Source organism: Pseudomonas sp. PvP089 (assembly GCF_017875165.1).
Lineage (GTDB): Bacteria > Pseudomonadota > Gammaproteobacteria > Pseudomonadales > Pseudomonadaceae > Aquipseudomonas > Aquipseudomonas fortuita.
Map to the genome: position 1 here is coordinate 1,138,173 of NZ_JAGGME010000001.1, position 55,543 is coordinate 1,193,715.

At 61.7% G+C, this 55,543-nt stretch carries 56 protein-coding genes and 1 other RNA gene (2 of these 57 only partly in view); 41 read left to right on the top strand and 16 right to left on the bottom strand.

Going from position 1 to position 55,543, the window contains the following annotated elements; all coding sequences use genetic code 11:
• Both J3A71_RS05215 and yaaA read right to left on the bottom strand, forming a co-directional pair.
• Window positions 1–674, bottom strand: partial view of a UDP-glucose/GDP-mannose dehydrogenase family protein gene (locus tag J3A71_RS05215; RefSeq protein ID WP_023047936.1) — the 5' portion only. 643 nt of this gene lie to the left of the window's left edge; the window shows 674 of its 1,317 coding nt (coding positions 1–674); it begins with the start codon at window positions 672–674; its stop codon lies off the left edge, out of view.
• Window positions 675–1,539: 865 nt separating this feature from the next.
• Window positions 1,540–2,319: a peroxide stress protein YaaA gene (gene yaaA / locus J3A71_RS05220; RefSeq protein ID WP_096426733.1), complete on the bottom strand. Its 780-nt coding sequence runs from the start codon at window positions 2,317–2,319 to the stop codon at window positions 1,540–1,542.
• A gap of 137 nt (window positions 2,320–2,456) precedes the next feature.
• Between yaaA and J3A71_RS05225 the strand changes: the two genes are divergently transcribed.
• From J3A71_RS05225 to moaE, 5 genes are all read left to right on the top strand, one after another.
• Window positions 2,457–3,599, top strand: coding sequence for a polysaccharide deacetylase family protein (locus tag J3A71_RS05225; RefSeq protein ID WP_096426732.1), 1,143 nt, complete (start codon window positions 2,457–2,459; stop codon window positions 3,597–3,599).
• 265 nt (window positions 3,600–3,864) lie between these two features.
• The gene (locus tag J3A71_RS05230; protein WP_016489005.1) at window positions 3,865–5,259 is read left to right on the top strand and encodes a PhoH family protein; all 1,395 of its coding nucleotides are present in this window, start codon (window positions 3,865–3,867) and stop codon (window positions 5,257–5,259) included.
• Between the two features lie 210 nt (window positions 5,260–5,469).
• Window positions 5,470–5,940 carry a cyclic pyranopterin monophosphate synthase MoaC gene (moaC, locus tag J3A71_RS05235; RefSeq protein ID WP_016489004.1) on the top strand — a complete coding sequence of 157 codons (471 nt, stop codon included), beginning with the start codon at window positions 5,470–5,472 and terminating at the stop codon, window positions 5,938–5,940.
• Window positions 5,940–6,185, top strand: a complete 246-nt coding sequence (locus J3A71_RS05240) for a MoaD/ThiS family protein (RefSeq protein ID WP_016489003.1) — start codon at window positions 5,940–5,942, stop codon at window positions 6,183–6,185. Before moaC ends, J3A71_RS05240 begins: the two co-directional genes overlap by 1 nt.
• Window positions 6,186–6,187: 2 nt before the next feature.
• Window positions 6,188–6,634, top strand: a complete 447-nt coding sequence (gene moaE / locus J3A71_RS05245) for a molybdopterin synthase catalytic subunit MoaE (RefSeq protein ID WP_016489002.1) — start codon at window positions 6,188–6,190, stop codon at window positions 6,632–6,634.
• Between the two features lie 130 nt (window positions 6,635–6,764).
• On the opposite strand, the gene rhlB is transcribed toward moaE, so the two are convergent.
• The gene (rhlB, locus tag J3A71_RS05250; RefSeq protein ID WP_070086394.1) at window positions 6,765–8,228 is read right to left on the bottom strand and encodes an ATP-dependent RNA helicase RhlB; all 1,464 of its coding nucleotides are present in this window, start codon (window positions 8,226–8,228) and stop codon (window positions 6,765–6,767) included.
• 100 nt (window positions 8,229–8,328) lie between these two features.
• Window positions 8,329–8,985, bottom strand: a complete 657-nt coding sequence (locus tag J3A71_RS05255; protein ID WP_016489000.1) for an alpha/beta fold hydrolase — start codon at window positions 8,983–8,985, stop codon at window positions 8,329–8,331.
• 332 nt (window positions 8,986–9,317) lie between these two features.
• On the opposite strand from J3A71_RS05255, the gene J3A71_RS05260 reads away from it, so the two are divergent.
• The 4 genes from J3A71_RS05260 to J3A71_RS05275 all read left to right on the top strand — a co-directional run bounded on the left by J3A71_RS05260 (window position 9,318) and on the right by J3A71_RS05275 (window position 13,475).
• Window positions 9,318–10,346 carry an amino acid ABC transporter substrate-binding protein gene (locus J3A71_RS05260; RefSeq protein ID WP_016488999.1) on the top strand — a complete coding sequence of 343 codons (1,029 nt, stop codon included), beginning with the start codon at window positions 9,318–9,320 and terminating at the stop codon, window positions 10,344–10,346.
• Window positions 10,347–10,413: 67 nt separating this feature from the next.
• Window positions 10,414–11,592 (top strand): amino acid ABC transporter permease, encoded by a 1,179-nt coding sequence (locus J3A71_RS05265; RefSeq protein WP_096426731.1) that lies wholly within the window; start codon window positions 10,414–10,416, stop codon window positions 11,590–11,592.
• A gap of 10 nt (window positions 11,593–11,602) precedes the next feature.
• Window positions 11,603–12,700 carry an amino acid ABC transporter permease gene (locus tag J3A71_RS05270; RefSeq protein WP_016488997.1) on the top strand — a complete coding sequence of 366 codons (1,098 nt, stop codon included), beginning with the start codon at window positions 11,603–11,605 and terminating at the stop codon, window positions 12,698–12,700.
• A 10-nt stretch (window positions 12,701–12,710) separates the two neighbouring features.
• Entirely contained in the window at window positions 12,711–13,475 is a 765-nt protein-coding gene (locus J3A71_RS05275) for an amino acid ABC transporter ATP-binding protein (RefSeq protein WP_016498022.1), read from the top strand.
• A 129-nt stretch (window positions 13,476–13,604) separates the two neighbouring features.
• Here J3A71_RS05275 and algW read toward each other — a convergent pair whose 3' ends face one another.
• Complete coding sequence (algW, locus tag J3A71_RS05280; protein ID WP_016488995.1) at window positions 13,605–14,765, bottom strand: Do family serine endopeptidase AlgW; 1,161 nt, start codon at window positions 14,763–14,765, stop codon at window positions 13,605–13,607.
• Between the two features lie 168 nt (window positions 14,766–14,933).
• Between algW and J3A71_RS05285 the strand changes: the two genes are divergently transcribed.
• The 3 genes from J3A71_RS05285 to cysN all read left to right on the top strand — a co-directional run bounded on the left by J3A71_RS05285 (window position 14,934) and on the right by cysN (window position 18,772).
• The gene (locus J3A71_RS05285) at window positions 14,934–15,692 is read left to right on the top strand and encodes a Nif3-like dinuclear metal center hexameric protein (RefSeq protein WP_016488994.1); all 759 of its coding nucleotides are present in this window, start codon (window positions 14,934–14,936) and stop codon (window positions 15,690–15,692) included.
• A 244-nt stretch (window positions 15,693–15,936) separates the two neighbouring features.
• Window positions 15,937–16,854, top strand: coding sequence for a sulfate adenylyltransferase subunit CysD (gene cysD / locus J3A71_RS05290; protein ID WP_003251799.1), 918 nt, complete (start codon window positions 15,937–15,939; stop codon window positions 16,852–16,854).
• A gap of 16 nt (window positions 16,855–16,870) precedes the next feature.
• Window positions 16,871–18,772, top strand: a complete 1,902-nt coding sequence (cysN, locus tag J3A71_RS05295; protein ID WP_060517463.1) for a sulfate adenylyltransferase subunit CysN — start codon at window positions 16,871–16,873, stop codon at window positions 18,770–18,772.
• A 223-nt stretch (window positions 18,773–18,995) separates the two neighbouring features.
• Here cysN and J3A71_RS05300 read toward each other — a convergent pair whose 3' ends face one another.
• The 3 genes from J3A71_RS05300 to J3A71_RS05310 all read right to left on the bottom strand — a co-directional run bounded on the left by J3A71_RS05300 (window position 18,996) and on the right by J3A71_RS05310 (window position 20,219).
• Window positions 18,996–19,265 carry a bacteriocin immunity protein gene (locus J3A71_RS05300; RefSeq protein ID WP_016488991.1) on the bottom strand — a complete coding sequence of 90 codons (270 nt, stop codon included), beginning with the start codon at window positions 19,263–19,265 and terminating at the stop codon, window positions 18,996–18,998.
• Window positions 19,259–19,579 carry a hypothetical protein gene (locus tag J3A71_RS05305; RefSeq protein ID WP_016488990.1) on the bottom strand — a complete coding sequence of 107 codons (321 nt, stop codon included), beginning with the start codon at window positions 19,577–19,579 and terminating at the stop codon, window positions 19,259–19,261. The genes J3A71_RS05300 and J3A71_RS05305 overlap by 7 nt, the downstream gene beginning before the upstream one ends.
• A gap of 160 nt (window positions 19,580–19,739) precedes the next feature.
• The gene (locus J3A71_RS05310) at window positions 19,740–20,219 is read right to left on the bottom strand and encodes an Lrp/AsnC family transcriptional regulator (protein WP_016488989.1); all 480 of its coding nucleotides are present in this window, start codon (window positions 20,217–20,219) and stop codon (window positions 19,740–19,742) included.
• A gap of 127 nt (window positions 20,220–20,346) precedes the next feature.
• Between J3A71_RS05310 and J3A71_RS05315 the strand changes: the two genes are divergently transcribed.
• Window positions 20,347–21,540: a methionine gamma-lyase gene (locus J3A71_RS05315; protein WP_016488988.1), complete on the top strand. Its 1,194-nt coding sequence runs from the start codon at window positions 20,347–20,349 to the stop codon at window positions 21,538–21,540.
• A 93-nt stretch (window positions 21,541–21,633) separates the two neighbouring features.
• Here J3A71_RS05315 and J3A71_RS05320 read toward each other — a convergent pair whose 3' ends face one another.
• Window positions 21,634–22,071 carry a DUF1043 family protein gene (locus J3A71_RS05320; RefSeq protein WP_016488987.1) on the bottom strand — a complete coding sequence of 146 codons (438 nt, stop codon included), beginning with the start codon at window positions 22,069–22,071 and terminating at the stop codon, window positions 21,634–21,636.
• Between the two features lie 135 nt (window positions 22,072–22,206).
• On the opposite strand from J3A71_RS05320, the gene J3A71_RS05325 reads away from it, so the two are divergent.
• The 3 genes from J3A71_RS05325 to zapE all read left to right on the top strand — a co-directional run bounded on the left by J3A71_RS05325 (window position 22,207) and on the right by zapE (window position 25,396).
• Window positions 22,207–22,842 carry an alpha/beta fold hydrolase gene (locus J3A71_RS05325; RefSeq protein WP_016488986.1) on the top strand — a complete coding sequence of 212 codons (636 nt, stop codon included), beginning with the start codon at window positions 22,207–22,209 and terminating at the stop codon, window positions 22,840–22,842.
• Window positions 22,843–22,867: 25 nt separating this feature from the next.
• Window positions 22,868–24,217, top strand: coding sequence for a tryptophan--tRNA ligase (locus J3A71_RS05330; protein WP_096426730.1), 1,350 nt, complete (start codon window positions 22,868–22,870; stop codon window positions 24,215–24,217).
• Window positions 24,218–24,301: 84 nt separating this feature from the next.
• Window positions 24,302–25,396 carry a cell division protein ZapE gene (gene zapE, locus J3A71_RS05335; protein WP_016488984.1) on the top strand — a complete coding sequence of 365 codons (1,095 nt, stop codon included), beginning with the start codon at window positions 24,302–24,304 and terminating at the stop codon, window positions 25,394–25,396.
• Between the two features lie 126 nt (window positions 25,397–25,522).
• Here zapE and J3A71_RS05340 read toward each other — a convergent pair whose 3' ends face one another.
• The gene (locus tag J3A71_RS05340; protein ID WP_172455912.1) at window positions 25,523–26,443 is read right to left on the bottom strand and encodes a GlxA family transcriptional regulator; all 921 of its coding nucleotides are present in this window, start codon (window positions 26,441–26,443) and stop codon (window positions 25,523–25,525) included.
• A gap of 189 nt (window positions 26,444–26,632) precedes the next feature.
• Entirely contained in the window at window positions 26,633–27,673 is a 1,041-nt protein-coding gene (locus tag J3A71_RS05345) for an NADP(H)-dependent aldo-keto reductase (protein WP_096426729.1), read from the bottom strand.
• Window positions 27,674–27,931: 258 nt separating this feature from the next.
• On the opposite strand from J3A71_RS05345, the gene rplM reads away from it, so the two are divergent.
• The 7 genes from rplM (at window position 27,932) to J3A71_RS05380 (ending at window position 32,793) form a co-directional block, all read left to right on the top strand.
• Complete coding sequence (gene rplM / locus J3A71_RS05350; protein WP_003260798.1) at window positions 27,932–28,360, top strand: 50S ribosomal protein L13; 429 nt, start codon at window positions 27,932–27,934, stop codon at window positions 28,358–28,360.
• 14 nt (window positions 28,361–28,374) lie between these two features.
• Window positions 28,375–28,767, top strand: coding sequence for a 30S ribosomal protein S9 (gene rpsI / locus J3A71_RS05355; RefSeq protein WP_003260797.1), 393 nt, complete (start codon window positions 28,375–28,377; stop codon window positions 28,765–28,767).
• A gap of 262 nt (window positions 28,768–29,029) precedes the next feature.
• Entirely contained in the window at window positions 29,030–29,623 is a 594-nt protein-coding gene (gene petA / locus J3A71_RS05360) for a ubiquinol-cytochrome c reductase iron-sulfur subunit (protein WP_016488981.1), read from the top strand.
• A complete protein-coding gene (locus J3A71_RS05365; protein ID WP_024717460.1) occupies window positions 29,623–30,834 on the top strand; it encodes a cytochrome bc complex cytochrome b subunit in 1,212 nt (403 codons plus the stop codon). The genes petA and J3A71_RS05365 overlap by 1 nt, the downstream gene beginning before the upstream one ends.
• Window positions 30,834–31,613, top strand: a complete 780-nt coding sequence (locus tag J3A71_RS05370) for a cytochrome c1 (protein WP_016488979.1) — start codon at window positions 30,834–30,836, stop codon at window positions 31,611–31,613. The genes J3A71_RS05365 and J3A71_RS05370 overlap by 1 nt, the downstream gene beginning before the upstream one ends.
• Before the next feature lie 117 nt (window positions 31,614–31,730).
• Complete coding sequence (locus tag J3A71_RS05375) at window positions 31,731–32,354, top strand: glutathione S-transferase N-terminal domain-containing protein (protein WP_016488978.1); 624 nt, start codon at window positions 31,731–31,733, stop codon at window positions 32,352–32,354.
• Between the two features lie 10 nt (window positions 32,355–32,364).
• Window positions 32,365–32,793 (top strand): ClpXP protease specificity-enhancing factor, encoded by a 429-nt coding sequence (locus J3A71_RS05380; protein WP_016488977.1) that lies wholly within the window; start codon window positions 32,365–32,367, stop codon window positions 32,791–32,793.
• Window positions 32,794–32,844: 51 nt separating this feature from the next.
• Here J3A71_RS05380 and J3A71_RS05385 read toward each other — a convergent pair whose 3' ends face one another.
• The 5 genes from J3A71_RS05385 to J3A71_RS05405 all read right to left on the bottom strand — a co-directional run bounded on the left by J3A71_RS05385 (window position 32,845) and on the right by J3A71_RS05405 (window position 36,668).
• Window positions 32,845–33,063: a YgdI/YgdR family lipoprotein gene (locus tag J3A71_RS05385; protein WP_016488976.1), complete on the bottom strand. Its 219-nt coding sequence runs from the start codon at window positions 33,061–33,063 to the stop codon at window positions 32,845–32,847.
• Window positions 33,064–33,224: 161 nt separating this feature from the next.
• Complete coding sequence (locus J3A71_RS05390) at window positions 33,225–33,803, bottom strand: BON domain-containing protein (protein WP_016488975.1); 579 nt, start codon at window positions 33,801–33,803, stop codon at window positions 33,225–33,227.
• Window positions 33,800–34,393 (bottom strand): phosphoheptose isomerase, encoded by a 594-nt coding sequence (locus tag J3A71_RS05395; RefSeq protein WP_012274070.1) that lies wholly within the window; start codon window positions 34,391–34,393, stop codon window positions 33,800–33,802. The genes J3A71_RS05390 and J3A71_RS05395 overlap by 4 nt, the downstream gene beginning before the upstream one ends.
• An 86-nt stretch (window positions 34,394–34,479) precedes the next feature.
• Window positions 34,480–34,851, bottom strand: coding sequence for a YraN family protein (locus tag J3A71_RS05400; protein ID WP_016488974.1), 372 nt, complete (start codon window positions 34,849–34,851; stop codon window positions 34,480–34,482).
• Entirely contained in the window at window positions 34,851–36,668 is a 1,818-nt protein-coding gene (locus tag J3A71_RS05405) for a penicillin-binding protein activator (protein ID WP_096426728.1), read from the bottom strand. Before J3A71_RS05405 ends, J3A71_RS05400 begins: the two co-directional genes overlap by 1 nt.
• Before the next feature lie 186 nt (window positions 36,669–36,854).
• On the opposite strand from J3A71_RS05405, the gene rsmI reads away from it, so the two are divergent.
• The 18 genes from rsmI to lpxC all read left to right on the top strand — a co-directional run.
• Window positions 36,855–37,730: a 16S rRNA (cytidine(1402)-2'-O)-methyltransferase gene (gene rsmI / locus J3A71_RS05410; protein ID WP_016488972.1), complete on the top strand. Its 876-nt coding sequence runs from the start codon at window positions 36,855–36,857 to the stop codon at window positions 37,728–37,730.
• 67 nt (window positions 37,731–37,797) lie between these two features.
• An RNA gene (gene rnpB, locus J3A71_RS05415) (RNase P RNA component class A) lies at window positions 37,798–38,173 on the top strand.
• Window positions 38,174–38,482: 309 nt separating this feature from the next.
• Window positions 38,483–38,938 (top strand): division/cell wall cluster transcriptional repressor MraZ, encoded by a 456-nt coding sequence (gene mraZ, locus J3A71_RS05420; RefSeq protein WP_019439042.1) that lies wholly within the window; start codon window positions 38,483–38,485, stop codon window positions 38,936–38,938.
• Window positions 38,939–38,940: 2 nt separating this feature from the next.
• Window positions 38,941–39,882 (top strand): 16S rRNA (cytosine(1402)-N(4))-methyltransferase RsmH, encoded by a 942-nt coding sequence (gene rsmH, locus J3A71_RS05425; protein WP_169725190.1) that lies wholly within the window; start codon window positions 38,941–38,943, stop codon window positions 39,880–39,882.
• Window positions 39,879–40,172, top strand: a complete 294-nt coding sequence (gene ftsL, locus J3A71_RS05430; protein ID WP_016488969.1) for a cell division protein FtsL — start codon at window positions 39,879–39,881, stop codon at window positions 40,170–40,172. Before rsmH ends, ftsL begins: the two co-directional genes overlap by 4 nt.
• Window positions 40,172–41,911 carry a penicillin-binding protein 2 gene (locus J3A71_RS05435; RefSeq protein ID WP_161775544.1) on the top strand — a complete coding sequence of 580 codons (1,740 nt, stop codon included), beginning with the start codon at window positions 40,172–40,174 and terminating at the stop codon, window positions 41,909–41,911. The genes ftsL and J3A71_RS05435 overlap by 1 nt, the downstream gene beginning before the upstream one ends.
• Window positions 41,911–43,398 (top strand): UDP-N-acetylmuramoyl-L-alanyl-D-glutamate--2,6-diaminopimelate ligase, encoded by a 1,488-nt coding sequence (locus tag J3A71_RS05440; protein ID WP_096426993.1) that lies wholly within the window; start codon window positions 41,911–41,913, stop codon window positions 43,396–43,398. The genes J3A71_RS05435 and J3A71_RS05440 overlap by 1 nt, the downstream gene beginning before the upstream one ends.
• Window positions 43,391–44,758: a UDP-N-acetylmuramoyl-tripeptide--D-alanyl-D-alanine ligase gene (murF, locus tag J3A71_RS05445; protein WP_096426727.1), complete on the top strand. Its 1,368-nt coding sequence runs from the start codon at window positions 43,391–43,393 to the stop codon at window positions 44,756–44,758. The genes J3A71_RS05440 and murF overlap by 8 nt, the downstream gene beginning before the upstream one ends.
• Window positions 44,758–45,840, top strand: coding sequence for a phospho-N-acetylmuramoyl-pentapeptide-transferase (mraY, locus tag J3A71_RS05450; protein WP_016488965.1), 1,083 nt, complete (start codon window positions 44,758–44,760; stop codon window positions 45,838–45,840). Before murF ends, mraY begins: the two co-directional genes overlap by 1 nt.
• Before the next feature lie 6 nt (window positions 45,841–45,846).
• Entirely contained in the window at window positions 45,847–47,193 is a 1,347-nt protein-coding gene (gene murD, locus J3A71_RS05455; protein WP_033734283.1) for a UDP-N-acetylmuramoyl-L-alanine--D-glutamate ligase, read from the top strand.
• Window positions 47,193–48,404, top strand: a complete 1,212-nt coding sequence (ftsW, locus tag J3A71_RS05460) for a putative lipid II flippase FtsW (protein ID WP_169725189.1) — start codon at window positions 47,193–47,195, stop codon at window positions 48,402–48,404. Before murD ends, ftsW begins: the two co-directional genes overlap by 1 nt.
• On the top strand, window positions 48,394–49,473 hold the full coding sequence (murG, locus tag J3A71_RS05465; RefSeq protein WP_016488962.1) for an undecaprenyldiphospho-muramoylpentapeptide beta-N-acetylglucosaminyltransferase: 1,080 nt from the start codon (window positions 48,394–48,396) through the stop codon (window positions 49,471–49,473). Before ftsW ends, murG begins: the two co-directional genes overlap by 11 nt.
• Window positions 49,466–50,914 (top strand): UDP-N-acetylmuramate--L-alanine ligase, encoded by a 1,449-nt coding sequence (gene murC, locus J3A71_RS05470; protein ID WP_016488961.1) that lies wholly within the window; start codon window positions 49,466–49,468, stop codon window positions 50,912–50,914. Before murG ends, murC begins: the two co-directional genes overlap by 8 nt.
• On the top strand, window positions 50,911–51,867 hold the full coding sequence (locus J3A71_RS05475; protein ID WP_096426726.1) for a D-alanine--D-alanine ligase: 957 nt from the start codon (window positions 50,911–50,913) through the stop codon (window positions 51,865–51,867). The genes murC and J3A71_RS05475 overlap by 4 nt, the downstream gene beginning before the upstream one ends.
• Before the next feature lie 5 nt (window positions 51,868–51,872).
• Complete coding sequence (locus J3A71_RS05480; protein WP_012274056.1) at window positions 51,873–52,742, top strand: cell division protein FtsQ/DivIB; 870 nt, start codon at window positions 51,873–51,875, stop codon at window positions 52,740–52,742.
• 14 nt (window positions 52,743–52,756) lie between these two features.
• Window positions 52,757–54,019, top strand: a complete 1,263-nt coding sequence (gene ftsA / locus J3A71_RS05485; protein WP_016488959.1) for a cell division protein FtsA — start codon at window positions 52,757–52,759, stop codon at window positions 54,017–54,019.
• A gap of 55 nt (window positions 54,020–54,074) precedes the next feature.
• Entirely contained in the window at window positions 54,075–55,271 is a 1,197-nt protein-coding gene (gene ftsZ / locus J3A71_RS05490) for a cell division protein FtsZ (RefSeq protein ID WP_016488958.1), read from the top strand.
• Between the two features lie 112 nt (window positions 55,272–55,383).
• On the top strand, window positions 55,384–55,543 hold the 5' end (the start) of the coding sequence (lpxC, locus tag J3A71_RS05495; protein ID WP_016488957.1) for a UDP-3-O-acyl-N-acetylglucosamine deacetylase. It continues 752 nt past the right edge of the window; the window shows 160 of its 912 coding nt (coding positions 1–160); it begins with the start codon at window positions 55,384–55,386; its stop codon lies beyond the right edge, outside the window.

The window sequence follows — 55,543 nt, forward strand, 5'->3', positions numbered from 1 at the left end:
TTGGCGAAGGTGACTTTGGTGGCGTGCCACACGTTGCAGGTGTACTTGATCATCTCGGCCACTTCGATCGGCTTGCGGATGACCGGGGCGTCGAGTTCTTCGTACAGGGCTTGCAGGATGTCGCCACTGGCGCTGTCCAGTTCGCCGATGACGGTCATCGGGGGCTGGTCGTAGTCCTTGATCGCGGTGCTTTCACGCAGGAATTCCGGGTTTACCGCGACGCCGAAGTCGACGCCGGCTTGTTTGCCCGAGCAGTCTTCGAGGATCGGGATGACCACGTTCTTGACGGTACCCGGCAGCACGGTGCTGCGCACCACGATGGTGTGACGGCGGGTGGTGTCACGCAGTACGTAGCCGATCTCACGGCATACCGACTCAATGTACTCCAGGCCCAGGTCGCCGTTCTTCTTGCTGGGCGTACCCACGCAGATCATCGAAACGTCGCTGGCGCGGATGGCTTCGGCGAAGTCGGTAGTGCCGCGCAGACGGCCATTGGCGATGCCCTGTTGCAGCAGTGCTTCCAGGCCAGGTTCGACGATGGGCGACTTGCCCTGGTTGATCAGGTCAATCTTGGTGCTGGACACGTCCACACCGATCACTTCATGGCCACGCGCCGTCAGGCAGCCTGCACAGACTGCACCCACATAACCCAAACCAAAGATGCTGATACGCATCGCTATCACCTCATGTGTTTATCACGCCGACACCTCCGCAGAGAGTCGGGCTGGGTTGATTAACAACAGTTTTTCAGGCGCACGGATTCATGGCGAATGCACACTTGGCCGAGCGCAGGCAAAATAAATCCGGAGCGCACAAACTTATGCACTTAAAGTTGGCAGTCAAAAGCCATTAATAAAAAACGTGCCCTGGCATGCAGCCGTCTTTATTGCAATGCGCTACTTGGCACACTGCTGTGCTTGTTTTTTCAAGTGGATAAATCCTTTGAAATCAACCACTAGGACGATTTGTAAGGGACGCTTCTCTCCTGCATGGGCAAGGTTTTCGGGGGACCCCGTGCAACCTGTTGAAGTTACCAAGGCAGTGAGTAGATATCTGCCTCTGTCACCTGTAAGTCATCTCTCACAGCCCGTAGGCAGGAAAATCGTTACGGCACTATGAGCGATCTGCCGCATAAGAAGTTCCTGAGTGGGTTTCGACCGGATGAAAGATTTCTAAATATTTATTCAGCTGTCGGCAGTTTCAATTTGATAGCACGCGGGTAGTTCACCCCCGTGTATAAAGGGTGAAACTGTAACGGGATATTTTTATGCCAGCATCCGAAAAAAATTTTCAGAATTCGTCAAAAAAGGTATGAACGGTCTTATGGCGTTTTGCGATAAAGGTAGGGGTGATGTTTTTCTGGCGCCGAAATCGTGACGTGATGGCGATTTGCATCGAGCCCCAAATCAGGGCGGAGGGGAGGTTTAATGGCAGCAGGCTCTTCGCGGCCAAGGCCTGCTGCCAACTGGGGCGCGCTGAGCTCCCGGCCCGCGCAATCCCTGTGGCAGCGGCTTTAGCTGCGAAGAGGGCGTCACAGGATCAATCCGAGGGATGATCCCGCAAAAACACCAGATGATCAGCCTTTGACTGCTCGGCACTGTAGTAGTACCCCTGCACATCGAACTGCTTGAGCTGTTCCGGGTCGCTGATGCGCTGCTGGATAACGAAGCGGCTCATCATGCCGCGAGCTTTCTTGGCGTAAAAGCTGATGATCTTGTACTGACCGTTCTTCAAGTCCTTGAAGTCGACATTGATCACTCGGGCCTTCAGTGCGCTGCGTTTCACTGCACTGAAGTACTCGTTGCTGGCCAGGTTCAGCAGCACGTCATCGCCTTGTTCGGCCAGGGCCTGGTTCAGCCATTCACTGATGCGTGTGCCCCAGAAGGCATACAAGTCCGTGCCGCGGGCGTTGGCCAGCTTGGTGCCCATTTCCAGGCGATAGGGTTGCATCAGGTCCAGCGGACGCAGCAGGCCGTACAGACCCGAAAGCATGCGCAGGTGGTCTTGCGCGTAGCTGAAGTCGTCCTCGCCCAGGCTCTCTGCGTCGAGGCCGGTGTACACATCACCCTTGAACGCCAGCAGTGCCTGCTTGGCATTGGCCGGGGTGAAGTCCGGGGTCCAGCTGCCGAAGCGGGCGGCGTTCAGGCCCGCGAGCTTGTCGGACAGGTGCATCAGTTCGCTGATCTGCGCAGGCGACAGCTCGCGCAGCTGCTGGATCAGTACCTGTGAGTCGTCCAGGTACTGGGGCAGGGTGAAACGTTCGGTCACAGGCTTGGTGTCGTAGTCGAGGGTCTTGGCGGGTGAAATCACCGTCAGCATCGGGTCGGCTCCTGGCATCGTTGACCCAAGATTCTACGGGCTGGGCGGTGCAAGTCCAAACTATGGCGACGATAGTCACAGACCATGGCCGGCGCAGGCGCTATAGTTCGCGTTTTGTCGATGCGGAGCCCTCCACCGTGCGCATTGCCTTTGCCTTGCTGGCCGCGCTGCTGAGCCTTGCCGTGCAAGCCGCCCCTTCACCCCAGGTAAGCCTGGATCGCAGCCTGTGGCCCGAGCAACTGAACAGCCCGGCGCTGTTCGATGTGGCTTCGCGGGCCGAAATCCTCTCGTTTGCGCAGGTACTGCATGAAAGCGAGTTGCTGGACGACGCGGCGCTGGCGGCGCGGCTAGGCTTGCGGCAGATCAACCTGCAAAAGGTGCGTCTTGTGCGCGCGCGCCTGTGGCAGCGCCTGTGGCAGGGGTATGAGCAGGCGCAGCGCAGCTGCGAGCAGGATGCCTCATTCTGCTACCCGGTAACTTCAATGGCAGATTTACGTACGCAGGCAGCAACGTTCGCGGCCGATGTCGGCACGTTCTATACAAACTGGATTGAGCCGAGCCACCAGTTCCACGTGCGTTACCTGGACGAGCAGCTGCGCAAGGCCGCCTTGCTGCCGCAGACCAGCAGCGAGGTGGAGCGGCTGTCTGCGCGGGAGCGCACTGGCGATGAACTGAACGACCGTATGTTCTTGCTGACCTTTGTCGGCGGACCAGGGCCAGAGGGTGGTAACACCGATCTGCTTGCCGACTACCTGCGCCGGCAAAAGCTTCAAGCTACATTCTTCGTGCTGGGCAACCGCTTGCAGCAACGTCGTGACGCCGGGGCGGCAAATGCCTTGCGCCAGCTCTACCGCGGGCAGTGTGTAGGCATCCAAGGCTGGGAATACCGTTCCCATGCCCAATGGACGGGCTGGCAGGACTCGCTGCGGCGTAGCCAGGCACGGGTGCAGGCTGACCTGCCGGCACAGTACGTGCCGTTGTTCCGGCCACCATATGGGCAGCGCCGGGCCGATGGCGAGGCGTTCATGGCCCGCCAGCAACTGCGCGTGTCGTTGTGGGATATCGATGCCCTGGACGATGGCGCGCTGAGCGCAGAGGCCTCTGCGCAGCGGGTGCTGACCCTGATGCTGTTGTGGCGCAAGGGCGTGATCCAGCTCCATGACAGCCTGCCCAAGGCTCAGCCAGCGGTAGAGTGGTTGCTGCGAAATACTGCCCAGAGCGGCATCGGCTGGGCGGATTGCCGGGAATATGCTTATGGCGAACAGGGGTATGACTTCTGAGCGTAGCCCCCTCTGGCGCTGTCGCCAAGGCCTCTTCGTCAATCGGAAAAATAAAGTTCAAAAACACGTAAAAATGCTTTTTACGGTCATGGTTTTTGCGGTATGAAGAAACCAGACAGCCGATTCCTGCAGCACAGGTGGCGTCATCCAGGCCCACCTAGCCAGGTTCGCTTCCCGCCCGTAACAACGCGGATACGGGGAGAACGGTAGTCACTTTGCGGCGCAACAGACCGTGCCGTATGGCTTCGACATAAGGTGACCGAGTATGGATGACCAAGGACGCAACCCTTCCTCCAGCAAGCCAATCCTGTATGTGCTCGATACCAACGTCCTGATTCACGACCCCAACGCATTACTCAACTTCGAGGAGCACCACGTCGCCATTCCGATGACGGTGCTGGAGGAACTCGACAAGCTCAAGACCGGCAAACAGACCATCGCCGCCGAATGCCGCCAGGCCATCCGCCTGATCGACCAGACCCTCGGCGACGCCTCGCCCAACGATGTCGAGCAGGGCGTACCGATCCAGCGCAACAAGAGCGGGCCCAAGGGGTTCCTGTCCATCCTGATGACCCCGCGCAACGAGCCGAACAAGCTGCTGCCGGAAACCCTCAACGACAACATCATCATCAACCAGCTGCTCGAAGTACGGGCGCGGCGCACCGACCTGGACGTGGTGCTGGTCACCAAAGACATCAACATGCGCCTCAAGGCGCGCGCCTGTGGCATTGCGGCCGAGGATTACAGCACCGACCAGCTGGTCGACGACGTGTCCTTGTTGTCCAAGGGCTACCATTCGGTCACCGGTTCGTTCTGGGACCGCGTCAGCAAGGTCGATACCCGCCAGGAGCGCGGCCGCACCTGGCATCGGGTGCAGATGATCGACAACCTGCCTGCGGTGCACATCAACGAGTTCATTATCGATGAGCAGGGCTTTGTCGGCTGGATCAAGGGTATCCGCAACGATGAGCTGCTGTTGCTCGACCTGCACCAGGAGCCACTGCTGCACCAGGAAGCCTGGGGGCTGAAGCCTCGTGACATCCACCAGAGCCTGGCACTGTTTGCCCTGCTCGACCCGGATATCCACCTGGTCAACCTGACCGGCGCAGCCGGGTCCGGCAAAACCATTCTGGCCCTGGCCGCAGCCATCGAGCAGACCATGGTCAGCAAGCGCTACCGGCGCATCATCGCTACCCGCAGCGTGCAGGGGCTGGACCAGGAGATCGGCTTCCTGCCGGGTACCGAGGCCGAGAAGATGGAGCCGTGGCTGGGCGCCATCACCGATAACCTCGAAGCTTTGCACATGGATGACGAAAGCACCCATGGCAGCGTGGAGTACATCCTCGAGCGCGTGCCACTGCAGTTCAAGTCGCTGAACTACATCCGAGGCCGTAGCTTCCAGCAGAGCCTGATCCTGATCGACGAGTGCCAGAACCTGACGCCGCACCAGATGAAAACCATCATCACCCGTGCCGGCTCCGGGTCCAAGGTGGTCTGCCTGGGTAACCTGGCGCAGATCGACACCCCCTACCTGTCCGCGACCAGCTCGGGCCTGACCTACCTGACCGAGCGCTTCAAGGACTTCCCCCACGGCGTGCACATCACCCTGCAGGGCGTGCCCCGCTCGGTGCTGGCCGAGTACGCCGAGTCGCATCTGTAACCGTCACCGCCGGGCGGTTAGCCGCCCGGCCTTCCCTTGCAGGAGCAGCCTTGTCCTGCGAAGAGGCCATTACACGCAGGGCTATTTTCCAGTCATGCTGGCCCTTTCGCAGCACAAGGCTGCTCCTACAGGTGATGTGCATGCCTCATACCTCTGCTCAAACCTGACCCACAGGTTTACACTGCCAGTTCCCTTCACAGGAGCAGAGCAGTGCTGACACATCTTGATTCCCAGGGGCGGGCCAATATGGTCGACGTCACTGAAAAGGCCGTGACCGAGCGCGAGGCCACTGCCGAGGCGCGGGTGCGCATGTTGCCGCAGACCTTGCAGATGATCGTCGACGGGGAGCATCCCAAGGGCGACGTGTTCGCCGTGGCGCGCATTGCCGGGATCCAGGCGGCGAAGAAGACCAGCGACCTGATCCCGCTGTGCCACCCGCTGATGCTGACCAGCGTCAAGGTCGAGCTCAGTGCCGAGGGCCAGGACGCCGTGCGGATTGTCGCCCGTTGCAAGCTGGCCGGGCAGACCGGCGTGGAGATGGAGGCGCTGACCGCTGCAAGCGTTGCCGCGCTGACGATCTATGACATGTGCAAGGCTGTGGACAAGGGCATGGTCATCGAACAGGTACGCCTGCTGGAAAAGCTCGGTGGCAAAAGTGGCCACTACAAGGTGCAGGCATGATGAAGGTCAAGGTGATGTACTTCGCCCGCTACCGCGAACTGCTGGGTGTGGATGGCGAGCGTGTAGAGGGCGCGTTCAAGGTGCTGGACGATGTGCGCCAGGCCCTGGTGGGCAAGGGTGGGCACTATGCGGTGCTGGCTGAGCAGAACCTGATGTGCGCGCGCAACGAAGAGCTGTGCAAGCTCGATGAGCCACTGCAAGAGGGTGATGAAGTGGCGTTCTTCCCGCCGGTGACCGGAGGCTGAACATGGCAGTGCGAGTGCAACACGGCGCGTTCGACCCAGGGGCCGAGGTGAATGCCATGCATGCGGCCAATGTTGGCGTGGGCGCGGTGGTCGGTTTTGTTGGCTATGTGCGGGATTTCAACGATGGCCGCGAAGTGGCGGGGATGTTCCTTGAGCACTACCCGGGCATGACCGAAAAGGCGCTGGCCAAGATCGTGGTCGAGGCCGAGCAGCGCTGGCCGTTGCTCAAGGTGGAGGTTTTGCACCGCATCGGTGCGCTGGAACCGGGCGAGCCGATCGTGTTTGTTGGCGTGGCCAGCGCCCATCGGCAGGCGGCGTTCGAGGCCTGCAACTTCATCATGGACTACCTGAAGACCCGGGCGCCGTTCTGGAAGAAGGAAAATACCCAGGAAGGGCCGCGGTGGGTTGAAGGCAAGCAGAGTGACCAGGATGCGGCGGGGCGCTGGTAGATTGCTGTCTGATGGCCGGGGCTTTGCCCCGGTTCGCGGGGCAAGCCCGCTCCCACAGGTGCTTTGCTGAACCCAAGGGCAGCGGAAAATCTGTGGGAGCGGGCTTGTCCCGCGAAGAGGCCGGCACAGGTCAGTGGTGTTTGCGCGGCACCGGCTTTAGCAGCTCATCGGGCGGCATTTCGCACTTGATCTTGCGCCCCAGCAGCTCTTCGATCGCCGGCAACTGGTACGAGTCATCCTCCCCGGCAAAACTGATCGACACGCCACTGGCCCCCGCGCGGCCGGTACGGCCAATGCGGTGCACGTAGTCGTCCGGGTCTTCTGGCAGGGTGAAGTTGATCACGTGGCTGATACCATCGATATGGATGCCACGCCCGGCCACGTCGGTGGCCACCAGCACCGTGATGCGCCCTTCGCGGAAGTTTTCCAGGGTGCGGATGCGCTTGTGCTGGGGCACATCGCCCGACAGCTGGGCGGCATTGATGCCGTCGCGCACCAGTTTTTCCTCGATGCGCCGCACTTCGTCCTTGCGGTTGGCAAACACCATCACCCGTTCCCAGTTGTTCTGGGTCACCAGGTTGTACAGCAGCTTGTATTTGTCGCTACCCGCCACTGCATACACGTGCTGCTCGACCGTTTCGCTGGCCACGTTTTCCGGCTCGATCTCGACGATGGCCGGGTTGGTGGTCCACTGCTTCGCCAGGTTCATCACGTCGTCGGTGAAGGTGGCGGAGAACAGCAGGGTCTGGCGCTCGCTTTTCGGTGGTGTCTGGCGAATGATCTGGCGCACTTGTGGGATGAAACCCATGTCGAGCATGCGGTCGGCTTCGTCCAGCACCATCACCTCGACCATGTCCAGGTGCACTTCGCCGCGCTGGTTGAAGTCCAGCAGGCGGCCCGGGGTGGCCACCAGGATGTCGCAGTGGCGTGCTTCAAGGGCTTTGAGCTGCTTGTCGAAGTCCATGCCGCCAACAAAGCTCATGACGTTCAGGCCGGTGTACTTGGTAAGCGCCACGGCGTCCTTGGCGATCTGCACCACCAGCTCGCGGGTAGGGGCGATGATCAGCGCGCGTGGCTCGCCCATGTAGCGTTCCTTGGGCGGTGGCGTCTGCTGCAGTTGGGAAATGATCGAGATCAGGAACGCCGCAGTCTTGCCGGTACCTGTTTGGGCCCGGCCAATGGCGTCCTGACCACGCAGGGTATACCCCAGCACCTGCGCCTGGATCGGCGTGCAGTACGGGAAGCCCAGGTCGTGGATGGCGTGCATCAGCTCGTTGGACAGCTTGAAGTCGTGGAAGCGGGTCTTGCCTTCCTGCGGCTCGACCACGAAGTCTTCCGGTTTCCACAGGCTGGCCTGTGGCTTGGGCTTGCGCTCGCGACGCGGTTTGTCCTTGGCCGCTTTGTCGGCAGGTGGCGTAGCAGCAGCGGGTTGTTCAGCCTTTGGGGCGGGGTTGGCATGCGCTACGGCCGGTTTTGCTGCGGGCCGGGCCTCGCTGGCGGGTGCGGGCGCAGGCGGTGCCACGCTGGCAGCAGGAGCAACGGCGTGTGGCGCGGCGTCTCCCTTGCCGAATATTTTCTTGAGTGCTTTGAGCACGATCGTCTCATCAACTGATTAAGGAATGTACGCCGGGCAGTGTAATGCAAGATCCGGGCGCGGCGTAGTGGAATACTCCCACAACTACAAGAGAGCCAGCCTATTGCAGCTGTTTGCTCAACCATTCGTAGATGTCGTTCAGTTCTTCGACCACCACTTCGTGTTCCATCGGGTATTCGTGCCAGCGGGCGGCGACGCCCCAGGTGTTCAGGTACTCGAAAGCGGTGCGGCCCATGGACGGGATCACCACCGGGTCATGCACGCCATGCAGGCACAGGGCCGGGGTGCGCTGCTGGCAGGCACTCAACTGGTGCTGGTCGTTGAAGGTGGGGGCATAGGTGGACAGGGCAATCACCCCACCCAGTGCTTCTTGCCACTTTATATAGGCAGTGTGCAGCACCACCGCGCCACCTTGGGAAAAACCGGCCAGGAAGATACGGGACAGGTTGATGCCTTTGGCCTGCTCGGCCTTGATCAGGGCAACCACTTGCTCGGCTGACGCTTCCAGCTGCGCTTCGTCAATGGCGCGGGCCGGGGTCATGGCCTTGATGTCATACCAGCTGGGCATGGCATAACCGCCATTTATGGTGACTGGCCGGGTCGGGGCCTGGGGCATGATGAACCGGGTGCTGAGCAGGCGCTCCTGCATGAATTCGGCTACCGGTAGGAAGTCGTAACGGTCGGCCCCCAAACCGTGCAACCAGATCACACAGGCATCAGCGGTTTTCTGTGGTTCGAGAATCAGCGGGTTGGTCATGACTGCTCCGAAAGTGTGCGGGTCTTGTTATGGCGTGCGTGAAAAGAAGGCGCTGGAAATGATTGTCGGAAAAAGAATGTCGCAACGATACAACTTTCCCCACTTGACGAGCGCTTAAACGCTACAGCCAGAGAATCTGGTACGCGCTTTGCAATTCAATCTGCGATGCAAAGGGCAGGCCGAAACGGTAACACCCTTTGCACGCGAAGGCTGTCACAGAACAGTCCATTGCGCCAAGTGACCCAATAACAAGCCAATACGGGTCGGATACGCCTCAAAAGGGTGCGGTGCAATTCCGGCTCGATACAACAAGAGCGATTTGGAGGTTGTGAATGAAGATGTTGAAAACCACCCTGGCAGTCCTGACCGCTGCCGCCGCACTGGGCGCCGTGAGCAATGCCCAGGCCGGCGCCACCCTCGATGCGGTCAAGAAGAAGGGCTTCGTCCAGTGTGGCGTGAGCGACGGTCTTCCGGGCTTCTCGGTACCTGATGCGCAAGGCAAGATCGTCGGTATCGACGCCGATGTCTGCCGCGCCGTGGCCGCTGCCGTGTTCGGCGACGCGACCAAGGTCAAGTTCAGCCAGCTCAACGCCAAGGAACGCTTCACCGCCCTGCAGTCGGGCGAGGTCGACGTGCTGTCGCGCAACACCACCTGGACCAGCTCGCGCGATGCCGGCATGGGCCTGGTGTTTGCCGGTGTCACCTACTACGACGGGGTTGGCTTCCTGGTCAACAAGAAGCTGGGTGTATCCAGCGCCAAAGAGCTCGATGGCGCAACCATCTGTATCCAGGCCGGTACCACCACCGAGTTGAACGTGTCGGACTTCTTCCGCGCCAATAACCTGAAGTACACCCCGATCACCTTCGACACCTCGGACGAAAGCGCCAAGTCGCTGGAGTCGGGCCGTTGCGACGTGCTGACCTCGGACAAGTCGCAGCTGTTTGCCCAGCGTTCCAAGCTGGCCGCGCCGACCGACTACGTGGTACTGCCGGAAACCATCTCCAAGGAGCCACTGGGCCCGGTGGTGCGTAAAGGCGACGAGGAGTGGTTCAGCATCGTCAAGTGGACCCTGTTCGCCATGCTCAACGCCGAAGAAGCAGGCATCACCTCGAAAAATGTCGAGGCCGAAGCCAAGGGCACCAAAAACCCTGACGTCGCCCGCCTGTTGGGTGCGGATGGTGAGTACGGCAAGGACCTCAAGCTGCCCAAAGACTGGGTAGTACAGATCGTCAAGCAAGTCGGCAACTACGGTGAAGTGTTCGAGAAGAACCTGGGCCAGAGCACCGACCTGAAGATCGACCGTGGCATGAACGCCCTGTGGAACAACGGCGGCATCCAGTACGCGCCACCAGTGCGCTGATGGTTGCACCCTGCGGCGGCATCCCGCCGCTGCAGGCTGTTCGAATCCCTACTGTCCGGGGCACTTCATGCAAAATCAAATCGGCGCACCCAAGGGCTTGTCCCTTAACGATCCGCGTGTGCGCGCGTGGCTGTTCCAGATCCTCACGATCGTCTTCGTGGTCGGCCTGGGCTGGTACCTGTTCCACAACACGCAAACCAACCTGCAACACCGGGGTATCACCTCGGGCTTCGACTTTCTCGACCGCAGTGCCGGCTTCGGCATCGCCCAGCACCTGATCCCCTATGTGGAATCCGACAGTTATGCGCGGGTGTTCGTCATCGGCCTGCTCAATACCCTGCTGGTCACCTTCATCGGCGTCATCCTGGCGACGGTTCTGGGCTTCATCATCGGGGTGGCTCGCCTGTCACCGAACTGGATGATCAACAAACTGGCGACCGTGTATGTGGAAACCTTCCGCAACATTCCGCCGCTGCTGCAGATCCTGTTCTGGTACTTCGCCGTGTTCCTGACCCTGCCGGGACCGCGCGGCAGCATCAACATCGACGATATGTTCTTTATCAGCAACCGTGGCCTGAACATGCCGGGCGCGTCCATGGCCGATGGCTTCTGGCCGTTCGTCGTTGCCTTGGGGGTGGCGATTGCCGCCACTGTCGTGATGGTGCGCCTGGCCAACAAGCGCTTCGACGAGACCGGCGTGCAGTTCCACAAGTTCTGGGTGGGGCTGGCGCTACTGCTCGTCATCCCGGGCCTGAGCGTGCTGTTGTTCGGCAGCCCGGTAAGCTGGGAGGTGCCGCAGCTCAAGGGCTTCAACTTCGTCGGTGGCTGGGTGCTGATCCCCGAACTGCTGGCGCTGACCTTGGCGCTGACTATCTACACGGCAGCTTTCATCGCTGAAATCGTGCGTTCTGGCATCCGTTCGGTCAGCCATGGCCAGACCGAGGCCGCGCGCTCGCTGGGCCTGCGCGAGGGCCCGACCCTGCGCAAGGTGATCATTCCCCAGGCACTGCGGGTGATCATTCCGCCGCTGACCAGCCAGTACCTGAACCTGGCGAAGAACTCGTCGCTGGCGGCCGGTATCGGCTACCCGGAGATGGTCTCGCTGTTCGCCGGCACCGTGCTCAATCAGACCGGCCAGGCTATCGAGGTGATCGCCATCACCATGAGTGTCTATCTCGCCATCAGCATCAGCATTTCGCTGCTGATGAACTGGTACAACAAGCGCATTGCGCTGATCGAGCGGTGAGGATACGCCCGTGAATGCCCATGTTTTCAAACCCGATATGCCGCCACCGGTGAAAACCGTCGGCGTGCTCGCATGGATGCGTGCCAATCTGTTCTCCAGCTGGCTCAACACGCTGTTGACCCTGTTCGCCATCTACCTGGTATGGCTGATCGTACCGCCGCTTGTTCAGTGGGCTTTGATCGACGCCAACTGGGTCGGCACCACACGCGCCGACTGCACCAAGGAGGGCGCCTGCTGGGTGTTCGTGCAGCAGCGCTTTGGCCAGTTCATGTACGGCTACTACCCGGCCGAGCTGCGCTGGCGGGTGGACCTGACGGTGTGGCTTGCCGTCATCGGCGCTGCGCCGCTGTTCATCAAGCGCTTCCCGCGCAAGGCCTTCTACGGCCTGGGCTTTCTGGTGCTGTACCCGGTACTGGCCTACACCCTGCTGCACGGTGGGTACCTGGGCCTGGAGAGCGTACCGACCAGCCAGTGGGGCGGGCTGATGCTGACCCTGGTGATTGCCACCGTGGGTATCGTCGGCGCCTTGCCACTGGGCATCCTGCTGGCCCTGGGCCGGCGTTCGAGGATGCCGGCCGTGAAGGTGGTGTGCGTGACCTTCATCGAGTTCTGGCGCGGCGTGCCATTGATCACCGTGCTGTTCATGTCGTCGGTGATGCTGCCGTTGTTCCTGCCCGAAGGCATGAGCTTCGACAAGCTGCTGCGGGCGATGATCGGCGTGATCCTGTTCCAGTCGGCGTATATCGCCGAGGTGGTGCGCGGTGGTTTGCAGGCCATCCCCAAGGGCCAGTACGAAGCTGCCGCCGCCATGGGCCTGGGCTATTGGCGTTCGATGGGCCTGGTGATTCTGCCGCAGGCGCTCAAGCTGGTGATTCCCGGCATCGTCAACACTTTCATTGCCCTGTTCAAGGACACCAGCCTGGTGATCATCATCGGCCTGTTCGACCTGCTGAACAGCGTCAAGCAAGCCGCCGCCGACCCGGCCTGGCTGGGCATGGCTACCGAGGGCTATGTGTTCGCCGCCCTGGTGTTCTGGATTTTCTGTTTCGGTATGTCCCGCTACTCCATGCACCTGGAGCGCAAGCTGGACACTGGCCACAAGCGTTAGGAGTTTCGAAATGAGTGAAGCGATCAAGCAGCCTGCCGGCCCCGAAGGCATCATCCAGATGCAGGGTGTGAACAAGTGGTACGGCCAGTTCCATGTGCTCAAGGACATCAACCTGAACGTGCGCCAGGGGGAGCGCATTGTGCTGTGCGGGCCATCCGGCTCGGGCAAGTCCACCACCATCCGTTGCCTCAACCGCCTGGAAGAGCACCAGCAGGGGCGCATCGTGGTCGATGGCGTCGAGCTGACCAACGACCTCAAGCAGATCGAGGCCATCCGCCGTGAAGTGGGCATGGTGTTCCAGCACTTCAACCTGTTCCCGCACCTGAGCATTCTGGAAAACTGCACCTTGGCGCCGATGTGGGTGCGCAAGATGCCGCGGCGCAAGGCCGAGGAAATTGCCATGCATTATTTGGAGCGCGTGCGTATTCCCGAGCAGGCGCACAAGTACCCGGGGCAATTGTCGGGTGGCCAGCAGCAGCGTGTGGCGATTGCCCGTGCGCTGTGCATGAAGCCGAAGATCATGCTGTTCGACGAGCCGACCTCGGCGCTGGACCCTGAAATGGTCAAGGAAGTGCTCGATACCATGGTGGGCCTGGCCGAAGACGGCATGACCATGCTCTGCGTGACCCACGAGATGGGTTTTGCCCGCACCGTGGCGAACCGGGTGATCTTCATGGACAAGGGGGAGATTGTAGAGCAGGCGGCGCCGGATGACTTCTTCGACCGGCCGCGCAGTGACCGGACCCGGTTGTTCCTGAGCCAGATCCTGCATTGATGCTGTTTGGGCTGCGCGGCAGCCCTTCGCGGGCACGCGCGCTCCCACAGGCTTAGCGCTGGCTTTGGAGCCTGCGTAGTTCCTGTGGGAGCGGGCGTGCCCGCGAAGAGCCGCAACGCGGCCCTGGGTTTATTTCTCTTCCTGGCTGGCAGCCGGCGCCGGCGGCGGCCGCAGCCCCACCTCGGCAACCAGCTTCAACTGCTGCCCATTGCGCATCACCTCGATGGTGATCTTCTCGTTGGGTTTGATCCGCGCCACTTGGTTCATCGACTTGCGGCCATCACCGGCCGGTTCGCCGTTGATGCTCAGGATCACGTCACCCAGTTGCAACCCGGCCTTGGCCGCCGGGCCTTCGCGGAAAATACCTGCAACCACGATACCCGGGCGGTCCTTCATGCCGAACGATTCGGCCAGCTCCTGGCTCAGCGGTTGCACCTCGATGCCCAGCCAGCCACGGATCACCTGGCCGTGCTCGACGATCGACTTCATTACCTCCAGTGCCAGTTTCACCGGGATGGCGAAGCCAATGCCTTGTGAACCGCCGGACTTGGAGAAAATCGCGGTGTTGATGCCAACCAGGTTGCCATTGGCATCGACCAGCGCGCCGCCCGAGTTGCCGGGGTTGATCGCTGCGTCGGTCTGGATGAAGTCTTCGTAGTTGTTCAGGCCCAGCTGGTTACGGCCGGTAGCGCTGATGATACCCATGGTCACGGTCTGGCCAACACCAAACGGGTTGCCGATGGCCAGCGACACGTCGCCGATGTGAATGGTGTCCGAACGGCCTATGGTGATCGCCGGCAGGTTCTTCAGGTCAATCTTCAGCACCGCCAGGTCGGTTTCCGGGTCGCTGCCGATCACGCGGGCCAGGGTTTCGCGGCCATCTTTCAGGGCCACGACGATCTGGTCGGCGCCGCTGGTGACATGGTTGTTGGTCAGCAGGTAGCCCTCGGGGCTCATGATCACCGCCGAGCCCAGGCTCGACTCCCAGCGGCGCTGCTTGGGCAGGTTATCGCCGAAGAAGCGGCGGAACTGCGGGTCTTCGAACAGCGGATGTGCGCTCTTGTTCACCACCTTGGTGGTGTACAGGTTGACCACTGCAGGGGCAGCCAGTGTCACGGCGTCGGCGTACGACACCGGGCCTTGCATGATCCGCGTGGTCTGCGGTGCCTGTTGCAGGTTGACGTCCTGGCTGGGCAGGCCTACCCACTCCGGGAAGCGCTGGATGATCAGCATGGCGATCAGTACGCCGGTAAGCAGGGGCCAGCCAAAGTAACGCAAAGCCTTGAACATGAACGAATCCTGGAAAGAGCGAGGGCCAGTGGCCGCGCAGTGGGGCATGAGCGCGCGGGATCATACACCGGTTCCCCCAGTGCCGGCGACGGCCCATAATGGCCGGCATTATACGGGCGTTCCATTGGCGTTGCGCCCGAGAAAAGCGCAGTTTTCGAGGAGATTTTCATGGCCGTCGCTCTAAACACCCTGGTCGAGGAAGCCGAGCGTTACCTGGGCAGCGCGAAGATCCAGGATTATTGCCCCAATGGCCTGCAAGTAGAGGGCCGGCCGCAGGTCAGCCGTATCGTCAGTGGTGTTACCGCCAGCCAGGCGTTGCTGGATGCTGCGGTCGAGGCCCAGGCCGACCTGGTGCTGGTGCACCATGGTTACTTCTGGAAGGGTGAGAACCCGTGCATCACCGGTATCCGCCAGCGTCGTCTGAAAACCTTGCTGAACAACGACATCAGCCTGCTGGCGTTTCACCTGCCGCTGGATGTTCACCCGGAGGTGGGCAACAACGTGCAGCTGGCGCGGCAACTGGACATCACCGTCGAAGGGCCGCTGGACCCGGAGAACCCCAAGGTGGTCGGGTTGGTCGGCTCACTGGCCGAACCTGTGACTGCCCGCGATTTTGCCCGGCGGGTTCAGGAAGTGCTGGGGCGTGAGCCATTGCTGGTGGAGGGGGAGCAGATGATCCGCCGGGTCGGCTGGTGCACCGGTGGCGGGCAGGGTTACATCGACACGGCGATTGCCGCCGGGGTGGACCTGTACCTGACCGGCGAGGCGTCGGAGCAGACCTATCACAGTGCGCGCGAGAATGGCGTCAGTTTCATTGCTGCCGGGCACCATGCCACCGAGCGTTACGGGGTGCAGGCGCTGGGCGATTACCTGGCGCGGCGGTTTGCCGTGGAGCACCTGTTCATCGATTGCCCCAATCCCATTTGATATCAGCGTTGCCTGCTTCGCGGGCTCGCCCGCTCCCACAGGGATCGCACCAAGCCTGGGGGGCAATACCTGTGGGAGCGGGCGAGCCCGCGAAAGGGCCGGCCCTGGCAGCCCAAACCCGCAGTCATATCGTTAGACCTTTTCGATCTAGCCCGCCTCCTAAATAGAAGCAGCCGCTGTGATAAAGTGGCTCGCTCGAACACGGCCCGCAGGCCGTCCATAAGATCGTTTTTCGTGAGTAGCCATGGTCGACAAACTGACGCACTTGAAACAGCTGGAGGCGGAGAGCATCCACATTATCCGCGAGGTGGCCGCCGAGTTCGACAACCCGGTGATGCTGTACTCGATCGGCAAGGATTCCGCCGTGATGCTGCACCTGGCGCGCAAGGCCTTCTTCCCGGGCAAGCTGCCGTTCCCGGTGATGCACGTCGACACCCAGTGGAAATTCCAGGAGATGTACAGCTTCCGCGACAAGATGGTCGAGGAAATGGGCCTGGAACTGATCACCCACGTCAACCCTGAGGGTGTGGCGCAGGGCATCAACCCGTTCACCCATGGCAGCTCCAAGCACACCGACATCATGAAGACCCAGGGCCTGAAGCAGGCACTGGACAAGCATGGTTTCGACGCCGCCTTTGGTGGCGCGCGCCGCGACGAAGAGAAGTCGCGGGCCAAAGAGCGTGTGTATTCGTTCCGCGACAGCAAGCACCGCTGGGACCCGAAGAACCAGCGCCCCGAGCTGTGGAACGTGTACAACGGCAAGGTCAACAAGGGCGAGTCGATCCGCGTGTTCCCGCTGTCGAACTGGACCGAGCTGGACATCTGGCAGTACATCTACCTAGAAGGCATCCCGATCGTGCCGCTGTACTTCGCCGCCGAGCGTGAAGTCATCGAGAAGAACGGCACCCTGATCATGATCGACGACGAGCGTATCCTCGAGCACCTCTCCGAGGAAGAGAAAGCCCGTATCGTCAAGAAGAAGGTGCGTTTCCGTACCCTCGGTTGCTACCCGTTGACGGGGGCTGTCGAGTCGGAAGCCGAAACGCTGACCGACATCATTCAGGAAATGCTCCTGACGCGCACTTCCGAGCGCCAGGGCCGGGTCATCGACCACGATGGCGCCGGTTCCATGGAAGACAAGAAACGTCAGGGCTACTTCTAATTTTCAGGGTTACTCCATGTCGCACCAATCCGATTTGATCAGCGAAGACATCCTCGCTTATCTGGCTCAGCACGAGCGCAAAGAACTGCTGCGTTTCCTCACCTGTGGCAACGTGGATGACGGCAAGAGCACCCTGATCGGGCGCCTGCTGCACGACTCGAAGATGATCTACGAGGACCACCTCGAAGCCATCACCCGTGATTCGAAGAAAGTCGGCACTACCGGCGAAGAAGTTGACCTGGCACTGCTGGTCGACGGCCTGCAGGCCGAGCGCGAGCAGGGCATCACCATCGATGTCGCCTACCGCTACTTCTCCACCGCCAAACGCAAGTTCATCATCGCCGACACCCCTGGCCACGAGCAGTACACCCGCAACATGGCCACCGGTGCGTCCACCTGTGACCTGGCGATTATCCTGGTCGATGCCCGCTATGGAGTGCAGACCCAGACCCGTCGCCACAGCTACATTGCCTCGCTGCTGGGCATCAAGCACATCGTGGTCGCAGTCAACAAGATGGACCTGAAGGGCTTCGATGAAGGCGTCTTCGAGTCGATCAAGGCCGACTACCTGAAGTTTGCCGAAGCCATCAACCTGACCCCGAGCAGCCTGCACTTCGTACCAATGTCGGCGCTCAAGGGCGACAACGTGGTCAACCACAGCGAGCAATCGCCGTGGTACGCCGGCCCGACGCTGATGGAAATCCTCGAAACCGTCGAGGTTGCGGCCGACCGCAACTTCACCGACCTGCGCTTCCCGGTGCAGTACGTGAACCGCCCGAACCTGAACTTCCGCGGCTTCGCCGGCACCATCGCCAGTGGCGTGGTGCACAAGGGCGACGAAATCGTCGTGCTGCCGTCGGGCAAGAGCAGCCGCGTCAAGTCCATCGTCACCTACGAAGGTGAGCTGGAAAACGCCGGCCCAGGCCAGGCCGTGACCCTGACCATGGAAGACGAGATTGACATCTCCCGTGGCGACCTGCTGGTACATGCCGACAACGTGCCGCCAGTGACCGATCAGTTCGACGCCATGCTGGTGTGGATGGCCGAGGAGCCAATGCTCCCGGGCAAGAAGTACGACATCAAGCGCGCCACCAGCTATGTGCCGGGCTCGATTGCCAGCATCACCCACAAGGTCGATGTGAACACCCTGGAGCAGGGCGCTGCCAGCGCGCTGCAGCTGAACGAGATCGGCCGCGTGAAGGTAGCGCTGGACACCTCGATCGCCCTGGACGGCTACGACAGCAACCGCACCACCGGTGCGTTCATTGTCATCGACCGCCTGACCAACGGCACCGTCGGTGCCGGCATGATCATCGCGCCACCCGTTCTGCCACACGGCAGCACCGGCCAGCATGGCAAGCAGGCCCACGTGGCTACCGAAGAGCGCGCCCTGCGCTTCGGCCAGCAGCCAGCCACCGTGCTGTTCAGCGGCCTGTCCGGTGCTGGCAAGAGCACCCTGGCCTATGCCGTGGAGCGCAAGCTGTTCGACATGGGCCGTGCGGTGTACGTGCTGGACGGCCAGAACCTGCGCCACGACCTGAACAAGGGCCTGCCGCAAGACCGCGCCGGCCGCACCGAAAACTGGCGCCGCGCCGCCCATGTGGCGCGCCAGTTCAACGAAGCCGGCCTGCTGACCCTGGCTGCGTTCGTGGCCCCGGATGCCGAAGGCCGCGAACAGGCCAAGGCCCTGATCGGCAAAGACCGCCTGGTGACGGTGTACGTACAGGCTTCGCCGCTGGCTTGCCGCGAGCGTGACCCGCAAGGCCTGTACGCGGCCGGTGGCGAAAACATCCCGGGCGAAAGCTTCCCGTTCGATGTGCCGCTGGATGCCGACCTTGTGATCGACACCCAGGCCACCAGCGTGGATGAAGGTGTGAAACTGGTGCTGGACGTGCTGCGTCAGCGCGGCGCGATCTAAGCGCTGGCCTGCAAGAAAAAACCCGCTTCGGCGGGTTTTTTTATGCGCGTAATCCTTGGGTTGTGCGGAGCCTTTAAGGCCAACCGCTTTGTTGAGAATCTGAAAGTTTGCGCGATCACTGTAGGAGCGGCTTTAGCCGCGAACACCGGCAGAGCCGGTGCCATGTACCGCCGCTGGCAAAGGTTCTTCGCTAAGCCTCTGAGCTGCATCCAGACCTGGCAGGCTAGTTAATTTTAATTCTGAACACTGCAAGACCCTTTGACGCTCTCCATTCCAAGACGCGCGCCATGACCTGCTCGGCGCATCTTCCCCGATCTTCCTCGGGGTAATAGATAAGGTCAGCGCCATCAGGATGTTCAACCACTTCGATAAAGTGTTCCAGCAATCGATCCTGCCAAGCACGCGAGCCTGTCGCCTGAATCAACGCCTCAACAATCAGCCGGAACTCATCGTATGAATAGTCGGCCAGGCAGTGTTTCAGCCTGATCACCATGGCGTCTCCGATGACAGCGCGTATTGCATGGCGCTCATGATCCGCAGGTTTTCAGCGTCGTACATCAACCCACCCCACTCGGGCGGGTTCAGCTGGCCTATCTGATAAGAACGCAGACCCTTTACCGTCTCATGGAATGGCGCCCGAGGGGGCCAGCCTTTCTTGAGGCGGTTGAGTTGGGCGGGGATGAATTGCTGGCTGTAGACTGGGTCTTCTGCGATCGCCAGCCAGAAGGATTGGGAGAAATGGTCGAAGCTGTGGAATGTCCGACCTTCGAGTTTACGGATGATGAATTCTGGAAGAAGGCTGGCCATAGAGTCGTCCCTGAGTTGAAGGCAGGGAAAGTGTGCCCGGGGACGAGTTTTTTTTATGTCAGAGGTAGGGGGTATGGAAGTAGGCACGTTCCTGATGATTAGAAGGAGATTTCTTAGATGTGCTTTCCTACACCGGATTTTCCGTTTTCTCGGATTTGTCTTAAATATGTTTCTCTGACACTGGTATCACCCGTTTCTCCTTCACCGCCTTGTAGGAAAAACTCGAATAGATCTCCTTCACTCCCGGCAGCCGCTGCAGCACTTCCCGGGTGAATTCCCCGAACGACTCCAGGTCCCGCGCCAGGATCTCCAGCAAAAAGTCATAGCGCCCGGAGATGTTGTGGCAGGCGACGATTTCGGGAATCTCCATCAGCCGCTGCTCGAACGCCAGCGCCATGTCCTTGGTGTGCGAGTCCATCATGATGCTGACGAACGCGGTCACGCCAAACCCCAGCGACTTGGGCGAGAGGATGGCCTGGTAGCCGGTGATGTAGCCGTTGTCTTCCAGCAGTTTGACCCGACGCCAGCAGGGCGAGGTGGTTAACGCTACCTGGTCGGCGAGTTCGGCAACGGTCAGGCGGGCATTGTCCTGCAAAGCGGCGAGCAGGGCGCGGTCGGTGCGGTCGAGGCTTGAAGGCATGTTTTGCCCTCCTGGTCCGTTGATTGTTGTTTTTATTCCAGCAAGCACGCAAATGCGTGGGCTATTTTGGAAAAAATCGGGCAGCTCGGTGGCATAAGCTTATAACAAACCACAAGAGGCTGTTGCCATGCGCGACTCCCATAACAACACCGGTTTCTCCACGCGGGCCATTCACCATGGCTACGACCCGCTTTCCCACGGAGGCGCCCTGGTGCCGCCGGTGTACCAGACCGCTACCTATGCCTTCCCCACTGTTGAATACGGCGCTGCTTGCTTCGCCGGGGAAGAGGCAGGGCACTTCTACAGCCGCATCTCCAATCCCACCTTGGCCTTGCTTGAGCAACGCATGGCCTCGTTGGAGGGCGGTGAGGCGGGATTGGCGCTGGCGTCGGGTATGGGCGCCATTACCTCGACCATCTGGACCCTGTTGCGCCCCGGTGATGAACTGATCGTCGGGCGCACCCTGTATGGCTGTACCTTCGCGTTTCTGCACCATGGGATTGGCGAGTTCGGAGTCAAGATTCACCATGTCGACCTCAATGACGCCAAGGCCCTCAAAGCGGCGATCAACAGTAAAACGCGGATGATCTACTTCGAAACGCCGGCCAACCCCAATATGCAACTGGTCGACATCGCAGCGGTGGTCGAGGCTGTACATGGGAGAGACGTGCTTGTGGTAGTCGACAACACCTACTGCACTCCGTACCTGCAGCGGCCACTGGAGCTGGGGGCGGACCTGGTGGTGCATTCGGCGACCAAGTACCTCAGCGGCCATGGTGATATCACTGCGGGCCTAGTGGTGGGGCGCAAGGCGTTGGTCGACCGGATTCGCCTGGAAGGGCTCAAAGACATGACCGGGGCTGTGCTGTCACCGCATGACGCTGCGTTGTTGATGCGGGGTATCAAGACCTTGGCGCTGCGCATGGACCGGCATTGCGCCAATGCCCTGGAGGTGGCGAAGTTCCTGGCCCGGCAGCCCCAGGTGGAACTGATTCACTATCCGGGCTTGCCGTCGTTTGCCCAGTACGACCTGGCACGGCGGCAGATGCGTTTGCCGGGCGGGATGATTGCCTTTGAGCTCAAGGGCGGTATCGAGGCCGGGCGGCGCTTCATGAATGCCCTGCAGCTATTTGCGCGGGCGGTGAGCCTGGGGGATGCCGAGTCGCTGGCGCAACACCCGGCGAGCATGACGCACTCCAGTTACACGCCCCAGGAGCGCGCCCATCACGGGATATCGGAGGGGCTGGTGAGATTGTCGGTTGGGCTGGAGGATGTGGAGGATCTGCTGCTGGATATCGAGGAGGCGCTGGGGCATCTGTAGAAGCGGCCTTGTGCCGCGAAAAGGGCCCGCAGCGGCAAGAACACGGCATACACAAAAAAGGCCTCTTGCGAGGCCTTTTACAGGTTCAGTGGATCAACGCTTGAGCCCGTAGCTCTCGTCCAGCATGCCCGGCGAGTTTGGCGCTTTTGGCGCATAGTCGCGCGGCACTTCGGCGGTGTCTTTCGGTGGGGTCAGGCGGTCACGCGGGCCTTGCGGCGCTTCGGAATGCAGGGCAGCCAGCAGGCGCTGGCGAGTGACTTCATCAAGGGCCAGGCTGTTGGCGCCTTCAGCCAGGTGATCCTGTACGTCCTGGTAGCTCTGGGTCAGTTTCTTGACCAGCATGGCAGTGCTGTTGAAGTGGGTGACCACTTCGTTCTGGTAGCTGTCGAAGCGCTTCTGGATGTCATCCAGTTGGCGCTGGGTGTTGCTGGGTGCTGCGTTGGGCAGCAGGCGGGCAACAATGAAACCGACCGCCACGCCAATGACCAGGGCCAGGGTTGGCAACAACCAAACAAGGAGCGAGAGTTCCACGAGTCCTTCCTCTATAAACGGCTTTGCTTTACGTTAACGGCTCAGACCTGCGCTGTATACCGCGAGCGATCGCAAATCAGAACAGAATTTCACACCTAGACGAATCGACCCTTCCCGAGGTCACGGAGTAGTGCCTTGCTTGTCCGCGAAACCCCCTTGTTCATCGATGGCCCCGCCGGCCAGCTGGAAGCCTTGTACCTGGACGTGGCTGACGCCCGTGGCGCGGTGCTGATCTGCCACCCCAACCCGGTCCAGGGCGGCACCATGCTCAACAAGGTGGTCTCGACCCTGCAACGCACTGCCCGTGATGCCGGTTACGCGACCCTGCGTTTCAACTACCGTGGCGTCGGCCAGAGCGCCGGCAGCCATGACATGGGGGCCGGCGAAGTGGCCGATGCCGAGGCCGCGGCAGCCTGGCTGCGTAGCTCGCACCCAGAGTTGCCGCTGGTGTTGATGGGCTTTTCGTTCGGTGGTTTCGTTGCCACCAGCCTGGCCGGGCGACTTGAAACTGCAGGCGTCGAATTGCAGCACCTGTTCATGATCGCCCCGGCGGTCATGCGCCTGACCGCCGAATTCCCGCTGCCGCAGCGCTGCCCGGTGACCGTTGTGCAGCCGGACGCCGACGAAGTCGTCGCACCGCAGCTGGTTTACGATTGGTCCGACAGCCTGACGCGCCCCCATGAGCTGCTGAAAGTGGCAGAATGCGGACACTTCTTCCATGGCAAGCTGACCGATCTGAAGGATCTGCTGCTGCCGCGCCTTTCGAACTGAGCCAAGCCTGAATAAGCGAACACCCATGACCACGCGCATTCTTACCGGTATCACTACCACCGGCACTCCGCACCTGGGCAACTACGCCGGCGCCATTCGCCCTGCGATCCGTGCCAGCCAGCAGCCCGGTGTCGACTCGTTCTACTTCCTGGCCGACTACCACGCCCTGATCAAATGCGATGACCCGCTGCGCATCCAGCGTTCACGCCTGGAAATCGCCGCCACCTGGCTGGCCGGTGGCCTTGACCCGGACAAAGTGACTTTCTATCGCCAGTCCGACATCCCGGAAATTCCCGAACTGACCTGGCTGCTGACCTGCGTTGCCGCCAAGGGCCTGCTCAACCGCGCGCATGCCTACAAGGCCTCGGTGGACAAGAACGTCGAAAATGGGGAAGACCCGGACGCCGGCGTGACCATGGGCCTGTTCAGCTACCCGGTGCTGATGGCCGCGGACATCCTCATGTTCAACGCCAACAAGGTGCCGGTCGGCCGTGACCAGATCCAGCACGTGGAAATGGCCCGCGACATCGGCCAACGCTTCAACCACCTGTTCGGCCAGGGCCAGGACTTCTTCGCCCTGCCAGAGGCGGTGATCGAGGAAAGCGTGGCCACGCTGCCAGGCCTGGACGGGCGCAAGATGTCCAAGAGCTACGACAACACCATCCCGTTGTTCACCAGCGCCAAGGACATGAAAGACGCCATCTCGCGCATCGTGACCGACTCGCGCGCGCCGGGTGAAGCGAAAGACCCGGACAACTCGCACCTGTTCACCCTGTACCAGGCCTTCTCGACGCCGGAGCAATGCGCCGGGTTCCGCGAAGAGCTGTTGCAGGGCCTGGGCTGGGGTGATGCCAAGCAGCGCCTGTTCCAGTTGCTGGATGGCCAGCTGGCGGAAAAACGCGAGTACTACCACCAACTGATCGCCCGCCCGGCGGACCTGGAAGACATCCTGCTGGCCGGTGCCGCCAAGGCCCGCAAGATTGCCACGCCGTTCCTCGAGCAACTGCGCGAAGCCGTTGGCCTGCGTTCGTTCCGCAGCAGCGTGCAGGCCACCACCGAGGTGAAGAAGAAGTCAGCCAAGAGCGCGCGCTTCGTCAGCTTCCGTGACGAAGACGGCAGCTTCCGTTTCCGCCTGTTGGCCGCTGACGGTGAGCAACTGCTGCTGTCGCGCAGCTTCGCTGACGGCAAGAGTGCTGGCGCCGTGAGCAAGCAGCTGCAGCAGGGTGGCGAGGCCGATGTACGGGTAGAAGGCTTGAGCTTCGGCCTGTGGCTCAATGGCGAGCAGGTCGCCGAAGGGCCGCAGTTCGACAGCGCCGAAGCCCGTGATGCGGCCATTCAAAGCCTGCGTGATGCCCTGGCACCACAGCAGGACTGAGGCATATTGACGCAAGTCTGATTGCCATTAAGCGGGCCTGTCGCTACAGTGACGGCCCGTTTTTTGTTGCCTCGCTAACGAATTATGACTCCCTTAGAACGCTATCAAGCAGATCTGAAACGTCCCGACTTCTTCCATGACGCGGCGCAGGAAACTGCGGTGCGTCACTTGCAGCGCCTGTACGACGACCTGGTACAAGCGCAGAACAACAAGCCGGGCATGTTCGGCAAACTGTTCGGCAAGAAGGAGCAGACCCCGGTCAAGGGCCTGTATTTCTGGGGTGGGGTAGGGCGAGGCAAGACCTACCTGGTCGATACCTTCTACGAAGCGCTGCCGTTCAAGCAGAAGATGCGTACGCACTTCCACCGCTTCATGAAGCGTGTGCACGAGGAAATGAAAACCCTCAAGGGCGAGAAGAACCCGCTGACCATCATCGCCAAGCGCTTCAGCGAAGAAGCCCGGGTGATCTGTTTCGACGAATTCTTCGTGTCGGACATTACCGATGCGATGATCCTCGGCACTCTGATGGAAGAGCTGTTCAAAAATGGTGTGTCACTGGTGGCCACTTCCAACATCGTGCCAGACGGCCTTTACAAGGACGGCCTGCAGCGTGCGCGCTTCTTGCCGGCCATCGCCATGATCAAGCAGTACACCGACGTGGTGAACGTGGATAGCGGGGTCGACTACCGCCTGCGCCACCTGGAGCAGGCCGAACTGTTCCACTTCCCACTCAATGACGCGGCGCACCAGAGCATGCGCGCCAGCTTCAAGGCGCTCACCCCTGAGTGCACGCAGGCGATCGAGAACGACGTGCTGATGATCGAGAACCGTCCGATCAATGCCCTGCGCACCTGTGACGATGTCGCCTGGTTCGACTTCCGCGCCCTTTGCGATGGGCCGCGCAGCCAGAACGACTACATCGAACTGGGCAAGATCTTCCACGCCGTGCTGCTGAGCAATGTGGAGCAGATGGGTGTTGCCACCGACGACATCGCCCGCCGCTTCATCAACATGGTGGACGAATTCTACGACCGCAACGTAAAGCTGATCATCTCGGCCGAGGTGGAGCTGAAAGACCTGTACACCGGCGGGCGCCTGAGCTTCGAGTTCCAGCGTACCCTGAGCCGGTTGCTGGAGATGCAGTCGCACGAATTCCTGTCGCGCGCACACAAGCCGTAAGATTTTTGGGGCCGCTTTGCGGCCCATTCGCGACGCAAGGCCGCTGCCACATTGATCGGCGCACGCTGGGCATTTGTGGGAGCGGCCTTGTGCCGCGAATGGGCTGCAAAGCAGCCCCGCAAGGCCTCAAGCCTCTTGCATGAACTGCTGCCGATACTGGTTCGGCGACAGCTCGGTGTGCTGGCGGAACAGCCGCGCAAAGAAACTGGCATCGTCATAACCGACCTCGTAGCTGATGGTCTTGATGCTCTTGCGTGTGCTCGACAGTAACCCCTTGGCGGTCTCGATCCGCAGCCGTTGCAGGTAGTGCAGCGGCTTGTCACCCGTCGCGCCCTGGAAGCGGCGCATGAAATTGCGGATGCTCATGCCGTGGTTGCGGGCAACGTCCTCGAAGCGGAACTTGTCGGCGAAGTGCTCCTCCAGCCAATGCTGAATCTGCAGGATGATCAGGTCCTGGTGCAGCTTCTGCCCGCCAAAGCCCATGCGCCCCGGGGTGTAGTTGCGCTGCACTTCGTAAAGAATGTCGCGCGACACGGCGCGGGCCACGTTGGCACCGCAGAAGCGCTCGATCAGGTAGATGTACAGGTCGCAGGCCGACGTGGCCCCGCCGGCGCAATAGATATTGTCGGCGTCGGTCAGGTGCTTGTCCTGATTCAACCGGATCTTCGGGAAGCGCTCGGCAAAGCTGTTGAAGAAGCGCCAGTAGGTAGTCGCCTCCTTGCCATCGAGCAGGCCGGACTCGGCCAGCCAGAACACGCCACTGGCCTCGGCGCACAGTACCGCGCCGCGGGCATGCTGTTCACGCAGCCATGGGAGCACCTGTGGATAACGTTGCAGCAGGTTGTCGAAGTCGTCCCAGTAGGCCGGGAGGATGATGACGTCGGCGTCGTCCAGGCCACCGTCGACCGGAAGCTGCACATTGCTGAAGCTGTCCACCGGCTGGCCGTCGGGGCTCACCAGGCAGATCTCGAACATGGGCTGCAAGCCCAGGCCTAGCTGCTTGCTGTAACGCAGGCTGGCGAGGTGAAAGAAATCCTTGGCCTGCATCAAGGTCGAAGCAAACACCTTGTCAATGGCCAGGATGCTGACGCGCCGCAGCGACGCGGAGGGTTGGGTAAACATCATTGTCATTGTTCTTATAGGGTAGAGTGGTCAATCACCGGCTGGATCGTCTTATTTTTTGGCGATTGTGTCTACCCCGTGTAGCGGCGGGGCTGCAATGCAGCCCCTTTCAGCTCAAGGCGCCGGGTTCGGCTGCGCCTGGTGTATGGCTTCGATCGCTGCCAGCAACTCATCGCTCAGGCTCAGCTCAAGGCTCGCCAGGTTGCTGTCCAGCTGTTGCAGGCTGGTCGCGCCAATGATGTTGCTGGTCACGAACGGTTGCCGGGTGACGAACGCCAGGGCCATCTGCGCCGGGTCCAGGCCGTGTTCGCGGGCCAGCTGCACATAGCGGCTGCAGGCTGCGACGGTCTGCGGGTTGGAGTATCGGGCAAAGCGGCTGAACAGGGTCAGGCGCGCGTTGTCCGGCCGTGCGCCGTTCTCGTACTTGCCCGAGAGCATGCCGAAGGCCAGCGGCGAATAGGCCAGCAGGCCGCACTGCTCACGGATTGCCACCTCTGCCAGGCCCACCTCGAAGCTGCGGTTGAGCAGGTTGTACGGGTTCTGGATCGACACCGCCCGCGGCCAGCCCCGGCTATCGGCCAGTTGCAAGAATTTCATGGTGCCCCACGGCGTTTCGTTGGACAGGCCGATGTGACGGATCTTGCCCGCCCGTACCTGCTCGTCGAGTACCTCGAGGGTTTCTTCCAGCGGGGTGAAGTGGTCCTGTGGAAGGTGCTGGTAGCCCAGCTTGCCGAAGAAGTTGGTGCTGCGTTCCGGCCAGTGCAGCTGGTACAGGTCGATACGGTCGGTCTGCAGGCGCTTCAGGCTCTCCTCCAGCGCCGCCACGATGTGCTGGCGGTTGTGCTTGAGCTGGCCGTCGCGAATGTGGCTGATGCCGTTGCCGGGGCCTGCCACCTTGCTGGCCAGCACCCAGTCGTCGCGGTCACCGTTGTCGCGGAACCAGTTGCCGATGATGCGCTCGGTAGCCGCGTAGGTTTCCGGGCGCGGCGGCACCGGATACATCTCGGCGGTGTCGATGAAATTGATCCCGGCGGCCTTGGCCCGGGCAATATGTTCGAAGGCTTCGGCCTGAACGTTCTGTTCGCCCCAGGTCATGGTGCCCAGGCACAGGGCGCTGACATTGAGGTCGGTACGGCCGAGCTGACGGTATTCCATCGGTTAGACACTCCTTGGCAATAGATGCCCATCAAAGCAGGTTGAAATTTTTCTCGCAATCTGGATAATTCAGCCCCTCTCCGCGTGGCGGAAGTGATGCACCATCACGCAGGAAGAACCCCGTCGAACATTGGCGTGCCCGACCCGAGCCCCCAAAAGCGTCTGTGTTCGGCTGCGCGCTTGCCCTTGGCAAGCTGTGCACTATCCAGTAAGATTCGCCGTCTATTTTTCGCTGGGCGGCCTCTGAGGCTTTAGAGAATGAAAACTTTTACTGCTAAACCGGAAACAGTAAAGCGCGAGTGGTTCGTAGTCGACGCCGCTGGCCAGACCCTGGGTCGTCTGGCTACCGAAATCGCTAGCCGTCTGCGTGGCAAACACAAACCAGAATACACCCCTCACGTTGACACCGGCGACTACATCGTCGTTATCAACGCCGAGCAGGTTCGTGTGACAGGTGCCAAGTCTTCCGACAAAATGTACTACTCCCACTCCGGCTTCCCGGGCGGTATCAAGGAAATCAACTTCGAGAAGTTGATCGCCAAGGCCCCTGAGCGTGTTATCGAAACCGCGGTCAAAGGCATGCTGCCTAAGAACCCGCTGGGTCGCGACATGTACCGCAAGCTGAAAGTGTACGCGGGTGCTGCTCACCCACACACTGCTCAGCAGCCTCAAGAACTGAAGATCTAACGGGATAGTTCATTATGTCGGCGACTCAAAATTACGGCACTGGCCGTCGCAAGACCGCAACCGCTCGCGTATTCCTGCGTCCGGGTACTGGTAACATTTCCATCAACAACCGTTCTCTGGACGTGTTCTTCGGTCGCGAAACCGCTCGCATGGTTGTTCGCCAGCCACTCGAGCTGACCGAAACCGTTGAGAAATTCGACATCTACGTCACCGTTTCCGGTGGTGGTGTCAGCGGTCAAGCCGGTGCGATCCGTCACGGTATCACCCGCGCTCTGATGGAATACGACGAAACCCTGCGTGGCGCTCTGCGTCGTGCTGGCTACGTCACCCGCGACGCTCGTGAAGTTGAGCGTAAGAAAGTGGGTCTGCGTAAAGCGCGTAAGCGTCCTCAGTACTCCAAGCGTTAATACCGCTTCGGCAGTCGAAAAAAGCCCGGTTCCTTGGAACCGGGCTTTTTTTTTGGCTTGAACTAACCTGTCAGCATGTCAGTGGCCGCTTGTCGCATAGACGCAGATCAAGCAAAGCGCGGGTTGTGGCCCTTGCTTGGGTAATCACCTTGTCAGTGTGTGGTTTTGTTTCTTACCATGGCTGCCAAATTTTAGTGCCATTGACACAACCTAAGTACGAGCCTGGTTCAACAGGCCAAGCAAGCTGATGGGAGAGGACTGAATGAGCAATGACGGCGTCAACGCAGGCCGGCGCCGCTTCCTCGTAGCCGCGACATCCGTGGTCGGGGCAGCGGGAGCAGTGGGGGCTGCGGTACCGTTCGTGGGGTCATGGTTTCCCAGTGCCAAGGCGAAAGCCGCGGGTGCACCGGTGAAGGTCAATATTGCCAAGGTCGAGGCCGGGCAGCAGATGGTGGCTGAGTGGCGTGGCCAGCCGGTGTTCATCGTGCGCCGAACGGAAGAAATCCTTGGCAACCTGAAAAAAATTACGGGTGACCTGTCTGATCCAGAGTCCAAGGCTTCGGTGCAGCCGACCTACGTCGACCCTGAGGTTCGCTCGATCAAGCCGGAAATCCTCATTCTCGTCGGCCTGTGCACGCACCTGGGCTGCTCGCCCACCTTCCGCCCGGAAGTTGCGCCTGCTGACCTTGGTCCGAAATGGGTGGGTGGCTATTTCTGCCCGTGCCACGGCTCCCACTACGACCTGGCCGGCCGTGTCTACAAGTCGCAGCCGGCACCTCTCAACCTGCCAGTGCCGCCGCACTCTTACGAGTCGGACGATATCATCGTCATCGGCGTCGACCAGGAGAACGCATGATGAGCAAGTTCATGGACTGGATTGATGCTCGCTTCCCCGCCACAAAAATGTGGGAAGACCACCTGAGCAAGTATTACGCGCCCAAGAACTTCAACTTCCTGTACTTCTTCGGCTCCCTGGCATTGCTGGTACTGGTCAACCAGATCGTCACCGGTGTGTGGCTGACCATGAGCTTCACGCCCTCGGCGGAAGAGGCGTTCGCTTCGGTCGAGTACATCATGCGTGACGTAGAATACGGCTGGATCCTGCGCTACCTGCACTCCACCGGTGCGTCGGCGTTCTTCATCGTGGTCTACCTGCACATGTTCCGCGGCCTGCTCTACGGCTCCTACCAGAAGCCACGCGAGCTGGTCTGGCTGTTTGGCATGCTGATCTACCTTGCGCTGATGGCGGAAGCCTTCATGGGTTACCTGCTGCCGTGGGGCCAGATGTCGTACTGGGGTGCCCAGGTAATCATCTCCCTGTTCGGCGCCATCCCGGTGATCGGTGACGACCTCACCCAGTGGATCCGCGGTGACTACCTGATTTCGGGCATCACCCTGAACCGCTTCTTCGCCCTGCATGTGGTCGCTCTGCCCATCGTGATTCTCGGCCTGGTGGTGCTGCACATTCTTGCTCTGCACGAAGTGGGTTCGAACAACCCCGATGGTGTCGACATCAAGAAGAAAAAGGACGAAAACGGCATTCCGCTGGACGGTATCCCGTTCCACCCTTACTACACCGTCAAGGATATCGTTGGCGTGGTGGTGTTCCTCTTCGTGTTCTGTGCTGTGGTGTTCTTCTTCCCGGAGATGGGTGGGTACTTCCTGGAAAAACCGAACTTCGAGCAGGCCAACGCGTTCAAGACGCCCGAGCACATCGCGCCGGTGTGGTACTTCACACCGTTCTACGCGATCTTGCGCGCGGTGCCTGACAAGCTGATGGGCGTGATCGCCATGGGTGCGGCCATCGCTGTGCTGTTCGTGCTGCCCTGGCTTGACCGCAGCCCGGTACGTTCCATGCGTTACAAGGGCTGGATCAGCAAGCTCTTCCTGCTGGTGTTCTGCGTGGCCTTCGTCATCCTCGGCGTGCTGGGCGTGCTGGCGCCGACACCTGGGCGTACCTTGCTATCGCAGGTGTGCACGGTGTTGTACTTCGCCTACTTCCTGCTGATGCCGTTCTACACAAGGCTCGAGAAGACCAAACCGGTTCCGGAAAGGGTGACTGGCTGATGAAAAAGTTGATTGCAGTATTTTTGCTGGCAGTGATGCCTGCCTTTTCCTTCGCTGCCGAACATGGCTTGGAGCTGGACAAGGTCGATATCGACCTGACCGACAAGGCGGCCATGCAGGACGGTGCGCGCACCTTCGCCAACTATTGCATGGGTTGCCACAGTGCCAAGTTCCAGCGTTACGAGCGGGTGGCTGATGACCTGGGCATCCCTCACGAGCTGATGCTCGAGAAGCTGGTGTTCACCGGCGCCAAAATCGGTGACCACATGCAGATCGGCATGAAGCCCAGCGACGCAAAGACCTGGTTCGGCGCTGCGCCACCCGACCTGACCCTGGTCGCCCGTGTGCGGGGTACCGACTGGCTGTACAGCTACCTGCGCAGCTTCTACGAAGACCCGTCGCGCCCTTACGGGGTGAACAACAAGGTGTTCCCGAACGTGGGCATGCCTAACGTGCTGGTTGGCCTGCAGGGTAACCAGGTGGTTGGCTGCAAGCAGGTGCAGACCGTGGTCGATGGCAAGAAGCAATTTGACCCGTTGACCGGCAGCCCGATCACCCATGAAGCCTGTGACCAGCTGACCATTACGCCGAATTCCGGTACCCTGACGACCGAGCAGTTCGACGAGAAGGTCAAGAACCTGGTGACCTTCCTGGCCTATTCGGCCAACCCGGTCAAACTGGAAAGCCAGCGCATTGGTACCTACGTGTTGCTGTACCTGGCTTTCTTCTTCGTATTCGCCTACTTGCTCAAGCGTGAATACTGGAAGGACGTGCACTGATCACGCAGTAGTTTCTGGTTGTTGAACGCGCCCGGGGCGCCCTGGCAGTTTTGCCAGGGTACCCCGGGCGCGTTTTCATTTACAGTTGCACAAGCATCCCGTGCGAGGAGCCGCTACATGGGCGCAACCAACAGGTTAGCCTGCTATTCCGATCCCGCTGATCATTATTCTCATCGGGTACGCCTTGTGCTGGCCGAGAAGGGTGTCAGCGTCCAGGTCATCGATGTCGACCCCAGTCGCCTGCCGGCCAGGCTGGCCGAGGTGAACCCTTACGGCAGTGTGCCGACCCTGGTCGACCGTGACCTGGCGTTGTATGAGTCGACCGTGGTGATGGAATACCTCGAGGAGCGTTACCCGCACCCACCGCTGATGCCGGTGTACCCGGTTGCGCGGGGTAACAGCCGTTTGCTGATGCACCGCATCCAGCGCGACTGGTGTGCCTTGGCCGACACCGTTCTGGACGCGCGCAGCACCGAGGCCGCCCGTGCCGAGGCACGCAAGGCCCTGCGCGAAAGCCTGACCGGTGTTTCACCATTGTTCGGTGAGTACGCCTGTTTCATGAGTGAGGAGCAAAGCCTGGTCGATTGCTGTCTATTGCCCATACTCTGGCGTTTGCCGGTGTTGGGTATCGAATTGCCGCGGCAAGCCAAGCCGCTGCTGGATTACATGGAGCGGCAGTTCGCTCGCGAGCCTTTCCTGGCGAGCCTGTCCTCCGTAGAACGTGAAATGCGCAAGCTTTAAGGAGCTGTTGATGAACTCCAGTCGCCCCTATCTGGTTCGAGCACTGTATGAGTGGATCGTCGACAACGATTGCACGCCCCACATGCTGGTCAATGCCGAATACCCGAAAGTCCAGGTGCCGGATGGTTTCGCCAGTGATGGTCAGATCGTCTTGAATATCTCGCCTAGTGCCGTGCGCAGCCTGCACATGGATAACGACGCAGTCAGCTTCGAGGGCCGCTTCAGTGGCGTGGCCCATTCGCTGTTCGTGCCGGTTGGCGCCATCCTGGGCATCTATGCCCGTGAAAATGGCCAAGGCATGGTCTTCGAGCTGGAGTCGCCGATGGATGGCGACGAGCTGGAAGAGGATGATGTGCAGCCGGACGACGATGGCCCGCCGGAAGGGGGTGGCCAGCCGCCGCGCCCAAGTGGTCGGCCAAGCCTGAAAGTGGTCAAGTAACAAAAAAGGCGATCCAACTGGATCGCCTTTTTCTTTGCCGCCAACTTCGGGTTACAGGTCGCTGATAGTGCGTACCTGGTCCTTGTTGATGCGGGTGCGCTTGCCATCGAGTTGCTGGAACTCGTAGAAGCCTGCATCGCGGTCGTACTTCGGTGCGTCGACAGCCTGGATTTCACGGCCATCGTTGAGGGTGATCAGGCTTGGCGTGGAGCAGCCGGCCAGGGTGGCGAAGGTGCCGATCAGCAGGGCAGGCAGCAGAAGCTTTTTCATGCGGTGTTTCCTGGGTTTCTGAAAGGTGGGGCATTGTTGTTGCTTGTACTGGCCCTTTCGCGGGTAAAACCGCTCCCACAGGAATGCACAAGGCTTGAAAGCTGTGAGATCCCTGTGGGCGCGGGTTCACCCGCGAAGAGGCCGGTGCAGGCAGCAATGAATCAGTCGATGTACTCGAACAGCTTGACGATCTTCTGCACACCCGACACGCCCTGTACCACGGCGGTGGCCGAATTGGCCTCCTGTTGGGTCACCAGGCCGAGCAGATAGACGATACCGTTTTCGGTAATCACCTTGATGCGCGAGCTTGGCACGGCGCTGTCACCCAGCATCTGGGTCTTGATCTTGGTGGTCAGCCAGGCGTCGTTGTTGCGTGCCAGGATGGAGGAGGGTTGCATCACCTGCAGTTCATTGTGCACTTTCTTGACGCGCTGTACCTGGCTGGCGGTTTGCTCGGCGAGGCTCTTGAGGTCGGCGCGTGGAGTCTGGCCGGCCAGCAGGACGATGCCGTTGTAGCTGCTGACAACAATGTGCGAGCCCTTGTCCAGGTCAGGGCTGGCCTTGGAAATGTTCACCGAGGCCTTGGTTTCGATCAGCGAGTCGTCGATCTTGCTGCCAATGGTGCGCGTACCGCGATCGTCTTCGATCGGCGAATTGCGCGTAGAAGTAAGTACCGAGCTGCAACCGGTGACGCTCAGGCACAGAGTCAGGGCCATCAGGCCGAGGCGCATAGGGGTCATTCTTCACTCCCGAACAGTTGGCTGTCGATCAGATCGCACAGGCAGTGGATCGCCAGCAGGTGGACTTCCTGGATGCGTGCGGTAACCGTCGAAGGTACGCGGATTTCCACGTCTTCGGGCAGCAGCAGCGAAGCCATGCCGCCGCCGTCGCGGCCGGTCAATGCTACGACAATCATTTCGCGGTCATGTGCGGCCTGGATCGCCTGGATGACGTTGGCCGAATTGCCGCTGGTGGAGATTGCCAGCAGAACGTCGCCGGGCTGGCCCAAGGCGCGAATCTGCTTGGAAAAGACTTCGTTGTAGCTGTAGTCGTTGGCGATCGAGGTCAGGGTCGAGCTGTCGGTGGTCAGCGCGATGGCTGGCAGGCTCGGGCGCTCGCGCTCGAAACGGTTGAGCAGTTCCGACGAAAAGTGCTGGGCATCACCGGCCGAGCCGCCGTTGCCACAGGCGAGCATCTTGCCCTCGTTGAGCAGCGCATTGACCATGACCAGGCTGGCCTGCTCGATGTGCGGTGCCAGGATGTCCATTGCCTGTTGCTTGGTATCGATGCTGGCCTGGAACAGCCGGCGAATTCGGGATTGCATGTCCATCTGGTGACCTTAAGTGGGGCGGTGGCCTTTGCGACGCGCAACAACGACCAGCCCGCGAAACATAGAGCAAAAAAAACGAAGTGGGTTCAGCATTCGAAGGCGTTTTTCAGCCATTGAAGCGGCCTGCCTGCATGGTGGCTGCCCTGCAGGGCGACTACGTCGAAGCGGCAGGGGTGGTTGCCCCAGTGGGGCGCCTTCTGCAGGTACCGGCTGGCGGCGAGCACCAACCGTTTCTGCTTGCGCCCGTCGATGCTGGCGAGGGCGCCACCGAAGCACGCGTGTAACCGGTAGCGGACTTCGACGAATACTACTGTATCGGCGTCAAGCATGACCAGATCAAGCTCACCGCCTTTGCATCGCCAGTTACGCGCCAGCAGCTGCAGGCCCTGCCCTTGAAGGTACTCAAGGGCTTGGGTTTCTGCTGCTTGCCCGGCGCTTGTGGGCGACGCTGTTGGCATCAGCGCGCGGTGTCAGGCAGGCGCTTGACCTGGCCGCCGGCAAACTCGGCCCATGGCAGCTGGCGCTCGATACGCTGGTTGGCGTTGATGCTCAGGCTGCCCGAAAGGCCCTGGACACGGTTGTCCGGCAGCGCTTTCAGCTGGCCCAGGCGCGGCGCCAGGCTGTAGGCATCGACGCCCATGGCATACAGGCGGCCAAGGCTGCCAGCGGCCTGCGGCCACTGCTGTACCACTTGCTGGCGCAGGCTGTTACTGGTGTCGAGCAGCCACGGCGTTTCGCAGAAGCGGATGCCGTTCATGTCATTGTACTGGTTGACGTCGCCGCTGGCGCTGTACAGGTTCGAGGTGGCATAGACCGGGACGTCACCGGCGTACTGGAAGTTCAGGGTCGGCTTGATCTGCTGGGCCTGTTGCGGGGTCGAGGCCAGGAAGATGAAATCGATATCCTGGCGGCGCGACGGTTGTGCGGCGATGCTGCCGCCTACCGTGCTTTGCAGGCTCTTGGCGCGGCCTTCGCTCTGGCGCAGCTGGAACAGGTCGGCGATCTGTTGGGCGAGGGCAACCGGCTGGGCAATGCGCTCGGCAGCGAGCAGGGTGCCGCCATTGCCTTCCCAGTCCTGGCGGAAGGCGGCCAGCACGCGGTCACCCCATTCGCCACTCGGCACCAGGGCCACGGCGCGGACCATGCCGTCGGCGCGAGCGCGGCGGGCGACTTCGCGTGCTTCATCTTCGGCAGCCAGGCCGAACTGGAACAGTTGCGGCGGGGCCTTCTGGCCGGCGTCGGCGTAGTTCAGGGCCAGTGTGGTGATCGGCAGTTGCGGTTTGGAGGCCAGTTGTTTGACCAGTGGCTTTTCAAGCGGGCCGATGACCAGTTGCACGCCGGCGGCCTGGGCCTGGCGATAGAAATCGTCTAGCGAGCCGATGCGCGAGCTGTCGAACACTTGCACCGCAGGCGCTGGCTGGCCAGCTTGCTGGGCCTGGAAGTGGGCGGCCATGAAACCGTCACGCAGGGCGCGGGCAACACCGGCAAGCGGGCCTTCCTGGGGCAGCAGCAGGGCGATCTTGGTCAGTGGCTGGCTGGCCAGCTCCTTGAGCTTGGTCAGCGCCAGCGGCAGTTGCTGGGCGGCAGGGTGGCCTGGGTGCTGTTTGACCCAGGTATCGATGGCCGCTTGCTGCTGCTCCAGGGTGCCGGCGCTCTTCACGGCGAAGGCGAGGCTGGTCCAGCCGGCCAGGGTCTGGTCGTTGGCTGGCTGATGCAGTTGCTCTGCCGGCAACGAGGCGACCAGTGCCCAGATGGCGTCATTGTTGGCGCTGGCAGCCTGGCCGCTGAGCAGCGGGGCCAGCAGCACGCGCTGTTGCGCGGCAGCCAGGGTCTGGCCGTCGGCTTCAAGGGCGGCGGCGTGCACATTGTAAGTGCGCGCTTGCTGCTCCGCCGGCAGCTCGGCTACACGTTGCAGGCTGGGGTGAGCCAGGGCAGTCAGGGCCGCCTTGGGCTGGTTTCGACTCATGGCCAGCTCGGCCGCGAGGGTGCTGGCGAACACTTGCTGGGCCGGCTTGAGTGTGTCCAGCGGGACTTGCTCAAGAATGCGTGCGGCGCGTGGGAAGTCCTTCTGCTTGTAGGCCAGGTCGGCCGCGCTCAGGCGCAGCAGGGCGGCATCTTCCGCTGACTTGCTGGAAGCGGCTTTTTCGAGCAGTTGCTCGATGCTGGCATCCGGGGTGCGTGGCAGTTCGCCCAGGCTGGATGAGGGCGAGCTGGCGCAGGCTGCCAGCAGGGCAGCGAGGCAGAGGGCTGTGAGCAGCCGCAGGCAAGCGATCATGTAAAGGTCCTGTTACTCGATCAAGTTGGCCGGCAATTGTACCCAAGCACTGGCCGGGGCGCGATGTTGCTGTGCTGATCCTTCACTATAGGTGGCCTGCCGCCGATCGCTGGCGAAGTTCTTTGCGCCCTGTTGCAGGCGCTCGGGCTACAATGGCGCCTTTGATCCGAATGACAGGTGTGCGCAGTGACTGATGTGGCAGGGGCTTCGAAATCCACGGTGGGGACGCTGTATGTGGTGGCAACCCCCATCGGCAACCTCGACGACATGAGCGCCCGGGCGCTGAAGGTGCTGGCGGATGTGGCGCTGATCGCCGCCGAAGACACCCGCCATTCGATCCGCCTGCTGCAACACTTTGGCATCGACACACCGCTGGCGGCCTGTCATGAACACAATGAGCGTGATGAGGGCGGGCGTTTTCTCACCAAGCTGCTGGCTGGCGAGAACGTGGCACTGGTTTCCGATGCCGGCACGCCGCTGATTTCCGACCCGGGCTACCACTTGGTACGCCAGGCGCGGGCTGCGGGGGTGAGCGTGGTGCCGGTGCCGGGCGCCTGCGCCTTGATCGCCGCACTGTCGGCGGCCGGCCTGCCGTCGGACCGCTTCATTTTCGAAGGCTTCCTGCCGGCCAAGCAGGCCGGGCGCCGGGCGCGCCTCGAGCAGGTGAAGGAAGAGCCGCGTACGCTGATTTTCTATGAGGCCCCGCACCGTATCCTCGAATGCCTCGAAGACATGGAGCTGGTTTTTGGTGGCGAACGCCCGGCACTGCTGGCGCGCGAGCTGACCAAGACCTTCGAGACCCTGAAGGGCCTGCCGCTGGCCGAGCTGCGCGCGTTCGTTGCCGGCGACAGCAACCAGCAGCGCGGTGAGTGCGTGGTACTGGTTGGCGGCTGGAGCGCGCCGGAGGGCGAGCAGGCCATCAGTACCGAGGCCCAGCGAGTACTCGACCTGCTGTTGGCCGAGCTGCCACTGAAGCGGGCTGCGGCGCTGGCGGCGGAAATTACCGGTGTGCGCAAGAACCTGTTGTATCAACTTGCGCTGGAAAAGCAGAAAACCGAATAGTGGCAGTTTGATATAATTGCCGGTATTGCTTGTTCTTGTGCGCGCGTGCCGGTAACCTTGACGGCGGAGAGTCGATCGGACAGTCGCTGCCTGTTTTTGTTCCGCAACTTTTTGTTGTGTGAGCAGCAGGGGGAGGAAAGTCCGGGCTCCATAGGGCAGAGTGCCAGGTAACGCCTGGGAGGCGCGAGCCTACGGAAAGTGCCACAGAAAATAACCGCCTAAGCACTTCGGTGCCGGTAAGGGTGAAAAGGTGCGGTAAGAGCGCACCGCACGTCTGGCAACAGTTCGTGGCTAGGTAAACCCCACTCGGAGCAAGACCAAATAGGGTTCCATCAGGCGTGGCCCGCGTCGGAACCGGGTAGGTTGCTAGAGGCGTCCAGTGATGGCCGTCGTAGAGGAATGACTGTCCTCGACAAAACCCGGCTTACAGATCGACTCTCCACCTTTTCCTCCCCTGCTTGATTCGATAGCAGATCCTCTCTGGTAATACCGAAAAAATCTTACTCTTGATAAATCACTTTAAGTTCGAACTCCATTTGCTTGCGTGGGTTTGATTTTTCTCGTGTTTTCTCTTCCTCGGTAGTGCTTCCACATTCCCTTATCGCGCTAAATCTCGGTCCTGTAAGGCTTTTCCTTATGAACGTGCCTTGACGGTGCTGCGGGCGGATTCCTATAGTGTGCGCAAGTGGCAGAAAGTGGGATGAAGTGGGTTTTCTGGCACAAAAAAGCTAACATTGTGGGGAATCACAGCCGTGTTCCGCGGAGCCAACGCCGTCAGCCTCGATGCCAAGGGACGTCTCGCCATGCCGAGTCGGTACCGTGACGAGCTGGATTCGCGTTGCAATGGCCAGCTGATCGTGACCATAGACGCCGTTGACCCCTGCTTGTGCGTATACCCCCTCGATGAGTGGGAACAGATAGAAGCCAAGTTGCGAGCCTTGCCATCGTTGCGTGAGGAAAACCGCCGTCTGCAGCGTTTGCTGATCGGTAATGCGGTTGACCTGGAGCTCGATGGCAGTGGGCGTTTCCTGGTGCCGCCCCGCCTGCGTGAGTACGCCAAGCTCGACAAGAAGGCGATGCTGGTGGGGCAACTGAACAAATTCCAGCTGTGGGATGAAGATGCCTGGAACACGGTTTCGGCAGCCGACCTTGCAGCTATTCAACAACCGGGCGCCATGCCCGACGAATTGCGTGACCTGATCCTGTGACCATAGATAGCGGCTTCAACCACATTACCGTCCTGCTCGACGAAGCTGTCGAGGCATTGGCCCTGCGCGCCGACGGTTGCTATCTGGACGGCACCTTCGGCCGTGGCGGACACAGCCGGCTGATTCTCAGCAAGCTCGGGCCGCAAGGGCGGCTGCTGGGCTTCGACAAAGATCCACAGGCGATTGCCACGGGGCAAGCGCTGGCGGCCGAAGACGGCCGCTTTGTCATTGTGCAGCGCAGCTTTGCCGAGCTGGGTGCAGAAGTGGCCGAACGCGGCCTGCACGGAAAGGTCAGCGGTGTACTGCTGGACCTGGGCGTGTCCTCGCCGCAACTGGATGACCCAGAGCGTGGCTTCAGTTTCCTCAATGATGGCCCGCTGGACATGCGCATGAACCCGGATCAGGGCATCAGTGCCGCCGAGTTCATCGCCACTGCGCCTGTGGAAGAAATTGCCCGTGTCTTCAAAGAGTACGGTGAAGAGCGTTTCTCCGGCCGCATGGCGCGTGCCGTGGTCGAGCGCCGCGAAAAGGAGCCGTTCACCCGCACTGCCGACCTGGCGGAAGTGCTGAAGGTTGCCAACCCGGCCTGGGAAAAAGGCAAGAACCCGGCTACCCGTGCCTTCCAGGGGCTGCGGATCCATGTCAACAACGAGCTGGGTGACCTGGAGGCTGGCCTGGAGGCCGCGCTGGATGCACTCGAGGTCGGTGGCCGCCTGGCAGTGATCAGTTTCCACTCCCTTGAGGACCGTATCGTCAAGCTGTTCATGCGCAAGCTGGTCAAGGGCGAGGCCGACAACCTGCCACGCAACCTGCCGGTACAGCACAAAGTCTTCGAGCCGAAAATCAAGCTCATCGGCAAGGCCCAGTTCGCCTCCGAAGCCGAGCTCAAGGCCAACCCACGCTCGCGTAGCGCCGTGATGCGTGTGGCGGAGAAACTGCGGTGAGCAGGCTCTTTGCCAAGCCTTTGCCAGGCGGAAGCTTCCTGATGCTTCTGCTGTTTATCGGCGTGCTGGTTTCGGCCGTCGCCGTGTCCTACAGCGCGCACTGGAACCGTCAGTTGCTCAATACCCTTTACGGCGAGTTGAATGAGCGTGACAAGGCCCAGGCCGAGTGGGGCCGGCTGATTCTGGAACAGAGCACCTGGACCGCCGCCAGCCGTATCGAAAACCTGGCTTCCGAGCAGTTGAAAATGCGCGTGCCTGCGGCTGACGAAGTGCGGATGGTGGCGCCATGATGAAGCTCGAAGGCGCACTCTACCCGTGGCGCTTCCGCGTGGTGATCGGCTTGCTGGCAATCATGGTCGGCGCTATCTGCTGGCGCATCATCGACCTGCAAGTGGTCGACCGTGACTTCCTCAAGGGGCAGGGCGATGCGCGCAGTTTGCGTCACATCCCTATCCCTGCGCACCGTGGCCTGATCACCGACCGCAACGGTGAGCCATTGGCTGTGAGTACCCCGGTCACCACCCTGTGGGCCAACCCCAAGGAAATGCAGGCGTCCAAAGACCGCTGGCCACAGCTGGCCGCAGCGCTGGGGCAAAACCCGCAGCAACTGGTCGAGCGCCTGACCCAGCAGGCCAGCAAAGAGTTCATCTACCTGGTCCGCGGCCTGACCCCGGAGCAGGGCCAGCACGTGCTCGACCTGAAAGTGCCTGGTGTGTACGGCCTGGAAGAATTCCGCCGCTTCTATCCGGCCGGCGATGTCACCGCGCACATGGTCGGCTTCACCGACCTCGACGACCACGGTCGCGAAGGGGTGGAACTGGCCTATGACGAGTGGCTGGCCGGCGTGCCCGGCAAGCGGCAGGTGATCAAGGACCGGCGTGGCCGGCTGATCAAGGACATCCAGGTAACCAAGAACGCCAAGGCCGGCAAGACCTTGGCGTTGTCGATAGACCTGCGCCTGCAGTACCTGGCTACCCGCGAGCTGCGCAACGCCATTGCCGAGCAGGACGCCAAGGCCGGCAGCCTGGTGATCATGGACGTCAAGACTGGTGAAGTCCTGGCCATGGTCAACCAGCCAACCTACAACCCGAACAACCGCCGCAGCATGTTCCCGGCAGCGATGCGCAACCGGGCAATCATCGACGTGTTCGAGCCCGGTTCCACGGTCAAGCCGATTTCCATGAGTGCGGCACTGCAAAGCGGCCGCTGGAAGCCGACCGACAAGGTCGAGGTTTACCCGGGCAGCTTGCAGATCGGCCGCTACACCATCAAGGACGTGTCGCGCAGCGAGGGCCCGATCCTCGACCTGACCGGCATCCTGATCAACTCCAGTAACGTCGGCATGAGCAAGATCGCCTTCGACATTGGTGGCGAGGCCATCTACCGCGTCATGTCCCAGGTCGGCCTGGGCCAGTACACCGGCCTTGGCTTCCCGGGTGAGCGTGTCGGCAACCTGCCCAACCACCGCGAGTGGCGCAAGGCTGAAACCGCGACCCTTTCCTATGGCTATGGCCTGTCGGTGACCGCCCTGCAGCTGGTGCATGCCTACGCGGCGCTGGCCAACGACGGCAAGATGGTGCCGCTGTCGATCATCAAGGTCGACAAGGCTCCGGAAGCTGTGCAAGCCATTCCGAAGGAAACCGCCGAAACCGTTCAGGGCATGCTGCAGCAGGTGATTGAAGCACCGCGTGGTGTGTTCCGTGCCCAGGTGCCGTTCTATCACGTGGCCGGCAAGTCCGGCACAGCGCGTAAAGCCACGGTGGGGTCCAAGGGGTACACCGAAAACGCCTACCGTTCGCTGTTCGCCGGCTTCGGGCCAATGAGCGACCCGCGCTACGCCATCGTCGTGGTCATCGACGAGCCGGGCAAGGGTGGTTACTTCGGTGGCCTGGTTTCGGCGCCGGTATTCAGCAAGGTCATGTCCGGCACCCTGCGTTTGATGAACGTACCGCCAGACAACCTGCCGCCACCGGCACCCGCCGAACAGTCGCAAGTCAATGCAGCAGCCGCCAAGGGAGGGCGTGGATGATGACAATGCCATTGAGCAAGCTTTTCGCTCACGCCAGCCGTGACCCGCTGATTCGTGAACTGACCCTGGACAGCCGCAATGTACGCCCCGGCGATCTGTTCCTGGCCGTGCCGGGCGCCAAGGTTGATGGCCGCGAACATATCGCCGATGCCTTGGCCCGTGGCGCTGCCGCCGTGGCCTATGAAGAGCAGGGCGCCAACGTGCTGCCGCTGACCGATGTGCCGCTGATTCCGGTCAAGGGCCTGATCGCCCAACTCTCGGACATCGCCGGGCGCTTCTATGGTGAGCCCAGCCGCCAGCTGAACCTGGTGGGTGTGACCGGTACCAACGGCAAGACCAGCGTTACTCAATTGGTGGCCCAGGCGCTTGATGTGCTCGGCCAGCGCTGCGGCCTTATTGGCACTTTGGGGACCGGCTTTTACGGTGAACTGCAAAGTGGTCGCCTGACCACGCCAGACCCGATTGCCGTACAGTCCACCCTTTACGACCTGAAAAAGCAGGGCGCCAAGGCCGTGGCCATGGAGGTTTCCTCTCACGCCCTGGAGCAAGGGCGTGTCGCTGCGTTGGCGTTCGACATCGCGGTCATGACCAACCTGTCCCGTGATCACCTGGATTACCACGGCAGCATGCAGGCGTATGAGGCGGCCAAGGCCAAGCTGTTCGCCTGGCCAAACCTGCGTTGCCAGGTGATCAACCTGGATGACGACTTTGGTCGTCGCCTGGCCGAAGACTTTGCTCGCCGCCCGAGTGTCGACCTGGTCGAGACCCGGCTGCTCAGCTATAGCCTGGAAAACCCCGACGCCTCGCTGTTCTGCCGCGAGGCCGTGTTCAGTGACGATGGCGTGCGAGCCACGCTGGTGACTGCTCAGGGTGAGCGCACCCTGCGCAGCCAGCTGCTGGGCCGCTTCAACCTGAGCAACGTGCTGGCCGCCGTGGCAACCCTGCTGGCGCTGGATTACGCGCTGGACGAAATCCTTGAGGTCACCCCGCGCCTGCAAGGGCCTGTGGGCCGCATGCAGCGCCTGGGTGGCGGTCAAAAACCACTGGTGGTGGTCGACTACGCGCACACCCCGGATGCCCTGGAAAAAGTGCTTGAAGCCCTGCGCCCGCATGCCCACGGCCAACTGTTGTGCCTGTTTGGCTGCGGCGGCGACCGTGATCGCGGCAAGCGCCCATTGATGGCTGAAGTGGCCGAGCGCCTGGCCGACCGTGTGCTGGTCACCGACGACAACCCGCGCACGGAAGACCCGCTGCGCATCTTCGACGACATCCGTCCCGGCTTCACCAAGCCTGAAGACGTCGAGTTCGTCGCCGGCCGTGGCGAAGCCATTGCGCACCTGATCGCCTCAGCCGCTGCCAACGACGTGATCGTGCTGGCGGGCAAGGGGCATGAGGATTATCAGGAGATCAATGGCGAGCGCCATGGCTTCTCCGACCTGACCGAAGCCGAGAAGGCCCTTGCAGCCTGGGAGGCTCCACATGCTTAAGCCGATGACACTCAGCCAGCTGACCACAGCACTGAGTGGTCAACAAGTCGGTACCGACGCCACTTTCACCGGTGTCAGCATCGACAGCCGCAGTGTCAGCGCCGGGCAGCTGTTCGTCGCCTTGGCCGGCCCGCGTTTCGATGGCCATGACTACCTGGCTGATGTCAAAGCCAAAGGCGCAGTCGCCGCCCTGGTCGAGCGTGAGGTGGCCGGTGTCGACCTGCCGCAGTTGCGGGTCAATGATTGCCGGGTAGCGCTTGGTCAGCTCGGCGCCCTGAACCGCGCTGCGTTCGACAAGCCCGTGGTGGCGATTACCGGTTCCAGTGGCAAGACCACGGTCAAGGAGATGCTTGCCAGCATCCTGCGCACCCGCGGCCTGGTGCATGCCACCCGCGGCAACCTGAACAACGACCTTGGCGCGCCGCTGACCCTGCTGGAAATCGCTCCGGAGCACAGCGCTGCAGTGATCGAGCTGGGTGCGTCGCGCATCGGTGAAATCCGCTACACCGTCGGCCTGACCAAACCTCAGGTGGTCATCATCAATAACGCAGGTACCGCCCACGTTGGCGAATTCGGTGGGCCCGAGAAGATCGTCGAAGCCAAGGGCGAAATTCTCGAAGGCCTGGGTGAGGGCGGTGTCGCCATCCTCAACCTGGCCGACAAGGCGTTCGAAATCTGGCGCAAACGTGCCGGCAACCACCGCATCTTCACGTTTGCACTGGATAACCCGCAGGCCGATTTCCACGCCAGCGACATTGGTCGCGACGCGCGTGGCTGCCCGTCGTTCACCCTGCACGGGCCTGATGGCAGCGTGCAGGTACAGCTGAACCTTCTGGGTACCCATAACGTCAGCAACGCCCTGGCTGCCGCCGCTGCCGCCCATGCCGTTGGTCTGACCCTGAACGGCATTGCCGCCGGCCTGGCTGCCGTGCAGCCGGTCAAGGGCCGCACCGTGGCGCAGGTCGCGCCGAACGGTGTGCGGGTGATCGACGACAGTTACAACGCAAATCCCACCTCCATGTGCGCGGCCATTGATATACTCGCCGGCTTTTCCGGACGCACCGTCCTGGTGCTTGGGGATATCGGCGAATTGGGGCAATGGGCGCAAGAAGGCCACCGTCAGGTGGGTGACTACGCGCGTGGCAAGGTCGACGCCCTGTACGCAGTGGGTTCCAACATGATGCATGCGGTCACGGCGTTCGGCGCCAATGGCCATCATTTCGCTACTCAAGCTGAGCTGATCGACGCTGTTCGCGCTGAAAATGCCAGCGACACCACTATCTTGATCAAGGGCTCGCGCAGCGCTGCGATGGAAAACGTCGTGGCGGCATTGTGCGGTGCCAGCGGGGAGAAACATTAATGCTGCTGCTGTTGGCCGAGTATCTGCAACAGTTCCACAAAGGCTTCGCGGTCTTCCAGTACCTGTCCCTGCGCGGGATTCTTGGTGTACTGACCGCGTTGTCCCTGGCGCTGTGGCTGGGGCCGTGGATGATCCGTACCCTGCAAATTCGCCAGATCGGCCAGGCCGTGCGTAACGACGGCCCGCAATCGCACCTGTCCAAGTCCGGCACCCCGACCATGGGTGGCGCACTGATCCTGTCGGCCATCGCCATCAGCACCCTGCTGTGGGCTGATCTGTCCAACCGCTACGTGTGGGTGGTGCTGATCGTGACCTTGGCATTCGGTGCGATCGGCTGGGTTGACGACTACCGCAAGGTGATCGAAAAGAACTCCCGTGGCCTGCCAAGCCGCTGGAAGTACTTCTGGCAGTCGGTGTTCGGGCTGGCTGCGGCCGTGTTCCTGTACAAGACGGCGCCGACCAGCGTCGAGACCACGCTGATCCTGCCGTTTATCAAGGATGTCACTATCCCGCTGGGCATTGGCTTCGTCGTGCTGACCTACTTCGTCATCGTCGGCTCCAGCAACGCGGTCAACCTTACCGATGGCCTCGACGGCCTGGCAATCATGCCGACGGTGATGGTGGGCGGCGCCCTGGGCATCTTCTGCTACCTGTCGGGTAACGTGAAGTTCGCCGAATACCTGCTGATCCCCTACGTGCCGGGCTCGGGTGAGCTGATCGTGTTCTGCGGCGCGCTGATCGGCGCCGGCCTGGGCTTCCTGTGGTTCAACACCTACCCGGCACAAGTCTTCATGGGTGACGTCGGCGCGCTGGCGCTGGGCGCCGCGCTGGGCACCATCGCCGTGATCGTCCGCCAGGAAATCGTGCTGTTCATCATGGGCGGCATCTTCGTGGTGGAAACCCTGTCGGTGGTGATCCAGGTCGCCTCCTTCAAGCTGACCGGCAAGCGCGTGTTCCGCATGGCGCCGATCCACCACCACTTTGAACTCAAGGGCTGGCCAGAGCCACGGGTGATCGTCCGCTTCTGGATCATCACCGTGATTCTGGTGCTGATCGGCCTTGCAACCCTGAAACTGAGGTAGATGAGCGTGTCTTTGATCGCTTCCGACCAATTCCGCATCGTTGTCGGCCTCGGCAAGAGCGGCATGTCCCTGGTTCGCTTCCTGGCGAGCCGGGGCATTGCCTTTGCGGTCGCCGATACCCGCGAGCAACCGCCGGAACTGGACACCCTGCGCCGTGATTACCCGCAGGTGGAAGTGCGCTGTGGTGAACTGGACGTCGACTTCCTGTGCCGCGCCAACGAGCTGTACGTGAGCCCCGGTCTGGCCTTGGCCACCCCGGCCCTGCAGCAGGCCGCCGCGCGTGGCGTGAAGCTGTCCGGTGATATCGAGCTGTTCGCCCACCACGCCAAGGCGCCGATCATTGCCATCAGCGGCTCCAACGCCAAGAGCACCGTTACCACCCTGGTCGGCGAAATGGCCGCCAAGGCAGGCAAACGTGTGGCTGTGGGCGGCAACCTCGGTACCCCGGCGCTGGACTTGCTGGCTGATGACGTCGAGCTGTACGTGCTGGAGCTGTCCAGTTTCCAACTGGAAACCACTGACCAGCTCAATGCTGAAGTGGCCACTGTGCTGAACATCAGCGAAGACCACATGGACCGCTACAGCGGCCTGCCGGCCTACCACCTGGCCAAACACCGGATCTTCCGCGGTGCCCGCCAGGTGGTGGTCAACCGCCAGGATGCCCTGAGCCGACCGTTGCCTGTGGAAGGCCGCCCATGCTGGACATTCGGCCTCAACCAGCCCGATTTCAAAGCCTTCGGCTTGCGTGAAGTAGACGGTGAAAAATACCTGGCGTTCGAGTTCCAGGCGCTGATGCCAGCACGCGAGCTGAAGGTGCGTGGCGCCCATAACCAAAGCAACGCCCTGGCAGCCTTGGCCCTGGGGCACGCGGCCGGCCTGCCGTTCGAGCCCATGCTCGAAGCCCTGCGTGAATTCGGTGGCCTGGCCCACCGTTGCCAGTGGGTACGTGAGCGTAACGGCGTGAACTGGTATGACGATTCCAAGGCCACCAACGTCGGTGCGGCCCTGGCAGCCATCGAGGGCCTGGGTGCCGATATCGAAGGCAAGTTGGTGCTGATCGCCGGTGGCGATGGCAAAGGTGCCGATTTCACTGCGCTACGCGAGCCAGTCAAGCGTTTCTGCCGCGCCGTGGTATTGCTTGGCCGTGATGCCGAGCGCCTGGCCGAGGCCTTGGGTGATGACGTGCCGCTGGTGCGGGTCAAGACCCTGGACGACGCCGTGCAGCAGTGTGCCGAGCTGGCCCAGGCGGGCGATGCGGTGTTGCTGTCGCCGGCGTGCGCCAGCCTCGACATGTTCAAGAACTTTGAAGAGCGCGGGCGCCTGTTTGCCCAGGCAGCGGGAGGCCTTGCATGATCTTCGGCATCTTCAAGCCCTACCCGTCGCCGCTGATCAGCGGTCGTGGCATCGACCTGGACTTCCCGATGCTCGCCGGCTGCCTGGCCTTGCTGGGCCTTGGCCTGGTGATGATCACCTCGGCGTCCTCGGAAGTGGCTGCGGTGCAGTCGGGCAACCCGCTTTACCACATGTTCCGCCACTTGGTGTATGTGTTCCTGGGCCTGGTTGCCTGTGGCGCGACCATGCTGGTGCCGATCGCCACCTGGCAGCGCATGGGCTTCATGATGCTGCTAGGCGCTTTCGGGCTGCTGGTACTGGTGCTGGTGCCGGGTATCGGCCGTGAAGTGAACGGTTCCATGCGCTGGATCGGCTTCAGCTTCTTCAACGTCCAGCCTTCGGAAATCGCCAAGGTGTTCGTGGTCGTCTACCTGGCGGGTTACCTTGTGCGCCGGCAGACCGAGGTGCGCGAAACCTGGATGGGCTTCTTCAAGCCGTTCATCGTGCTGCTGCCCATGGCGGCCCTGTTGCTGATGGAGCCGGACTTCGGTGCCACCGTAGTGATGATGGGTGCGGCGGCGGCCATGCTGTTCCTCGGCGGGGTTGGGTTGTTCCGCTTCAGCCTCATGGTGGTGTTGGCGGTACTGGCGGTGTTCGTGCTGGTACAGGCGCAGCCCTACCGGATGGCGCGGCTTATCACCTTTACCGACCCGTGGTCCGACCAGTTCGGCTCGGGCTACCAGCTGACCCAGGCACTGATCGCCTTCGGCCGCGGCGAGTGGCTGGGTGTTGGCCTGGGCAATAGCGTGCAGAAGCAGTTCTACCTGCCCGAAGCACACACCGACTTTGTGTTCTCGGTACTGGCCGAAGAACTGGGCGTGGTCGGCTCGCTGCTGACCATTGCACTGTTCGTGTTCGTGACCGTGCGTGCCCTGTACATCGGTCTGTGGGCCGAGAAGGCCAAGCAGTTCTTCGCCGCCTATGTGGCCTTCGGCCTGGCGTTCCTGTGGATCGGCCAGTTCCTGATCAACATCGGGGTGAACGTCGGCCTGCTGCCAACCAAGGGCCTGACGCTGCCGTTCCTCAGCTACGGGGGCAGCTCGCTGGTGATCTGTTGCGCCTGCGTGGGCCTGTTGCTGCGTATCGAGTGGGAGAGCCGCACGCACCTGGGTAGCGAAGAACACGAGTTCAGCGAAAGCGATTTTGCCGAGGAGACCAGTCATGGCCGCTGACGGCAAAAACATATTGATCATGGCGGGCGGCACCGGGGGGCATGTATTCCCGGCCCTGGCCTGCGCCCGGGAGTTCCAGGCGCGTGGTTTTACCGTGCACTGGCTGGGCACCCCGCGTGGCATCGAAAACGAACTGGTGCCCCAGGCTGGCCTGCCGCTGCACCTGATCCAGGTCAGCGGCCTGCGCGGCAAAGGCAAGCTGTCGTTGCTCAAGGCGCCGTTCACCCTGATCAAGGCGGTACTGCAGGCGCGACGCATCATTCGCCAGCTCAAGCCGGTATGCGTACTGGGCTTTGGCGGTTATGTGACTGGCCCCGGCGGTGTGGCCGCGCGGCTGTGCGGCGTGCCATTGGTGATCCACGAGCAGAACGCCCGTGCCGGTACCGCCAATCGGTTGCTGGTGCCACTGTCTGCGCGGGTCTGCGAAGCTTTCCCGAACACCTTCGAGGCGAGCGACAAGCGTCGTACCACCGGCAACCCGGTGCGCCCGGAGCTGTTCATGGATGCACAACGCGCGCCCCTGGCCCAGCGCCGAGCGCGCCTGCTGGTGCTCGGTGGCAGCCTGGGTGCGGAACCCTTGAACAAATTGTTGCCTAAGGCCCTGTCCGAAGTCCCTGCTGCGCTGCGGCCAGAGGTGTTCCACCAGGCCGGCAAGCAACACGCGCCAATCACCGCCGAGCGTTATCACGAGGCGGGCGTCGAGGCTCAGGTAGAGCCCTTCATCAAGGACATGGCCCAAGCCTATGGCTGGGCCGACATGGTGGTGTGCCGGGCCGGTGCCCTGACCGTTAGCGAGCTGGCGGCAGCGGGCCTGCCTTCGCTGCTGGTGCCATTGCCCCACGCCATCGACGATCACCAGACCCACAACGCCCAATATCTGGCCCGTGAAGGCGCTGCCTTCCTGATGCCACAAGCGACAACTGGCGCAGCGCAGCTCGCTGAACGCCTGAACGAGGTGCTGATGCAACCCGAGAAACTCACCGTAATGGCAGGCACCGCACGGCGCCTGGCCAAACCTGCTGCAACCAGCACCGTGGTCGATATCTGCCTGGAGGTGGCCCATGGTTGAGAGCCAGAAAGCCATGCCCCAGCCCAAGATGGGCCGTATCCGCCGTATTCACTTTGTCGGTATCGGCGGCGTGGGCATGTGCGGTATTGCCGAAGTGCTGCTGAACCTGGGCTATGAAGTGTCCGGTTCGGACCTGAAAGCGTCGCCGGTGACCGAGCGCCTGGAATCGTTCGGTGCCGAGATCTTCGTCGGCCACCGCGCCGAGAACGCCGCCACCGCTGATGTGCTTGTCGTGTCCAGTGCCATCAACCCGGCCAACCCTGAAGTGGCTACCGCCCTTGAGCGACGCATTCCGGTGGTGCCGCGTGCCGAGATGCTCGCCGAGCTGATGCGCTACCGTCACGGCGTGGCGGTTGCTGGTACCCACGGCAAGACCACTACCACCAGCCTGCTGGCCTCGGTGTTCGCTGCCGGTGGCCTGGACCCGACCTTTGTCATCGGTGGCCGCCTGACCGCTGCTGGTACCAATGCCCAGCTGGGCACCAGCCGCTACCTGATCGCCGAAGCAGACGAAAGCGATGCCAGCTTCCTGCACCTGCAGCCGATGGTGGCCGTGGTCACCAACATCGACGCCGATCACATGGCGACCTACGAAGGTGACTTCAACAAACTGAAGAAAACCTTCGTCGAGTTCCTGCACAACCTGCCGTTCTACGGCCTGGCGGTGATGTGCCTGGACGACCCGGTGGTGCGCGAAATCCTGCCGCAGGTGAAGCGCCCGACCGTGACTTATGGCTTCAGCGAAGAGGCAGACATCCGCGCCATCAACGTGCGCCAGCAGGGCATGCAGACCCACTTCACCGTGCTGCGCCGTGACTGCGAGCCGTTGGACGTGTCAGTGAACATGCCTGGCAACCACAACGTGCTCAACGCCCTGGCCACCATTGCCATTGCCACTGACGAAGGCATCACTGACGAGGCCATCATCCAGGGCCTGTCAGGCTTCCAGGGGGTCGGCCGACGCTTCCAGGTATACGGCGAACTGCCGGTCGAAGGCGGTAGCGTGATGCTGGTGGACGACTACGGCCATCACCCGACCGAAGTAGCTGCAGTGATCAAAGCCGTGCGTGGTGGCTGGCCTAGCCGCCGCCTGGTGATCGTTTACCAGCCGCACCGCTACAGCCGCACCCGCGACCTGTACGACGATTTCGTGCAGGTGCTGGGCGATGCCAACGTGCTGCTGCTGATGGAAGTCTACCCGGCCGGCGAAGAGCCAATCCCTGGAGCCGACAGCCGTCAGCTGTGCCACAGCATCCGTCAGCGCGGCAAACTGGACCCGATCTACATCGAGCGTGGCGCAGAACTCGCGCCGCTGGTCAAACCACTGCTGCGCGCTGGTGACATCCTCATCTGCCAGGGTGCCGGTGATGTCGGAGGCCTGGCCCCACAGTTGATGAAAAGCCCGCTGTTCGCAGGCGCCAAGCAGGAGAAGTCGAAATGACCAGCGTCTACGAAAAGCTGCACTCGACCCTGGACGTCAAGGCGTTCGGCCGTGTTGCCGTGCTGTATGGTGGCAAGAGCGCCGAGCGTGAAGTGTCGCTGAAGTCCGGCGCAGCGGTGATCCACGCGCTGACCACGGCCGGTGTCGACGTCGTTGCCATCGACGTGGGAGATGACCTGCTCGAGCGCCTGCAACGCGAGAAGATCGACCGTGCGTTCATCATCCTGCACGGCCGTGGCGGTGAAGACGGCAGCATGCAAGGCCTGCTGGAGTGCCTGGGCATCCCCTACACCGGCAGCGGCATCCTTGCCTCGGCGCTGGCCATGGACAAGCTGCGCACCAAGCAGGTGTGGCAGAGCCTGGGCATTCCGACCCCGCGTCACGCGGTGTTGGCGAGCGAAAGCGATTGTTTGTTGGCCAGTACGGAACTGGGCTTCCCGCTTATCGTCAAACCCGCCCATGAAGGCTCTAGTATCGGCATGGCCAAGGTGAACAGCGCCCAGGAACTGGTCGCCGCCTGGCAGGACGCCGCCAAATACGATTCCCAGGTACTGGTGGAGCAGTGGATCCACGGCCCGGAGTTCACCATCGCGGTCTTGCGCGGCCAGGTGCTGCCGCCGATCGCCCTGGGTACGCCGCACGTGTTCTACGACTACGACGCCAAGTACATCGCCAACGATACCCAGTACCGCATCCCGTGCGGCCTGGATAGCGTCAAGGAACAGGAACTGATCGACCTGACTGCACGTGCCTGTGATGCCATCGGCATCGAAGGCTGGGGGCGGCTGGACGTGATGCAGGACGAGCAGGGCCGGTTCTGGCTGCTCGAAGTCAACACCGCACCGGGCATGACTGATCATAGCCTGGTGCCAATGGCGGCCCGCGCGGCCGGCCTGGACTTCCAGCAACTGGTGCTGGCAATCCTGGCTGAAAGCGTGACGACGCGAGGTTAACAACCATGCAAGGCGCGATGATACGTCAGCAGCAACCCGTTACCGGCCGTAGCAAGCCGGTGCCGCGTGGTGCCAGCCGGCTGGTGGCCGACGAGCCCGTATCGGCGCGCCTGCCGCGGCCAAGCCTGGGAGGCCTCAAGCGCCTGCTGTGGCCGGTGCTGCTGGTGGCGGCCGGCTTTGGTGCCTATGAGGGCGCCATTCGCCTGATGCCGTATGCCGACCGGCCGATCACCAAGATCGACGTGCAGGGCGACCTCAGCTACATCAGCCAGCAGTCGGTGCAGCAGCGCATCGCACCGTACGTGGCGGCGAGCTTCTTCAGCGTCGACCTGCCGGCGATGCGTGCGGAGCTCGAGCAGATGCCATGGATCGCTCACGCCGAAGTGCGCCGGGTGTGGCCTGACGAGGTGGTGATCCGCCTGGAAGAACAGCTGCCGGTGGCGCGCTGGGGCGACGAAGCCTTGCTCAACAACCAGGGCCAGGCCTTCACCCCGCGCGAACTGGCCAACTACGAGCACCTGCCGCAGCTGGCTGGGCCGCAGCGTGCTCAGCAACAAGTCATGCAGCAGTATCAGGTATTGAGCCAGATGCTGCGCCCCCTGGGCTTTTCCATCGCTCGCCTGGAGCTGCGCGAGCGGGGCAGCTGGTTCCTGACTACCGGTGCGAGCAGCGCCGGGCCCGGTATCGAGCTGCTGTTGGGGCGCGACCATCTGGTGGAGAAGATGCGCCGTTTCATTGCCATTTACGACAAGACACTCAAAGACCAGATCACCACTATCGCCCGCATTGATCTGCGTTATTCCAACGGACTTGCCGTTGGTTGGCGGGAACCGATTGCACCGACGACGGCCCAACCCGCCGTTGCGAAGAATTAGAGAGAGGCAGGACCATGGCAAACGCGCATAGCGGCAAAATGATCGTCGGGCTGGACATTGGCACCTCCAAGGTGGTGGCGCTGGTGGGCGAAGTGGGCGAAGACGGCACCCTGGAAATCGTCGGGATCGGCACCCATCCGTCCCGCGGCCTGAAGAAAGGCGTGGTGGTGAACATCGAGTCCACCGTGCAGTCGATCCAGCGCGCCGTCGAAGAAGCGCAGCTGATGGCCGGCTGCCGCATCCACTCGGCTTTCGTCGGGGTGGCCGGCAACCACATCCGCAGCCTGAACTCCCACGGCATCGTCGCCATCCGCGACCGCGAGGTCAGCCTGGCCGACCTGGAGCGTGTACTCGACGCTGCCCAGGCTGTGGCGATTCCGGCCGACCAGCGCGTGTTGCACACCCTGCCGCAGGACTACGTGATCGACAACCAGGAAGGCGTGCGCGAACCGCTGGGCATGTCTGGCGTGCGTCTGGAAGCCAAGGTCCACGTGGTCACTTGCGCAGTCAACGCGGCGCAGAACATCGAGAAGTGCGTACGCCGCTGCGGCCTGGAAATTGACGACATCATCCTTGAGCAGCTGGCCTCGGCCTACTCGGTGCTGACCGACGATGAAAAAGAGCTGGGTGTTTGCCTGGTGGACATCGGTGGCGGTACCACCGACATCGCCATCTTCACCGAAGGCGCCATCCGTCACACCGCGGTCATCCCGATTGCCGGCGACCAGGTGACCAACGACATCGCCATGGCCCTGCGTACCCCTACCCAGTACGCCGAAGAAATCAAGATCCGCTACGCCTGTGCCCTGGCCAAACTGGCTGGCGCCGGCGAAACCATCAAGGTGCCGAGCGTGGGCGACCGCCCACCGCGCGAGCTGTCGCGTCAGGCGTTGGCTGAAGTGGTAGAGCCACGTTACGACGAGCTCTTCACCCTGATTCAGGCCGAACTGCGCCGCAGCGGCTACGAAGACCTGGTGCCAGCTGGCATCGTACTCACCGGTGGCACCGCGAAGATGGAAGGTGCCGTGGAACTGGCCGAGGAAATCTTCCACATGCCGGTACGCCTGGGTGTACCGCACAGCGTTCGGGGGCTGAGCGACGTGGTTCGCAACCCGATCTATTCCACCGGCGTGGGCTTGCTCACTTACGGTCTGCTGAAGCAGTCCGAGGACCTGATCCTGACCGGTAACACAAACAGCAGCAACAACAGCTATGGCGATGAACCGAAGGCCCCAGTGCTTGAGCGCTTCAAGAAGTGGGTCCAGGGCAACTTCTAAGTTTCAAAGCAGTAGTGGTAGGCGCAACAACTAGAGAACTGTAAGGAGAGGGAAAATGTTCGAGCTCGTAGACAACGTCCCGCAAAGCCCGGTCATCAAGGTGATCGGCGTTGGTGGTGGTGGCGGCAACGCCGTCAACCACATGGTCAAGAGCAGCATCGAGGGCGTGGAATTCATCTGCGCCAACACCGATGCCCAGGCGCTGAAAAGCATTGGCGCGCGCACCATCCTGCAATTGGGCACTGGCGTGACCAAGGGCCTGGGTGCCGGTGCCAATCCGGAAGTGGGCCGTCAGGCTGCGCTGGAAGACCGTGAGCGCATCGCTGAGGTACTGCAGGGCACCAACATGGTGTTCATCACCACTGGCATGGGTGGCGGTACCGGTACCGGTGCAGCGCCGATCATTGCCGAAGTGGCCAAGGAAATGGGCATTCTCACCGTAGCCGTGGTGACCCGTCCGTTCCCGTTCGAAGGCCGCAAACGTATGCAGATCGCCGATGAAGGCATCCGCATGCTGGCTGAAAGCGTCGACTCGTTGATCACCATTCCCAACGAGAAACTGCTGACCATCCTGGGCAAGGATGCCAGCTTGCTGTCTGCCTTTGCCAAGGCCGACGATGTGCTGGCCGGTGCCGTTCGCGGCATCTCCGACATCATCAAACGCCCAGGCATGATCAACGTCGACTTCGCCGACGTGCGTACGGTGATGGGCGAAATGGGCATGGCAATGATGGGTACTGGCTGTGCCAGCGGCCCGAACCGCGCCCGTGAAGCCACCGAAGCGGCGATCCGCAACCCATTGCTGGAAGACGTCAACCTGCAGGGCGCCCGTGGCATCCTGGTGAACATCACCGCAGGTCCGGACCTGTCGCTGGGTGAGTACTCCGATGTGGGTAGCATCATCGAAGCCTTCGCCTCTGACCACGCCATGGTCAAGGTCGGCACCGTGATCGACCCGGACATGCGCGACGAGCTGCACGTTACCGTTGTGGCCACTGGCCTGGGCGCGCGCATCGAGAAGCCGGTCAAAGTGGTCGACAACACCCTGCAGACCGCCCAGCAGGCATACGAGGCGTCCAATCCTGCGCCGGTACGCCAGGAGCAGCCAGCGGTCAACTACCGTGACCTGGAGCGCCCGACCGTGATGCGCAATCAGGCCCATGCAGGTGCTGCTGCAGCCGCTAAACTGAACCCTCAGGATGACCTGGACTACCTTGATATCCCGGCTTTCCTGCGTCGTCAGGCTGATTAATGGAATTTATCAGGGGTATAAAGGTGATTGGTATTCATCAAAGGTTGGGTCTGTTATCATCCCCAGCCTTTGTTGATACCTGTTCGCAATTTGCGCTGAAGCGGCCAATGCCATGATTAAACAACGCACCCTGAAGAATACCATCCGTGCCACAGGTATCGGTCTGCACTCTGGGGAGAAGGTTTACCTGACCCTCAAGCCCGCACCTGTTGACACCGGCATCGTCTTCCGCCGCGCCGACCTTGACCCTGTGGTCGAGATCCCTGCGCGTG

What these genes read in the sequence shown, in the direction of transcription:
- yaaA (WP_096426733.1), bottom strand. Translation starts at nt 2,319, where the DNA reads ATGCTGACGGTGATTTCACCCGCCAAGACCCTCGACTACGACACCAAG.
- J3A71_RS05230 (WP_016489005.1), top strand. Translation starts at nt 3,865, where the DNA reads ATGGATGACCAAGGACGCAACCCTTCCTCCAGCAAGCCAATCCTGTAT.
- J3A71_RS05240 (WP_016489003.1), top strand. Translation starts at nt 5,940, where the DNA reads ATGAAGGTCAAGGTGATGTACTTCGCCCGCTACCGCGAACTGCTGGGT.
- moaE (WP_016489002.1), top strand. Translation starts at nt 6,188, where the DNA reads ATGGCAGTGCGAGTGCAACACGGCGCGTTCGACCCAGGGGCCGAGGTG.
- J3A71_RS05255 (WP_016489000.1), bottom strand. Translation starts at nt 8,985, where the DNA reads ATGACCAACCCGCTGATTCTCGAACCACAGAAAACCGCTGATGCCTGT.
- J3A71_RS05260 (WP_016488999.1), top strand. Translation starts at nt 9,318, where the DNA reads ATGAAGATGTTGAAAACCACCCTGGCAGTCCTGACCGCTGCCGCCGCA.
- J3A71_RS05265 (WP_096426731.1), top strand. Translation starts at nt 10,414, where the DNA reads ATGCAAAATCAAATCGGCGCACCCAAGGGCTTGTCCCTTAACGATCCG.
- J3A71_RS05275 (WP_016498022.1), top strand. Translation starts at nt 12,711, where the DNA reads ATGAGTGAAGCGATCAAGCAGCCTGCCGGCCCCGAAGGCATCATCCAG.
- algW (WP_016488995.1), bottom strand. Translation starts at nt 14,765, where the DNA reads ATGTTCAAGGCTTTGCGTTACTTTGGCTGGCCCCTGCTTACCGGCGTA.
- J3A71_RS05285 (WP_016488994.1), top strand. Translation starts at nt 14,934, where the DNA reads ATGGCCGTCGCTCTAAACACCCTGGTCGAGGAAGCCGAGCGTTACCTG.
- cysD (WP_003251799.1), top strand. Translation starts at nt 15,937, where the DNA reads ATGGTCGACAAACTGACGCACTTGAAACAGCTGGAGGCGGAGAGCATC.
- cysN (WP_060517463.1), top strand. Translation starts at nt 16,871, where the DNA reads ATGTCGCACCAATCCGATTTGATCAGCGAAGACATCCTCGCTTATCTG.
- J3A71_RS05300 (WP_016488991.1), bottom strand. Translation starts at nt 19,265, where the DNA reads ATGGTGATCAGGCTGAAACACTGCCTGGCCGACTATTCATACGATGAG.
- J3A71_RS05305 (WP_016488990.1), bottom strand. Translation starts at nt 19,579, where the DNA reads ATGGCCAGCCTTCTTCCAGAATTCATCATCCGTAAACTCGAAGGTCGG.
- J3A71_RS05310 (WP_016488989.1), bottom strand. Translation starts at nt 20,219, where the DNA reads ATGCCTTCAAGCCTCGACCGCACCGACCGCGCCCTGCTCGCCGCTTTG.
- J3A71_RS05315 (WP_016488988.1), top strand. Translation starts at nt 20,347, where the DNA reads ATGCGCGACTCCCATAACAACACCGGTTTCTCCACGCGGGCCATTCAC.
- J3A71_RS05330 (WP_096426730.1), top strand. Translation starts at nt 22,868, where the DNA reads ATGACCACGCGCATTCTTACCGGTATCACTACCACCGGCACTCCGCAC.
- zapE (WP_016488984.1), top strand. Translation starts at nt 24,302, where the DNA reads ATGACTCCCTTAGAACGCTATCAAGCAGATCTGAAACGTCCCGACTTC.
- J3A71_RS05340 (WP_172455912.1), bottom strand. Translation starts at nt 26,443, where the DNA reads ATGCAGGCCAAGGATTTCTTTCACCTCGCCAGCCTGCGTTACAGCAAG.
- J3A71_RS05345 (WP_096426729.1), bottom strand. Translation starts at nt 27,673, where the DNA reads ATGGAATACCGTCAGCTCGGCCGTACCGACCTCAATGTCAGCGCCCTG.
- rplM (WP_003260798.1), top strand. Translation starts at nt 27,932, where the DNA reads ATGAAAACTTTTACTGCTAAACCGGAAACAGTAAAGCGCGAGTGGTTC.
- rpsI (WP_003260797.1), top strand. Translation starts at nt 28,375, where the DNA reads ATGTCGGCGACTCAAAATTACGGCACTGGCCGTCGCAAGACCGCAACC.
- petA (WP_016488981.1), top strand. Translation starts at nt 29,030, where the DNA reads ATGAGCAATGACGGCGTCAACGCAGGCCGGCGCCGCTTCCTCGTAGCC.
- J3A71_RS05365 (WP_024717460.1), top strand. Translation starts at nt 29,623, where the DNA reads ATGAGCAAGTTCATGGACTGGATTGATGCTCGCTTCCCCGCCACAAAA.
- J3A71_RS05370 (WP_016488979.1), top strand. Translation starts at nt 30,834, where the DNA reads ATGAAAAAGTTGATTGCAGTATTTTTGCTGGCAGTGATGCCTGCCTTT.
- J3A71_RS05375 (WP_016488978.1), top strand. Translation starts at nt 31,731, where the DNA reads ATGGGCGCAACCAACAGGTTAGCCTGCTATTCCGATCCCGCTGATCAT.
- J3A71_RS05380 (WP_016488977.1), top strand. Translation starts at nt 32,365, where the DNA reads ATGAACTCCAGTCGCCCCTATCTGGTTCGAGCACTGTATGAGTGGATC.
- J3A71_RS05385 (WP_016488976.1), bottom strand. Translation starts at nt 33,063, where the DNA reads ATGAAAAAGCTTCTGCTGCCTGCCCTGCTGATCGGCACCTTCGCCACC.
- J3A71_RS05390 (WP_016488975.1), bottom strand. Translation starts at nt 33,803, where the DNA reads ATGACCCCTATGCGCCTCGGCCTGATGGCCCTGACTCTGTGCCTGAGC.
- J3A71_RS05395 (WP_012274070.1), bottom strand. Translation starts at nt 34,393, where the DNA reads ATGGACATGCAATCCCGAATTCGCCGGCTGTTCCAGGCCAGCATCGAT.
- J3A71_RS05400 (WP_016488974.1), bottom strand. Translation starts at nt 34,851, where the DNA reads ATGCCAACAGCGTCGCCCACAAGCGCCGGGCAAGCAGCAGAAACCCAA.
- J3A71_RS05405 (WP_096426728.1), bottom strand. Translation starts at nt 36,668, where the DNA reads ATGATCGCTTGCCTGCGGCTGCTCACAGCCCTCTGCCTCGCTGCCCTG.
- J3A71_RS05435 (WP_161775544.1), top strand. Translation starts at nt 40,172, where the DNA reads ATGAAGCTCGAAGGCGCACTCTACCCGTGGCGCTTCCGCGTGGTGATC.
- J3A71_RS05440 (WP_096426993.1), top strand. Translation starts at nt 41,911, where the DNA reads ATGACAATGCCATTGAGCAAGCTTTTCGCTCACGCCAGCCGTGACCCG.
- murF (WP_096426727.1), top strand. Translation starts at nt 43,391, where the DNA reads ATGCTTAAGCCGATGACACTCAGCCAGCTGACCACAGCACTGAGTGGT.
- mraY (WP_016488965.1), top strand. Translation starts at nt 44,758, where the DNA reads ATGCTGCTGCTGTTGGCCGAGTATCTGCAACAGTTCCACAAAGGCTTC.
- murG (WP_016488962.1), top strand. Translation starts at nt 48,394, where the DNA reads ATGGCCGCTGACGGCAAAAACATATTGATCATGGCGGGCGGCACCGGG.
- murC (WP_016488961.1), top strand. Translation starts at nt 49,466, where the DNA reads ATGGTTGAGAGCCAGAAAGCCATGCCCCAGCCCAAGATGGGCCGTATC.
- J3A71_RS05475 (WP_096426726.1), top strand. Translation starts at nt 50,911, where the DNA reads ATGACCAGCGTCTACGAAAAGCTGCACTCGACCCTGGACGTCAAGGCG.
- J3A71_RS05480 (WP_012274056.1), top strand. Translation starts at nt 51,873, where the DNA reads ATGCAAGGCGCGATGATACGTCAGCAGCAACCCGTTACCGGCCGTAGC.
- ftsA (WP_016488959.1), top strand. Translation starts at nt 52,757, where the DNA reads ATGGCAAACGCGCATAGCGGCAAAATGATCGTCGGGCTGGACATTGGC.
- ftsZ (WP_016488958.1), top strand. Translation starts at nt 54,075, where the DNA reads ATGTTCGAGCTCGTAGACAACGTCCCGCAAAGCCCGGTCATCAAGGTG.